General features: G+C 47.1%; 55 protein-coding genes (2 of these 55 cut by a window edge). 17 read left to right on the top strand and 38 right to left on the bottom strand.

Features of this window, described 5'->3' with window-relative positions; genetic code table 11:
• Both BK126_RS08195 and arfA read right to left on the bottom strand, forming a co-directional pair.
• Nucleotides 1-75, bottom strand: partial view of a hypothetical protein gene (locus BK126_RS08195; RefSeq protein ID WP_076312079.1) — the 5' portion only. It extends 174 nt beyond the left edge of the window; only the first 75 of its 249 coding nucleotides appear in the window; its start codon is at nucleotides 73-75; its stop codon lies off the left edge, out of view.
• 1,181 nt (nucleotides 76-1,256) lie between these two features.
• Entirely contained in the window at nucleotides 1,257-2,771 is a 1,515-nt protein-coding gene (gene arfA / locus BK126_RS08200; protein WP_076312080.1) for an arabinosylfuranosidase ArfA, read from the bottom strand.
• A 198-nt stretch (nucleotides 2,772-2,969) separates the two neighbouring features.
• On the opposite strand from arfA, the gene BK126_RS08205 reads away from it, so the two are divergent.
• Nucleotides 2,970-3,875: an ArsR/SmtB family transcription factor gene (locus tag BK126_RS08205; RefSeq protein ID WP_083655773.1), complete on the top strand. Its 906-nt coding sequence runs from the start codon at nucleotides 2,970-2,972 to the stop codon at nucleotides 3,873-3,875.
• A gap of 44 nt (nucleotides 3,876-3,919) precedes the next feature.
• On the opposite strand, the gene BK126_RS08210 is transcribed toward BK126_RS08205, so the two are convergent.
• The 8 genes from BK126_RS08210 to BK126_RS08250 form a co-directional block, all read right to left on the bottom strand.
• Nucleotides 3,920-4,705, bottom strand: a complete 786-nt coding sequence (locus BK126_RS08210; RefSeq protein ID WP_076312081.1) for a C40 family peptidase — start codon at nucleotides 4,703-4,705, stop codon at nucleotides 3,920-3,922.
• A 407-nt stretch (nucleotides 4,706-5,112) separates the two neighbouring features.
• A complete protein-coding gene (gene mmsB, locus BK126_RS08215) occupies nucleotides 5,113-6,276 on the bottom strand; it encodes a multiple monosaccharide ABC transporter permease (protein ID WP_076312082.1) in 1,164 nt (387 codons plus the stop codon).
• Nucleotides 6,269-7,819, bottom strand: a complete 1,551-nt coding sequence (mmsA, locus tag BK126_RS08220) for a multiple monosaccharide ABC transporter ATP-binding protein (RefSeq protein WP_076312083.1) — start codon at nucleotides 7,817-7,819, stop codon at nucleotides 6,269-6,271. Before mmsA ends, mmsB begins: the two co-directional genes overlap by 8 nt.
• A gap of 36 nt (nucleotides 7,820-7,855) precedes the next feature.
• On the bottom strand, nucleotides 7,856-8,941 hold the full coding sequence (chvE, locus tag BK126_RS08225) for a multiple monosaccharide ABC transporter substrate-binding protein (RefSeq protein ID WP_076312084.1): 1,086 nt from the start codon (nucleotides 8,939-8,941) through the stop codon (nucleotides 7,856-7,858).
• A gap of 260 nt (nucleotides 8,942-9,201) precedes the next feature.
• Complete coding sequence (locus BK126_RS08235) at nucleotides 9,202-10,407, bottom strand: response regulator transcription factor (RefSeq protein WP_076312086.1); 1,206 nt, start codon at nucleotides 10,405-10,407, stop codon at nucleotides 9,202-9,204.
• Nucleotides 10,404-12,263, bottom strand: coding sequence for a cache domain-containing sensor histidine kinase (locus BK126_RS08240; protein WP_256702742.1), 1,860 nt, complete (start codon nucleotides 12,261-12,263; stop codon nucleotides 10,404-10,406). Before BK126_RS08240 ends, BK126_RS08235 begins: the two co-directional genes overlap by 4 nt.
• On the bottom strand, nucleotides 12,253-13,254 hold the full coding sequence (locus BK126_RS08245; RefSeq protein ID WP_076312607.1) for a substrate-binding domain-containing protein: 1,002 nt from the start codon (nucleotides 13,252-13,254) through the stop codon (nucleotides 12,253-12,255). Before BK126_RS08245 ends, BK126_RS08240 begins: the two co-directional genes overlap by 11 nt.
• Before the next feature lie 147 nt (nucleotides 13,255-13,401).
• Nucleotides 13,402-14,079 (bottom strand): nitroreductase, encoded by a 678-nt coding sequence (locus BK126_RS08250; RefSeq protein WP_076312087.1) that lies wholly within the window; start codon nucleotides 14,077-14,079, stop codon nucleotides 13,402-13,404.
• A gap of 224 nt (nucleotides 14,080-14,303) precedes the next feature.
• Here BK126_RS08250 and BK126_RS08255 point away from each other — a divergent pair, with 224 nt between their 5' ends.
• Nucleotides 14,304-15,503 (top strand): acyltransferase, encoded by a 1,200-nt coding sequence (locus tag BK126_RS08255; RefSeq protein ID WP_083655774.1) that lies wholly within the window; start codon nucleotides 14,304-14,306, stop codon nucleotides 15,501-15,503.
• Nucleotides 15,504-15,616: 113 nt separating this feature from the next.
• On the opposite strand, the gene BK126_RS08260 is transcribed toward BK126_RS08255, so the two are convergent.
• The 3 genes from BK126_RS08260 to BK126_RS08270 form a co-directional block, all read right to left on the bottom strand.
• Nucleotides 15,617-16,309 (bottom strand): hypothetical protein, encoded by a 693-nt coding sequence (locus BK126_RS08260; protein ID WP_076312089.1) that lies wholly within the window; start codon nucleotides 16,307-16,309, stop codon nucleotides 15,617-15,619.
• Nucleotides 16,310-16,413: 104 nt separating this feature from the next.
• Entirely contained in the window at nucleotides 16,414-18,303 is a 1,890-nt protein-coding gene (locus BK126_RS08265) for a sensor histidine kinase (protein ID WP_076312090.1), read from the bottom strand.
• Between the two features lie 25 nt (nucleotides 18,304-18,328).
• A complete protein-coding gene (locus tag BK126_RS08270) occupies nucleotides 18,329-18,682 on the bottom strand; it encodes a hypothetical protein (protein ID WP_256702743.1) in 354 nt (117 codons plus the stop codon).
• A gap of 163 nt (nucleotides 18,683-18,845) precedes the next feature.
• Between BK126_RS08270 and BK126_RS29350 the strand changes: the two genes are divergently transcribed.
• The 5 genes from BK126_RS29350 (at nucleotide 18,846) to BK126_RS08295 (ending at nucleotide 21,964) form a co-directional block, all read left to right on the top strand.
• Nucleotides 18,846-19,007, top strand: a complete 162-nt coding sequence (locus tag BK126_RS29350; RefSeq protein WP_177178795.1) for a hypothetical protein — start codon at nucleotides 18,846-18,848, stop codon at nucleotides 19,005-19,007.
• An 80-nt stretch (nucleotides 19,008-19,087) separates the two neighbouring features.
• On the top strand, nucleotides 19,088-19,498 hold the full coding sequence (locus tag BK126_RS08280) for a hypothetical protein (RefSeq protein ID WP_076312092.1): 411 nt from the start codon (nucleotides 19,088-19,090) through the stop codon (nucleotides 19,496-19,498).
• A gap of 184 nt (nucleotides 19,499-19,682) precedes the next feature.
• The gene (locus BK126_RS08285; protein WP_076312093.1) at nucleotides 19,683-20,339 is read left to right on the top strand and encodes a peptidylprolyl isomerase; all 657 of its coding nucleotides are present in this window, start codon (nucleotides 19,683-19,685) and stop codon (nucleotides 20,337-20,339) included.
• A 389-nt stretch (nucleotides 20,340-20,728) separates the two neighbouring features.
• Nucleotides 20,729-21,004 (top strand): YqkE family protein, encoded by a 276-nt coding sequence (locus BK126_RS08290; RefSeq protein WP_076312094.1) that lies wholly within the window; start codon nucleotides 20,729-20,731, stop codon nucleotides 21,002-21,004.
• Nucleotides 21,005-21,172: 168 nt separating this feature from the next.
• Nucleotides 21,173-21,964: an SDR family oxidoreductase gene (locus BK126_RS08295; RefSeq protein ID WP_076312095.1), complete on the top strand. Its 792-nt coding sequence runs from the start codon at nucleotides 21,173-21,175 to the stop codon at nucleotides 21,962-21,964.
• 115 nt (nucleotides 21,965-22,079) lie between these two features.
• Here BK126_RS08295 and BK126_RS08300 read toward each other — a convergent pair whose 3' ends face one another.
• From BK126_RS08300 to BK126_RS08365, 14 genes are all read right to left on the bottom strand, one after another.
• A complete protein-coding gene (locus tag BK126_RS08300) occupies nucleotides 22,080-22,934 on the bottom strand; it encodes a PhnE/PtxC family ABC transporter permease (RefSeq protein ID WP_076312096.1) in 855 nt (284 codons plus the stop codon).
• A 2-nt stretch (nucleotides 22,935-22,936) separates the two neighbouring features.
• A complete protein-coding gene (locus BK126_RS08305) occupies nucleotides 22,937-23,722 on the bottom strand; it encodes a PhnE/PtxC family ABC transporter permease (protein ID WP_076312097.1) in 786 nt (261 codons plus the stop codon).
• Nucleotides 23,712-24,503: a phosphonate ABC transporter ATP-binding protein gene (gene phnC / locus BK126_RS08310; RefSeq protein ID WP_076312098.1), complete on the bottom strand. Its 792-nt coding sequence runs from the start codon at nucleotides 24,501-24,503 to the stop codon at nucleotides 23,712-23,714. Before phnC ends, BK126_RS08305 begins: the two co-directional genes overlap by 11 nt.
• A gap of 50 nt (nucleotides 24,504-24,553) precedes the next feature.
• Entirely contained in the window at nucleotides 24,554-25,600 is a 1,047-nt protein-coding gene (phnD, locus tag BK126_RS08315; RefSeq protein WP_076312099.1) for a phosphate/phosphite/phosphonate ABC transporter substrate-binding protein, read from the bottom strand.
• Nucleotides 25,601-25,683: 83 nt separating this feature from the next.
• Nucleotides 25,684-26,394: a phosphonate C-P lyase system protein PhnL gene (locus tag BK126_RS08320; RefSeq protein ID WP_076312100.1), complete on the bottom strand. Its 711-nt coding sequence runs from the start codon at nucleotides 26,392-26,394 to the stop codon at nucleotides 25,684-25,686.
• A 43-nt stretch (nucleotides 26,395-26,437) separates the two neighbouring features.
• Nucleotides 26,438-27,619, bottom strand: coding sequence for a phosphonate metabolism protein PhnM (gene phnM, locus BK126_RS08325; protein WP_076312101.1), 1,182 nt, complete (start codon nucleotides 27,617-27,619; stop codon nucleotides 26,438-26,440).
• Nucleotides 27,620-27,683: 64 nt separating this feature from the next.
• On the bottom strand, nucleotides 27,684-28,529 hold the full coding sequence (locus tag BK126_RS08330; protein ID WP_076312102.1) for an ATP-binding cassette domain-containing protein: 846 nt from the start codon (nucleotides 28,527-28,529) through the stop codon (nucleotides 27,684-27,686).
• Between the two features lie 19 nt (nucleotides 28,530-28,548).
• Nucleotides 28,549-29,409 (bottom strand): alpha-D-ribose 1-methylphosphonate 5-phosphate C-P-lyase PhnJ, encoded by an 861-nt coding sequence (locus BK126_RS08335; RefSeq protein ID WP_076312103.1) that lies wholly within the window; start codon nucleotides 29,407-29,409, stop codon nucleotides 28,549-28,551.
• Nucleotides 29,402-30,571 carry a carbon-phosphorus lyase complex subunit PhnI gene (locus BK126_RS08340; RefSeq protein WP_076312104.1) on the bottom strand — a complete coding sequence of 390 codons (1,170 nt, stop codon included), beginning with the start codon at nucleotides 30,569-30,571 and terminating at the stop codon, nucleotides 29,402-29,404. The genes BK126_RS08335 and BK126_RS08340 overlap by 8 nt, the downstream gene beginning before the upstream one ends.
• On the bottom strand, nucleotides 30,572-31,162 hold the full coding sequence (phnH, locus tag BK126_RS08345; RefSeq protein ID WP_076312105.1) for a phosphonate C-P lyase system protein PhnH: 591 nt from the start codon (nucleotides 31,160-31,162) through the stop codon (nucleotides 30,572-30,574).
• A gap of 12 nt (nucleotides 31,163-31,174) precedes the next feature.
• Nucleotides 31,175-31,549 (bottom strand): phosphonate C-P lyase system protein PhnG, encoded by a 375-nt coding sequence (phnG, locus tag BK126_RS08350; RefSeq protein WP_256702744.1) that lies wholly within the window; start codon nucleotides 31,547-31,549, stop codon nucleotides 31,175-31,177.
• Nucleotides 31,550-31,638: 89 nt separating this feature from the next.
• Nucleotides 31,639-32,340, bottom strand: a complete 702-nt coding sequence (locus BK126_RS08355; RefSeq protein ID WP_076312107.1) for a GntR family transcriptional regulator — start codon at nucleotides 32,338-32,340, stop codon at nucleotides 31,639-31,641.
• 17 nt (nucleotides 32,341-32,357) lie between these two features.
• Nucleotides 32,358-33,239 carry a PHP domain-containing protein gene (locus BK126_RS08360; RefSeq protein ID WP_076312108.1) on the bottom strand — a complete coding sequence of 294 codons (882 nt, stop codon included), beginning with the start codon at nucleotides 33,237-33,239 and terminating at the stop codon, nucleotides 32,358-32,360.
• A gap of 193 nt (nucleotides 33,240-33,432) precedes the next feature.
• Nucleotides 33,433-34,203, bottom strand: coding sequence for a YwaF family protein (locus tag BK126_RS08365; RefSeq protein WP_256702745.1), 771 nt, complete (start codon nucleotides 34,201-34,203; stop codon nucleotides 33,433-33,435).
• Nucleotides 34,204-34,398: 195 nt separating this feature from the next.
• Between BK126_RS08365 and BK126_RS08370 the strand changes: the two genes are divergently transcribed.
• From BK126_RS08370 to BK126_RS08385, 4 genes are all read left to right on the top strand, one after another.
• Nucleotides 34,399-34,845 carry a MarR family winged helix-turn-helix transcriptional regulator gene (locus BK126_RS08370; RefSeq protein WP_076312109.1) on the top strand — a complete coding sequence of 149 codons (447 nt, stop codon included), beginning with the start codon at nucleotides 34,399-34,401 and terminating at the stop codon, nucleotides 34,843-34,845.
• A 59-nt stretch (nucleotides 34,846-34,904) separates the two neighbouring features.
• Nucleotides 34,905-35,891: a ring-cleaving dioxygenase gene (locus BK126_RS08375; RefSeq protein ID WP_076312110.1), complete on the top strand. Its 987-nt coding sequence runs from the start codon at nucleotides 34,905-34,907 to the stop codon at nucleotides 35,889-35,891.
• Between the two features lie 278 nt (nucleotides 35,892-36,169).
• Nucleotides 36,170-37,597, top strand: a complete 1,428-nt coding sequence (locus BK126_RS08380; protein WP_445321893.1) for an aspartate ammonia-lyase — start codon at nucleotides 36,170-36,172, stop codon at nucleotides 37,595-37,597.
• 118 nt (nucleotides 37,598-37,715) lie between these two features.
• Nucleotides 37,716-38,639, top strand: a complete 924-nt coding sequence (locus BK126_RS08385; RefSeq protein WP_076312111.1) for a proline dehydrogenase family protein — start codon at nucleotides 37,716-37,718, stop codon at nucleotides 38,637-38,639.
• A gap of 572 nt (nucleotides 38,640-39,211) precedes the next feature.
• On the opposite strand, the gene BK126_RS08390 is transcribed toward BK126_RS08385, so the two are convergent.
• Nucleotides 39,212-39,718 carry a hypothetical protein gene (locus BK126_RS08390; RefSeq protein ID WP_076312112.1) on the bottom strand — a complete coding sequence of 169 codons (507 nt, stop codon included), beginning with the start codon at nucleotides 39,716-39,718 and terminating at the stop codon, nucleotides 39,212-39,214.
• Between the two features lie 336 nt (nucleotides 39,719-40,054).
• Between BK126_RS08390 and BK126_RS08395 the strand changes: the two genes are divergently transcribed.
• Nucleotides 40,055-41,179: an AbrB family transcriptional regulator gene (locus tag BK126_RS08395; RefSeq protein WP_076312113.1), complete on the top strand. Its 1,125-nt coding sequence runs from the start codon at nucleotides 40,055-40,057 to the stop codon at nucleotides 41,177-41,179.
• Here BK126_RS08395 and BK126_RS08400 read toward each other — a convergent pair.
• Genes BK126_RS08400 through BK126_RS08410 form a run of 3 tightly spaced genes read right to left on the bottom strand, consistent with a single transcriptional unit; the run spans nucleotide 41,156 to nucleotide 43,788 of the window.
• Complete coding sequence (locus tag BK126_RS08400) at nucleotides 41,156-42,184, bottom strand: 5-oxoprolinase subunit C family protein (RefSeq protein ID WP_076312114.1); 1,029 nt, start codon at nucleotides 42,182-42,184, stop codon at nucleotides 41,156-41,158. The genes BK126_RS08395 and BK126_RS08400 overlap by 24 nt on opposite strands.
• Nucleotides 42,181-42,996 (bottom strand): 5-oxoprolinase subunit PxpB, encoded by an 816-nt coding sequence (gene pxpB / locus BK126_RS08405; protein WP_076312115.1) that lies wholly within the window; start codon nucleotides 42,994-42,996, stop codon nucleotides 42,181-42,183. The genes BK126_RS08400 and pxpB overlap by 4 nt, the downstream gene beginning before the upstream one ends.
• The gene (locus BK126_RS08410) at nucleotides 42,997-43,788 is read right to left on the bottom strand and encodes a LamB/YcsF family protein (RefSeq protein ID WP_305728145.1); all 792 of its coding nucleotides are present in this window, start codon (nucleotides 43,786-43,788) and stop codon (nucleotides 42,997-42,999) included. It lies immediately after the preceding gene.
• Nucleotides 43,789-43,962: 174 nt separating this feature from the next.
• Between BK126_RS08410 and BK126_RS08415 the strand changes: the two genes are divergently transcribed.
• On the top strand, nucleotides 43,963-45,192 hold the full coding sequence (locus BK126_RS08415; protein WP_076312116.1) for an aminopeptidase: 1,230 nt from the start codon (nucleotides 43,963-43,965) through the stop codon (nucleotides 45,190-45,192).
• A gap of 224 nt (nucleotides 45,193-45,416) precedes the next feature.
• Here the strand turns inward: BK126_RS08415 and BK126_RS08420 are convergent, their stop codons facing one another.
• On the bottom strand, nucleotides 45,417-46,421 hold the full coding sequence (locus BK126_RS08420) for a DUF1835 domain-containing protein (RefSeq protein WP_076312117.1): 1,005 nt from the start codon (nucleotides 46,419-46,421) through the stop codon (nucleotides 45,417-45,419).
• Nucleotides 46,422-46,468: 47 nt separating this feature from the next.
• Nucleotides 46,469-48,088 (bottom strand): PucR family transcriptional regulator, encoded by a 1,620-nt coding sequence (locus tag BK126_RS08425; protein WP_256209833.1) that lies wholly within the window; start codon nucleotides 48,086-48,088, stop codon nucleotides 46,469-46,471.
• A gap of 258 nt (nucleotides 48,089-48,346) precedes the next feature.
• Here BK126_RS08425 and ald point away from each other — a divergent pair, with 258 nt between their 5' ends.
• A complete protein-coding gene (gene ald, locus BK126_RS08430; protein ID WP_076312118.1) occupies nucleotides 48,347-49,474 on the top strand; it encodes an alanine dehydrogenase in 1,128 nt (375 codons plus the stop codon).
• A gap of 120 nt (nucleotides 49,475-49,594) precedes the next feature.
• On the opposite strand, the gene BK126_RS08435 is transcribed toward ald, so the two are convergent.
• The gene (locus BK126_RS08435) at nucleotides 49,595-50,803 is read right to left on the bottom strand and encodes an MFS transporter (protein ID WP_076312119.1); all 1,209 of its coding nucleotides are present in this window, start codon (nucleotides 50,801-50,803) and stop codon (nucleotides 49,595-49,597) included.
• 182 nt (nucleotides 50,804-50,985) lie between these two features.
• Between BK126_RS08435 and BK126_RS08440 the strand changes: the two genes are divergently transcribed.
• Nucleotides 50,986-51,876, top strand: coding sequence for a helix-turn-helix domain-containing protein (locus BK126_RS08440; RefSeq protein ID WP_076312120.1), 891 nt, complete (start codon nucleotides 50,986-50,988; stop codon nucleotides 51,874-51,876).
• A gap of 58 nt (nucleotides 51,877-51,934) precedes the next feature.
• On the opposite strand, the gene BK126_RS08445 is transcribed toward BK126_RS08440, so the two are convergent.
• Both BK126_RS08445 and BK126_RS08450 read right to left on the bottom strand, forming a co-directional pair.
• Nucleotides 51,935-53,161, bottom strand: coding sequence for an AGE family epimerase/isomerase (locus BK126_RS08445; protein ID WP_076312121.1), 1,227 nt, complete (start codon nucleotides 53,159-53,161; stop codon nucleotides 51,935-51,937).
• Nucleotides 53,162-53,379: 218 nt separating this feature from the next.
• Nucleotides 53,380-54,303 carry a PD-(D/E)XK nuclease family protein gene (locus BK126_RS08450; protein WP_256702747.1) on the bottom strand — a complete coding sequence of 308 codons (924 nt, stop codon included), beginning with the start codon at nucleotides 54,301-54,303 and terminating at the stop codon, nucleotides 53,380-53,382.
• Nucleotides 54,304-54,487: 184 nt separating this feature from the next.
• On the opposite strand from BK126_RS08450, the gene BK126_RS08455 reads away from it, so the two are divergent.
• Entirely contained in the window at nucleotides 54,488-55,195 is a 708-nt protein-coding gene (locus BK126_RS08455) for a serine/threonine-protein kinase (RefSeq protein ID WP_076312122.1), read from the top strand.
• 133 nt (nucleotides 55,196-55,328) lie between these two features.
• On the opposite strand, the gene BK126_RS08460 is transcribed toward BK126_RS08455, so the two are convergent.
• On the bottom strand, nucleotides 55,329-55,781 hold the full coding sequence (locus BK126_RS08460; RefSeq protein WP_047912278.1) for an SRPBCC domain-containing protein: 453 nt from the start codon (nucleotides 55,779-55,781) through the stop codon (nucleotides 55,329-55,331).
• A 173-nt stretch (nucleotides 55,782-55,954) separates the two neighbouring features.
• Between BK126_RS08460 and BK126_RS08465 the strand changes: the two genes are divergently transcribed.
• The gene (locus tag BK126_RS08465; RefSeq protein ID WP_076312123.1) at nucleotides 55,955-56,770 is read left to right on the top strand and encodes a helix-turn-helix domain-containing protein; all 816 of its coding nucleotides are present in this window, start codon (nucleotides 55,955-55,957) and stop codon (nucleotides 56,768-56,770) included.
• A 148-nt stretch (nucleotides 56,771-56,918) separates the two neighbouring features.
• On the opposite strand, the gene BK126_RS08470 is transcribed toward BK126_RS08465, so the two are convergent.
• Nucleotides 56,919-57,671 carry the 3' end of a cellulase family glycosylhydrolase gene (locus BK126_RS08470; protein ID WP_076312124.1) on the bottom strand. It continues 969 nt past the right edge of the window, so the window shows 753 of its 1,722 coding nt (coding positions 970-1,722); its start codon lies beyond the right edge, outside the window; it ends in the stop codon at nucleotides 56,919-56,921.

A 57,671-nucleotide genomic window follows, 5' to 3' on the forward strand; every position in this document is an offset into this window, starting at 1 on the left:
CTTCTCTCCAGTTTCATATATGGGAGGGTCCTCCAGTTTGTTGTATCCACAAACAAGACAAGTGTATGTATTCATGTTTATACCTTCTCACTAATTTATTTGGAGCCTGTTTCTTTAAGATAATACTTCACTCCAATCTTAACTAGTATATACGTTACTTTAGAAAAAGGATTGTCGCCACATGCCTTGCCTGCATCTATTCCGGGAATCAGCAGACAACTTACGATCCGAACCCACATTTACCTCGCAGCACTACTTACAAAAAAAGGCCAGAGCTTCTCATACTTGTGACTCTGGCCTCACCCCCGCCCCCCCATACAAGGGGATGCGATGATGTTTTGAGGTTTCCCTCCAGCGATTAGCGGAGAGGTGATTGTGGAGAGAGGAAGCGTCAGCGCTCGTTTTTTGGCTGCTGATTCCTTCCTTGCCTGGAGTATAATCCGGGAATCAGCAGACAACTTACGATCCGAACCCACATTCACCTCGCAGCCCTACTTACAAAACAAGGCCAGAGCTTCGCATACTTGCGGCTCTGGCCTCACCCCCGCCCCCCCATAAAAGGGGATGCGAAGGTGCCTTTGAGGTTTGCCTCCAGCGATTAGCGGAGAGGTGATTGTGGAGAGAGGAAGCGTCAGCGCTCGTTTTTTGGCTGCTGATTCCTTCCTTGCCTGGATATAATCCGGGAATCAGCAGACAACTTACGATCCGAACCCACATTCACCTCGCAGCCCTACTTACAAAAACAAGGCCAGAGCTTCGCATACTTGCGACTCTGGCCTTCAACCCCTCCCCCATAAAAGGGGATGCGATGATGTTTTGAGGTTTCCCTCCAGCGATTAGCGAAGAGGTGATTGTGGAGAGAGGAAGCGTCAGCGCTCGTTTTTTGTCTGCTGATTCCTTCCTTGCCTGCATCTATTCCGGGAATCAGCAGACAACTTACGATCCGAACCCACATTTACCTCGCAGCCCTACTAACAAAAAAAAGGCCAGAGCTTCGCATACTTGCGGCTCTGGCCCCCACCCCCGCCTCCCAACAAAAGGGGATGCGATGATGTTTTGAGGTTTCCCTCCAGCGATTAGCGGAGAGGTGATTGTGGAGAGAGGAAGCGTCAGCGCTCGTTTTTTGGCTGCTGATTCCTTCCTTGCCTGGAGTATAATCCGGGAATCAGCAGACAACTTACGATCCGAACCCACATTCACCTCGCAGCGCCCTTAGCTGGAGTAAATTATGTTCAGTTTTTTCAAAACCTCAACTCTTACTTCGCACTCACCTTCAACCGAATGACATTCCAGCTCGCCTTAGCAAGCTGTGCAGTTACCGTCGTACGATCGACGACTGCATTTCCATTCTTATGAGGAGCTACGCGATCTGGCTGCCCTGCTGTATTCACTGCTTTCAGATCATCGCTTTCGAGTACAATATGCTCAATGATCTGGCATTGGCCGAAGCTGCGCAGATCCACTTCCACAGGCAAAGACTCATCGAGATGACGGTTTACAGCAAAGACGGTAACCTCCTCGGACTCTTCATTATGGATCGCAATCGCTTCAAGGTAAGGAACGTCTGTAATTTCCTTCGTATCATATTTAGGAGATTGAATCAACGGCACAAGGGCTTGACCACGACCGTATACAGAAGTGTGCAGATAAGGGTAATAGATCGTTTGTTTCCAAGCAGCACCGCCATTCTCAGTCATAATCGGAGCAATGACATTGACCAGCTGAGCGAGACATGCCATTCTCACACGGTCGGAATGCTTGAGCAAGCTGATCAGCATACAGCCAACAAGCAGTGCATCCTCATGATTATAGACGTCCTCGAGCTGTGGAGGAGCAATTTGCCATGGATCCATCTTGCTGTCGTTCTCATTGGAGTGGAACCATACATTCCATTCATCGAAGGAGAGGAGCATCTTCTTCTTGCTGCGCTTCTTCGCTTTGATATAATCACAGGTTGCGGTTACAGTCTCGATAAACCGATCCATTTCAAGGGATCTCGCCAGGAACAACGCAGAGTCTTGTTCACGATTTCCGTAATATTGGTGCAAAGATAAGTACTCTACATGATCATAGGTATGATCAAGCACAGTCGCTTCCCATTCGGGGAAAGTCGGCATGTTGATGCTGGAGCTTCCACAGGCTACGAGTTCAATGGTCGGATCTACCCACTTCATGACCTTGGCCGCCTCAAGCGCGACTCTACCATATTCTTCTGCCGTTTTATGTCCAATCTGCCATGGGCCATCCATCTCATTACCAAGACACCAGGTCTTAACATTGTGCGGATCCTTGTAACCATGCTTAATACGCAGATCACTGTAGTAGGAGCCGGAAGGATGATTGCTGTACTCGACAATATTACGAGCAGCGTCTACTCCACGTGTACCCAGGTTAACGGCCATCATGACCTCGGTATTAGCCTTCTTCGCCCAATCCACGAATTCATTGAAGCCAAACTCATTGGTTTCCACTGTACGCCATGCCAGCTCGAGACGGCGTTTACGATCTTCCTTCGGACCTACACTGTCTTCCCAATTGTAACCGGATACAAAATTCCCCCCTGGATAACGGACAATCGGAACCTGAAGATCCTGGATAAGTCTCATTACATCCTGACGTAAACCTGCTTCATCCGCAGTCTCATGACCTGGTTCGTAAATTCCTCCGTATACCGCACGCCCTAAATGCTCTATAAATGAGCCATAAATTCGTTTATCTACTTCTGCAATTCGAAAATCTTTGTCGACGATCATCTTTGCCTTATCTGCCATGAATTATGCCAACTCCTTAAATTAATTTAATTATTAATCCTTTAAGTAACTCATAATTCCCTCTTTTATTAAAATCCAAATAAAACTTAAATGCAATAACAATTTTGAATTTTATAAAATATAATTGAATTTATTTAATAGTTAATCCTATAATAAGAGTTAAGAATTAATCAACGGATTCAGGAGCGAATAGAACTTATGATAAGAGCAAATGCTGAGGATAAATGGCTTCCTCTGTATGAAGCGTTAGCCAGCGGTGTCCGGCTATCCATCATCCGGCTTCTTGCAGAGCAGCCTATGAATATTAAGGAGCTTGCTGCCTCTCTAGACTTAAGCAGTGCAATTGTAACCAGCCACGTCCGCAAACTGCAGGATGTCGGTATTGTTGAATCCAAAATGATTCGCAAGGATGGCGGAACACATAAGATCAATTCTCTGGCCGTCGATTGGATTGAGATTGTGATGCCGAATAAGGTTCAGCAGCTAGCACGCAAGTATAAGGAAACCTCTATTCCGATTGGGCATTATACCGAGTTTGAGGTGTATCCGACCTGTGGATTGTCAACAACAGAAAAAGTCATTGGACAGTATGATGATCCGCGTTATTTTCTCGATCCCGAACGTGTGAATGCACACATCTTATGGTTTGGCCGAGGATATGTAGAATATAAAATCCCTAATTACCTGCTGCAAAACGAGCATATAACAGAGATTGAAATTTCATTTGAGATCGGTTCTGAGGCTCCTGGCGTTAACCCCAATTGGCCTTCTGACATTTCCTTTACTTTAAACGGCATACCGCTCGGAAAATGGACAAGCCCCGGAGACTCGGGACATGGCAGAGGTGTCTTCACACCGGAATGGTGGCATGATGAAGTGAATCAATATGGACTCTTGAAGGTCATTCGCATCACAAACGAGGCTACTTTTATTGATGGACAACGCATGTCGGAGATGACCATACAAGATATTCCGATAGAACGTAATCAATGGACATTCCGTCTAGCTGTTGAACAGGACGCGAAGCATGTCGGTGGATTAACATTATACGGTGAAGGCTTCGGTAATTATAATCAGAACATCATTCTGAGACTTTACCACTAAAAAAAGCCTCTTCCGCCAGGAAGAGGCTTGTCTTAGATATTATATTACAGCGCGCTGCCGCCATACAGGAAGCGGTATTCCCAATGCTTGCCTTTGTAAGTATCGACTTTAACACCGCCGGATTCCGTAGAGTACGTATGAAGCATTTTGCCATTACCCAGGTAAATCGCGACATGCGTAATTCTTGCTGAACTCTTATTGATTCCGGAGTACGAGGATTTGCTCGAACCTTTGTAAGACATGAAGAACATCAGGTCACCGCGTTTCAGAGAAGAAATGCTGGATTTTGCATTCCCTTTGTTCTTAACATATGTTCCTTGTTGACGAGAATCCGCTGGAAGCGTAATACCCGCTCCATCCATGAATGCACGTCTTACAAAAGAAGAACAGTCAAATGTCTTGGTGCTGCTGCGTGGTGCACCGAACTCATAAGGCGTTCCAAGGTATTTCTCACCTGCGTCGATCACTTTCTCCACAGTTTTTGAACTTGTGCTGTTCGCAGAGACGCTGCCGCCGCTAGAAGAACTGCCGCTGCTTACTGTCTTTGTATATTTAGAAGAAGAAGAAATATATCCTGTGTTTCCTTTTGTATCTTTGACTTTAAGCCAGCTGGATCCAGATGTTCCAAGAACAGATACGGTTTCTCCCTTTTTCAGCATGCGAATGACGGATGAAGAAGTGGTTGCTTTCTCTCTCAGGTTAACACCGTAGAGTACTTCCTTAGTTGTTGTAGCTGCATAAGCCTGGCTTGAGAATACAGGCATGCTCACTGAGCCGAACATTAATGCTGATGCTATAGTTGCAGTTAGTATCTTTTTTGTAACCTTCATGTTGTAGAACCTCCTGAAGTTTTAGGTTTTGTTAATTCCTCATGACATCACCTTGCCATCAACTGTCCCCATTGTAGGACAGGCAAGCAACCTAAATCATCTGACTTTAGTCCTAATCACCCCTTTATAAATATAGGCATATAAAACTATATAAATACGTTATACGATTTAATTCTAAACTGCATTATAATGATAAAAACAAATCAAAATATCCTTATATATCAACACATTATTACAAATAAGCAAGAAAAAACAGCCTTAAATTTATTAGGTATATAGACCTATAAATAAAAAGGCTGTTATATGAATTGGATAAACTTACTAGTAGCTACATTGGATATTATATCCGTCAATAAATTTTGTTTTTAATTATTAACCTTTTTGTAACCTTTTAAATCGTTTACAAATTATGCAGATCTCTTATTTTTATTGTAGATATCAAACGCTACAGCTAACAACAGTACTAGACCTTTAATTCCCTGCTGCCAGTCGATACCGAGCCCGATCAGCGACATCCCGTTATTCAGCACACCCATCACCAGACCACCAATAATGGCGCCAAATACGGTTCCGATTCCGCCTGAGGCAGAAGCACCGCCGATAAACGCAGCCGCGATGGCATCAAGCTCAAAGTTTGTACCTGCTCTTGGAATAGCCGCATTCAGTCTTGCCGTAAAGATCAAACCAGAGATCGCAGCAAGGACACCCATGTTAACAAATACCCAGAAGGTGACCTTCTTCGTTTTTACTCCGGACAGGCCTGCAGCCTTCTCATTACCACCAACCGCATAAATGTGACGTCCCATAACGGTCTTATTCATAACAAAGGAATAACCTATAATAAGCACGGCAAGCAGCACCAGGATGTTCGGAATCCCTGCATAGCTGGCAAGCGCTACGAAGAATACGTTAACGACGATAGCGATAAGCACCATTTTCGTTATAAACAGCGGCGTAGAACTGGTCTCGAATTTATACTTCTGCTGATTCTTACGTGCTTTCACTTCATTAATAATGTAGAGTACGGTTACAATAATCCCTGCAAGGATCGCTACCAGATTCGTCCCCGCATTCCCGAAGTCCGGAATGAAGCCTGCACTAATCTTCTGAAATCCTTCCGGGAGAGGAGAGATGGACTGACCTTCCAATACAATCATCGTTAGACCACGGAACAAGAGCATCCCGGCAAGAGTAACGATAAAGGCAGGTATGCGGACATATGCAATCCAGAACCCTTGCCATGCGCCGATTAGGGCTCCGAGCAGAAGCGACAGAATGACCGCTACGACAGGATGCAGATTCATATCCACCATCATTATCGCGGCACATGCACCTACAAGGGCAGCTACGGAGCCTACGGACAAGTCAATATGACCTGTAATGATAACCAGCACCATACCAATGGCAAGGACGAGAATATAGCTGTTTTGCAAGATGAGGTTCGTAATATTGATTGGCTCAAATAACAGTCCTCCACTAAGGGCGCCGAACAAGATCATAATGAGTATCAATGCTATAATCATGCCGTACTGGCGAATATTATTTTTGAGCAGCTGCATTAAGTTATCCATTTGTATGCCCTCCCGATCTGGTCGTCTTCGTCATGTATTTCATCAACAGCTCTTGATTCGCTTCGCTCCGATCCACCTCACCTGTGATCCTTCCTGCATTCATAACGAAGATTCGGTCACAGATGCCGAGTATCTCTGGAAGCTCTGAAGAAATAACGATAATCGCCTTCCCTTCATTTGCCAGCTCCTGAATAATCGAGTAAATTTCAAACTTGGCCCCTACGTCAATTCCTCTTGTAGGCTCATCGAGTATGAGAATATCCGGCTCGGAATAGATCCATTTGCTCAGCACAACCTTCTGCTGATTACCCCCACTGAGGTTCTGGACCTCCTGATGGATGCTGTTCGTTTTGATCTTCAAGCGTTTACGCATTTGCTCTGCAACGATCACTTCTTCATTCTCATTAATAACAGAAGCCTTCTGCAGCTTGTTGATCCCGGTTAACGAAATGTTCCGTTTAATATCCTGGATCAGTACGAGCCCATAGTCCTTGCGATCCTCTGTTACATAGGCAAATCCATTATCTATCGCCTGATTGATTGTGTTATTGTGAATGACCTGTCCTTCCTTGCGCAGCTCGCCTGAGATTTTCTGTCCGTAGGCCTTTCCAAAAATACTCATCGCGAGCTCCGTCCGTCCCGCTCCCATGAGACCAGCAATTCCTACAATCTCTCCGCGCCGTACATTGAGATTGACTCCATCCAGTACTTTGCGATCGGCATGATGCTCGTGGTATACAGTCCAGTCCTTGACCTCAAGCATCACTTCACCAATGTTTGGCTTGCGTTCCGGATAGCGATCCGTTAGATCACGGCCAACCATGCCGCGGATAATTCGGTCCTCGCTCATATCCTTCGATTTCATATCCAGTGTTTCGATCGTCTTGCCATCTCGCAGAATTGTTACGGAGTCCGACACCTCGGATACTTCGTTCAATTTATGTGAAATGAGAATACAAGCGATCCCCTGCCTCTTGAACTCCAGCATCAGTCTGAGCAGATTTTGACTGTCTGTCTCATTCAGCGCTGCTGTCGGTTCATCCAGAATAAGCAGCTTCACCTTCTTGGACAGTGCCTTCGCAATCTCGACAAGCTGTTGTTTACCGACACCAATATTCGTGACCAGCGTGTTGGGATTCTCATCCAGCCCCACTTCCTTCAGCAGCTCTGAGGTCTTCGAGATTGTCTCCTGCCAATTAATCACCCCTTTGGTTGCCCGTTCGTTACCTAGAAAAATATTCTCGGCAATAGACAAGTACGGGATAAGCGCAAGCTCCTGATGGATGATAACAATCCCTTTCTCCTCACTGTCCTTGATCGTTTTGAACTCGCATACCTGATCCTCGAATAAAATATCTCCCTCGTAGGAACCGTAAGGATATACTCCGCTCAGGACCTTCATGAGTGTTGATTTGCCCGCACCATTCTCTCCGCATAAGGAATGAATCTCGCCTGCCTTCACTTTCAGGTTTACATTCTCCAGTGCTTTAACACCGGGAAATTCCTTTGTAATCCCACGCATTTCAAGTATATATTCAGCCATGATTTCACCTTCCCGCATCAAAAGTTAACAGTCATTCTATTTCAGCCCAACTTCTTCTTTGGTGTAATATCCGGAATCAATCACTACTTCCTCCAGATTCGTCGCATCCACAGATACCGGCTCAAGCAGGTAGGACGGCACGACCATTTTTCCATTATCGTAGCTCTCCGTATCATTCACTTCTGCTTCGGTGCCAGAGAGAACGCTTTCAACCATGGCAACCGTTCGCTCCGCCAACTGGCGAGTATCCTTAAATATGGTTTGTGTCTGCTCTCCTCTAACGATGGATTTAATGGAGGACAGCTCAGCATCCTGACCGGTTATTACAGGCATCGGATTGTTCGAGCTTCCGTACCCTACACCTTTCAGGGAAGAAATGATGCCAAGGCTCAACGAATCGGCTGGAGCGAGAATTGCATCAATCCTCTCATTCGAGTAATGCGCACTGATCAAATTATCCATCCGCTTCTGCGCTTCCGCTCCATCCCATCGGAGCGTAGCGATTTGACTCATTGAATTCTGTTTGCTTCGTATAACCAGCTGACCGGAGTCAATGTACGGCTGTAGTACAGACATGGCACCGTCAAAGAAGAAGTAAGCATTGTTATCGTCCGGTGATCCGCCAAACAGCTCGATATTAAACGGTCCCTTGCCTTCCTTCAGGCCCAGCTTCTCCTCTATATAAGATCCTTGAAGTACACCGACTTGATAATTATCAAATGTAGCATAATAGGACAAATGCTCTGTATTACGGATCAATCGGTCATAAGCAATGACACGAATGCCTTGGTCATGAGCCTTGCTGATCACATCGGTTAATGTATTCCCGTCAACGGATGCAATCACGATGACATCCACGCCTTTCGTAATCATGTTCTCGATCTGTGCAATCTGATTCTCGACTACATCCTCCGCATATTGCAGATCGGTCTTGAAGCCTTTCTCTTCAAACAGCTTCACCATGTTATTCCCATCGGCTACCCATCTCTCCGCCGATTTCGTTGGCATGGCAATACCGACATAGCCCTGACTTTCGCTGCCGCCTGTCGTCTCCGCAAGATTACATGCACTCAAAGAGATAACGAGCACGAAGAGAAGAAGATAGGTTAATGCTTTCTTCATCGTTTCCACCCTTTCGCTTATACGATTGTGCCTGGATTAAAGCTTTTATAGTTAGCGCTTTCATATCCATTGATCCCTTGTTTCTTCTATATGATATCTCATCCCTTCTTGAAGCGTCTTTGCACATTTGCAACCGTTTTTATAAAAATCAAACCTTTCTTGGTTATGTCCAGACATGAGTCCTGTGGCAACAAAAAAAACGCCTTGCGGCGCTTTTTTAAAAAGAAGAGCTATGTCTTCCATGAATCTATATTGGTCCTCTATACAAAGGCTTCGCCCTTACGATATTTATTCGGGGAAATGCCCATGACCTTCTTGAATGCCGTGCTGAAGTAGTGCTGACTCTCATATCCGATATGATCTGCAATCTCATGCATGGTAAGACTGCTGCTATTCAGCAGCTGTATCGCCTTGTGAATCCGAATTCCAGTCAGCAGGGCAATAAACGACTCTCCGAGCTCCTTCTTCAGCATACGGCTTAAGTACACCGGTGAAACTCCCAGCTCGGAAGCTACCAGCTCCAGCGTCAAAGCATGGTTGTGATAATGCTCCTGCAGGTATTGCCGGGCTCTTCGTACGAGCGGAGATAGCGAAGCCTCCTGATAGATGCATTCCTTACACAGATTGTATGCCTGCAGCAGTTCCATCTCCACTCCAACATCCTCAGACGCGGTGTGAATGGTTACACCCAGATTCTCCTTGGCCGCCTCCTCGATCTTCATGAGCAGCTCTGGAGTGAACCTGCTCCAGCTGATCCCCACAATCAGATCAGATCCATTTCTAAACACAAGCGCTTCCGAGGTGCCAATCAGCTCTTCAACAATGTTCTTGACCGCATACAGATACAGCTGGCGATCGCCTTCCTTCAAGATCGTATTCGGCATGCTTGCCTCCGGCCAGCGGATCACGAGACAGCTTGCGGGAGAATCTGCAGGAAGAGAAAGCAGACTGAGCTGCATTCTAAGCTCCTCTTCATTCAGTCTGCCTTGTACCCATTCCTGTCCCAGCTGCTCTCGCAGCACCTCCCTTCTCTTGTGGAGATGCTCCCTGGCAGATGCCTGTTTTTCCTTCTCCAGCTGCTCCTCATCGAGTGAGGCCTTAATTCGCTGCAGCACCCTCATCAGTTCATCCGTTTCAACCGGCTTCAATATATATTCCTCCACACCCAGCCGAATCGCTTGCTGCGCATAGCTGAATTCATCATACCCTGTAATGATAATACATCTGCATTCCTGCTTCTGCTCTCGAAGGGCCTGAATGAATGAGATACCATTCATGATCGGCATATTCATATCGACGAGCACAAGATCAGCTCCCCGTTCTAGTACAAGCTCCAGTGCTTCCGCTCCGTCTTCGGCGAGTCCGATGACCTCCATGCCAAGTGAAGCCCAGTCTACCGAATCGCTGATTCCTTCACGAATGATGGGTTCATCATCAGCGATCAATACTTGATATGGCTTATTCATAGCTCCTCCTCCTGTTCGTGGTCAGCCATGACTTGAGGCTCGGTCAACAAAGGATGCTTAATTGTGACCGTCGTTCCTTCCCCCAGCGTGCTGTCCAGCTGTACCCCATAGTCTGTTCCGAATGCAAGCTGAATTCGGGCCTGCACATTTAACAGGCCATAGCTCTTCTGTGACTCCATCTCTTCATGCTGCTTATCTATGGTCATCAATGGATTGGCAAGCTTCTCCCTCAGCTGCTGAAGCCGCTCCTCATCCATGCCCGCCCCATTATCTGTGATCGTCATCAGAAGATAGTCGGTTTGCTGTTCTACCTGAATTCGAATGATACCTGCACCGCGCCTAGCCTTGATCCCATGATAGATCGCGTTCTCCACAATCGGCTGCATGATCAGCTTGACGACATAGAATTTTCTGGCCTCCTCCTGCAGCTCGATCTGGCAGTTCAGCCGGTCCCGATAACGGGTCTTCTGGATCTGTAAATAGCTGGTGATATGATCTATCTCTTCGGATACCGGAATCATGCTGCTGCCCTTACTGAGCCCGATCCGAAACAATCGGGATAACGATTTCACCATTTCGGATACATCTTCTGCCCCCTGCTTGTGTGCCATCCAGTGGATGGTATCCAGTGTGTTATACAAAAAGTGCGGCTTGATGTGGGCGGTAAGACTGCGCAGCTCAGCTGCCTGCTTCTGTTTTTCTTTTCTCCGATTCATGGCCATCAGCTTCTTGATCTCCTGCAGCATCCGGTTAAAGCTGACACCGAGCATTCCGACCTCATCCCCACGGTTACCGAGATTACGCAGCGTCATGTCACCTTTTTCCGCCTTCTGCATCAAGCTCATCAAGTGATGAATCGGCCTTGAGATGGATTGTGACAGCACATAGGCTGCCGTTAGTCCAAACAAGCAAACAATAAATAAATAGCAAATCACATAAAAGTGAATTTCTCTTACGGCAATTGCTGAATCACCCGTATTGAACACCCCAATGGTACGCCAGCCTGTGTAAGAAGAGGTTTGATATTGAAACTGAAAGTTCTGTTCTCCGACTTGTTTCGTAAAGGTTCCATAGGAGGCATCTTCAAACCAGGAGCCCTCCAGCTGAGTAATGATGGACTGATCCGGTGCAAAGATTTTATTCCCATCCTGATCCTGAATCATTAAATATCCATCTTTACCTAGCGTGACATCCCTTGCAATGCCAGCAATCGAGAACAGCTTCAAGTCAATCAAAATAACACCTCGCGTCTCACGGGTCTCCGGATCAACCAAAGCCCTGGATACAGATACCACTTCATCCGGTGTATAGTTCACATGGGTAGTGACTCTCCGCTCTCCAGGGTGCCCGATGACCGTAAAGATCCCTTTATGATCCACGGCATCCTGATACCAGCTCTCTTGAGTGAGATCTGTATCGTCTACAGCATACATTTCGTTGCTTATATATTCCCCTTCATTATTAATAATCAGTATGCCTGCAATATCGGGATGAAGTGTCGTAAATCCCTGCAAAAATGCTTGAACACTTCCTGAGCTCTTCACCTGCTCTCTTGCTTCGGGATCACCATCAATAAACAGCTGAACATCCTCATCAAATTCGGTGAGATAGGTAATGTTCTGCAAATTCTCAATGGACTTGTCGAGCGACTGATTCACTTTTCCGATCAGCTGCAGTGTATTGTCTTCGACCTGCCTTTCCACAATTCGATCGACTGTCCAATTTACAATTAGTCCAAGACCCAGCGCTGGTACGATACCAATCAATACAAAAAGAATGGAGAGCTGATAACGCAGCGGCATTTGACTGAATTGAAGCCGGTTCCATAACCGTGGAGATCTGCGTTCATTTCGCATAATACTGCTCCACATTCTGTTTAGTAACAACATTAATTCCGGTATCGACCTGGACTGGAACCGGTGACACCTCGTCTGTCGCAGAAGGAGCTGGAATCGTTAGATCATGATGAAGATGGAACAAATATTGTAAGGACCAGTAGCCCATATTCCAAGTTCCCTGTGCGATGCTTGCCGCAATAGCACCTTCCTTAATCAGATCAAGTGTGGCTTTGTTCGTATCAAAGCTCACAATTTGAACCGGCCCCCCCTGCTGCTGAACCGCTTTAGCGACACCGACACCGCTTGCTGCCTCGGTGACAAATACTCCGGCAAGATCCGGATACTTCTCAAGCAGTGCCGCCGTCACTTGCTCTGCATCTACTGCATTTCCTTTTCCGTTGACTGTGTCGACCACTTCCATCATTGGATAGGCGGCCTCCAGCGTATCCTTGAATCCTTGAATCCGCTCTGTATGATTATGCTGTCCAGGTACAGTAACGATGGCTACCTGCCCCTCTCTTCCTGTAAGCTTTGCGATCTGGGCTGCTGCTGTCGATCCTGCGTTATAATTATTCGTTGCCAGGAATGAGTAAGCTTTGCTGTTCGGTGCTCCTGAGTCAAACAGCACGACAGGGATGTTTGACTCAATCGCGCGGTCGATAACGCCATCGAGTCCATTCGTATCAATAGCAGAGATGGCAATGCCTGCTGGTTTCTTGGCAATCACCTGGTCCAGCACCATAATCTGCTCCTGCAGGTCGTACTCGGTTGCTCCTCTATATTCGATGGACACATTCAGAGCATCAGCCGCATCCTCAAAGCCCTTCAGGACACTCTTCCAGTATTCCGAGCCGGATTGAAAGGTGACCATCACATAACGCTCCGAAATATCTCCTCTTAGGCCTTCACCCGCGGTTCCTCTATTGTCCACGTCCTCTGTTTTGTATTGAAATATATAAACCAAAAAAGCGAATATCAAAAGCGCATAGATCAGCATCATCTTCTTCAACGTAGCTACGCCTCCTCTGTGCGTTACAATGCCGGTATTTAAACCGCTTTCATTAACCATTATAAATCGAGCTGTCAAGACTGTGAGCTTCATGACAACAGACCCCCATCGCTGAAGGTCTGTCACCACACTATATTATGGAAGAGCCTAGTTTAGGAAATGAACCATTTGGTGCAACGCTTCTCTATCCGATGTATGCTCATTATAGGGACTGTCTTCAACAGCATAGCCAAGAACAACACCAGAGCGGATAATCAGATGATCCGGGATCGACAGCTTCTCTCTAAGTATTTGAGGATAAGCAATCGAATTGAAGGCGGGAACACTCTGCACATGATGATACTCAGCGGCCAGCACAAGATATCCGGCGAAGGTGCCTAGATCCATGGTGGACCAATCCGTCAGCGATCGTTCCTGACAGATAATAACCAAGGCTGTTCCATCGAAGAACGAAATGTTGTTGCGTCGATTCAGCTCTCTTGCCTTCTCATCCTCACGATTGATCCCCATGCACTCAAACATATGTATGCTGTTACGGACACTCCGTTCCTGCATATATTCAGGCCATTCCTTCGGAACGGGAACATCCGTATGGTATGGCTCTGATCGATCAAATGCAGCCAAATAGGCCTCCCTGACCGCTTCCAAGGTGCCGCCTGTAGCGACAAATACTTCCCAAGGCTGGGTATTCGCCCAGGATGGTGCACGCAGTGCATCCGTTAATATATTATCAAGTGTCGCCTGCGGGATCGGCTTGCTCTTGTCAAATTTGCGGTGAGACTTTCGGGTCTGAAACAGGTTCTTACTTTCTTCACGATGGTTCATTATTGCTTCTCCTCCATTCCTCTACTCTATATATCTGGAATTGACGATTCTTCATGAACGATAATATATACAGACAATAATTACAAGCACACACAGTCCCGAGTTGTAGTATACTTGCTCATGTTGTTTGTCATTTCATCTATTCTTAATGTTGATTCGTTACAATAATGACTCCAGTGCCTGCCTTCTTGGCATCAGAAACAACGATAGGAGGTTATCTAATATTGAAAAAGCCTAGAATCGAGGAGCTGACACCTCTGCGGGGACTCGCATTCCTCGCGATTGTGATGCAGCACAGCCTCGCAGAATATATATACCGGGCAGATATTCTCGCGCCTGATTCCACCATGCTTATGATTGTGTATCATTTGACAAGGTTCGGAACGCCGACCTTCGTGTTCCTGTCTGCCGTACTGCTGTTCTATAACTATGAGAAGAAGCTGCACTATCCGAGCTTTATTCGCAAAAGATTCGGAGATATCTATGTTCCGTTCCTGTTATGGACGGTACTATACTGGCTGAGTGTAAGACTGACGGCTGGCACGAACTGGCTGAGTGCTGACACCTGGACAAGCCTTGTTAGTGAATGGTTTGTTCCTCAAGCCGGTTATCAGCTGTGGTTCGTCATTATGGTGTTCCAGTTCTATCTGCTGTTTCCGCTGTTCCGGAAAGCTGCTCTGTTTCTGAAGAGCAAACTGGCGCCTCTGGATCCGAAACGACAGAACCGTACGGTTGTCACTATTATCGTACTCACTGGCGTCGCCTATGCTTATCTGTTATATCTGTCGTATTACGAGATGGGTGCTTGGGCAGCAGAAGCAGGCGGGATAACGCAAACACTGCTTGGTTACAGATCTTATTCTTTTGTTATGTATTTCTTTTATTTTATACTTGGTGCTCTGGTTGCCTTCATGCTCGAAAAGTTTCGCAAATGGGTACTCAAAATCATGCCCTGGACAGCGTTCTTGTCCATCGCATTATTCACTCTGCTCGCATATGATGTGCTTCGCGGCTCTTCTGATGTGATGAACCTGAACATATCTACCTATTTGAAGCCTCAGACCTTTGCTTTGATTCTGACACAGATGTTCCTGCTGTATGGATTCATGCTCGTCGTCTCGCCGCAGAGCCGTTTCCGTAAGCTGTTTACATGGGTAGGAAGATATTCATACGGCGGTTATCTCGTCCATGCTATGGTCATCTACGGCATCGCATTCTTCACTAGACCGATGGAACTGTCTGGATATCATTTGCCGGTAACGATCATCACATTCCTGCTTACCGTCATCATATCGCTGCTCATCAGCTTTGGCTTGTCCAAGCTGCCTGGATCAAGATATCTGGTAGGTCTTGCGCGCAAACCCAAGAACAAGACTGCGAGAGATAAGGACAAGACGGTCCCGGCAGAAGGTGCTGTGCTCTGACGTAAGAGATTGCACCATTTTCAGCTTATTTTCCCCTGCAATTAAATATCCCCTTCAAGCTTCGTCTGTCGATGTATGACGGTCCTGCTTGGAGGGGATTTTTTATTTAGATTTTAGCTATGATCATGCTTAAGGGCTTCTTTTCCCGGTGTCCTTTCGATCTTGATCTTTCGATGGATAAACTTCTCCAGATCAGGTGTTAACTCTTCCTTCAATTTATCCACCAGCTGCTTCTCGGATACGCCTTTTGATTTGGCAATTTCAGCCAGCGACTTCCCTTCCCGAAGCTCTTGATTGAGCTGATCCGGGGTGAGACCGAGAAACTTGGCAATTTCCTCGCGATTTAAGCGATGTCCTTTGCCATGATGTGCATGCCGCCCGCGAAGCTCACTGAGGGGCGTGTTGATCACTTTGGCGAGCCGGGCATGAATATTCGATTTCATAGAGGTGCCTTGTTCTTTTGTGAGACAGCCTTCTTTGACCGCGGCATCCACCCGCTTATCGATGGCAGGAATAAGCTTCTTCTCGAGCTGCTTATCTGTTATTCCCTTCGACTGGGCAATGCTTGCAATGGTCTTGCCTTGTTCCATTTGGGATGCCAGTTCCTTCAGATCCATATTCAGAATCTTGGCTGTCTCATCCATGAAATAGAGGTGATGTCCTTGCCCGCAATTTGCATCTACCTCAAACTCCGTAAATACCGGATCCGGGGTTTTCGTTTCCTGAGCTCCGGCCTGTCCTGCGAACCCCGTCATGATCGAGATCAGAAGAGCGGCAGAAGCGATGCGCGAAATATATTTGTTCATGTGTCTGTCCACCTTTCTAGCTGCAATAAATTGTCTGCACTTCGTTAGTGTGGACGAACACACCCTTTTTTATCCATTACACATGAACTACACGAGCTGCAAGCTCAAGTACCGGAAGGAAAACGAATAACAGCCTCCGTTCCAATCCCTTTCTCGCTGCTATATTCTATACTTCCATCCATTGCTTCAATGATTCGGAATGTCACCATCATGCCAAGCCCGGTACCCTTCGTTTTATTGGAGAAATAAGGTTCACCGAGTCTCATGAGCTCCTGCTCATCCATGCCTATTCCGGTATCCTGTACATGAATAAAAATTTCCTTCCCTCTCGAATAAGCCTTGACTCTAACCTCGCCGCTGCCCTGAATCGCCTCTATGCTGTTCTTGAGAATATTAATAAATGCTTGTTTAAACTTGGAGGTGTTTCCTCGAACCCACAGGTTCTCGGGTACATCCATCGTAATGACACAGCCCTCCAGATTTGCCATCGGGATCAGCACACCTTCGATGTGATTGAATTCTTCGGCTAGATTAATAAGCCTGATCTGATCAAATTCCGGCTTGGCGAAGGTCAGAAAATCATTAATAATCTCGGATGCCCGATCGAGCTCCTCAATCGCAATACTGACATATCTTCGATTCCTCAAATTCTCCTGCTTGCTCATCAGCTGGAGAAATCCGCGGGTTACCTGAAGGGGATTCCGGACTTCATGTGCAACAGAAGCCGCTAATTCACTTATAATCTTGATCTTTTCCGAGCGCTGCAGCTCATTATTGAATACTTCAAGCTCCTTCGTATACAGCTCTACTTGCTCATGCTTGCCCCATAAAGGATTTGTCTTGATGATCACGAGAGAGACCGTAAATGCAGCCATCCCCCACTTCATCATCCAGAAATCATACCAACTCAAGGTGTAATATAGAATCCATTCGACAACGGCTGTGACTGTAAGTATTCCAGAACCGAATGATAGCAAATAGGCTTTACGGTTCCCCTTGCGTGCCTCCAGGATGGCAAAATAGGTCAGCAAGATAAGCTCTACAATAAACACAACCCCAAACACAGGCCGGGTCAGGAATTCATAAAACGGATAAATGAAATCACCCGTTAATGCATTGACCACTCTAACCAGCATGCACAATGCGATGTATACCAGCATAGATTTCCACAGCTTATTGATTAATCCGCCTGGTCCAGGTCCGATCATCTGTTCAAAACAATAGGCTAAGAGCGGCAGCAGCAGAATTAAAGCCGTTTCGAAGCCTGTAACCAGAATCCAGCTGTAATCAGGGTACAGCGTATACAAAGTCGGTGAATACAACAAGATAGCGAGACCGAAGCAGATAATGACCCCCATCATTGAGGACCACTGTCTTGTATTCACCCGGGTCATAAATAAACAGGTTACCGCTATGAGGACGGCAATCAGCAGCAGGATACCTCCCATTAGGACAGACGATAAACCATCTCTAAGATACATGCCGCTTAAGTCTTTATAAGAACCTGTCCATGCGTTCTCGCTCAATCCGACAGTTCTATCACTGCTGTGTGTCCAGATGTACACGGTCTTGCCTGAATCCTCTTGATCCAGAGACAACAGAATATGATTGCGATCAAACGGATAATTGTTGAATTCTCCTAATATACGCTCTCCATCTATATAGATATCAATCTGCTGTCCATAAATATATTCAAACAAAAGACCCGACCTCTCATCCAGATCGGCTGGCAGCTTGATTCTAGTCCATGCGGCACGAGCGATAGATGGATCCATGTCCTCAGCAGAATATCTGTCATCAATCGCTGTCCACTTATAATTTCCCTCCATCAGCTCCTCATAGCTGACGTTCACACTATCATTAAACCAGAGCATGTCCCGCGACAATTTCTGTATATCCTTATCCTGTGCATGCAAGACAGCTTGCGGCAGGATGAAGAGTACCCCTAGTAAACACAAGATGATAGCCGCCGATACTCTGGGCCCGATCTTCATTAGAACACCTCAAGACTCGATAAAATTAATACACATCCTTATTTTTCCACACTTTATTGCTATCTACAATACTATTATCGCGCTCATCCCGAAGTCTCTCGCGCTCTGCCTCATACTGATTCTTGATCTTTTCTAGTTCCTTCTGCTCTGCTTCCTCCCGATATTCAAACCAGACCAGACTCTCCTCATCCTCGTAGATGGTCCATATATCTGAGAATAGGTAGTCCTTGATCTCAACAATCCTGCCGTTCCATAAGCCGGAAGACCAATAGAGGCCGTCAGGTTTACGAATGACCGTCCGTGAGTAACCAGGTGTAGATGCTTTTTGACCGATCTTAATCGATCCGATCATATTCGAGAATGTACACCATTCCATCACCTGTCTTCCTCCAATCCTAATGACTCTCTATATTTTATAGCTAACATGGATTTTTAGAAACTATATTCATTCTATCCAATTGATTCGGGAGCGAAAGCTCGGTTTAAGAAATAGTCAAGTACATTTGGTTAGACCTCTCAAATTCATGAAGGAGGATAAAAAAATGAATAACACACATCGAAATGTGGAAGTCGAGCACAAGGATGTTCAGAAGAAATCTGATTCCAGTTTAGTCGCATCTACATTTATCAAATACGCAGCTTACATCATCCTATTTTTCGGATTCCTATACTTTCTCGTTAAATTTGTATTCCCTATGTTCTAGATGGACACGCTATCCGTAACTATGAACTGCTATGCATTCCCATGAACTTGAAGAAATAAGACTTTAAGGAGAGATATCAAATGGAGAATAAACCACATACGAACGAAGCCGATTTTGCCTATGAACGTTATAAATCCATGCAGGAGCCGGATCCGCTGAATACCCTGCCTGAAGATGATTTGGATTATGTAAATACGTATACAGAACAGACCGTAAGTCTGGATGAAGACACAACACCACTTGATGCCGAAACGGCTCAAAAGGAACCGATGCAGGATGTGCGCAGTACCTCCTCCATTGAATTTGCACCGGACGAGGATTTTATGGATCGGCAGGATGTGCTGATCCGATCCAGCGAGCCTGATCTAGCAGCCGTACCCGATGCAGATGAGATCGCTGCAAACAGCCCAGTCGATCCGGCAGCTCCAGACCCGGATGCCATGCATGGTACAGATCTGATTAATGGCGCCGGCGGAAGTCCAGAGAAATGAATCTAAAATAGGATATTGTGCAAGCTGCTGCGGTGTCTTCATTGCAGCGGCTTGTTTTTTGTTCTATCACGCTCCTCTCTTCTACAGCTATGACATTTTCGTGTCTATTCCGATGAACGTTTCTAAATGGAGAGAAAAAAGGTATGATGAGAACATATTCAAACTATATCAAGGAGGAAACAGCATGTTGTTCAGATCCAAAGGCTTCAAATTCCTCTTTCTCCTGACTGCACTTGTCGTTATTCTGGCAGGCTGTGGAAAGGATAATGCAGAGAATGACGAGCTTGAATTTGGAGGGATTGGTGTTCCTGACCCTGCGAAGTCTCATCCGGTTGCTACCATTGAGCTGTCTAATGGCAAGCAGATCGTAATGGAACTCTACCCCGAAATTGCTCCGAATACCGTGAACAATTTCATTTCCCTCGCTAACAGCGGCTTTTACGATGGAACGATCTTTCACCGGGTTATCCCGAACTTTATGATACAGGGCGGCGATCCTGAAGGAACAGGGACCGGCGGTCCTGGTTACAGCATCAAGGGCGAGTTTACAAGCAACGGAGTGAAGAATCATCTGCTGCATGTTCGCGGTGTCGTATCCATGGCGCGGTCCAATGACCTGGATTCCGCAGGCTCCCAGTTTTTTATTGTACAAGCGGATTCAGAGCATCTGGATAATCTTTATGCCGCATTCGGTAAAGTGACCGAAGGTCTGGACGTTGTCGATGAAATAGCGAATCTCGAGAGAGACCAGAATGACCGGCCAGTTGACCCGCCAGTAATGACTAAAGTCACTGTAGACACGCTGGGTGTCGACTATCCGGAACCAGAGAAAATTGAATAGAAAAAACAGCAAAAGACCGGACTCCTTCGAATGTCCGGTCTTTATTACGTACGCCATTTATGCCAAATCATCGCCATATTAAGCTAATCCATCCCATAATCGAAATCCAGAGCGGAACACTGAGCAGGATGCCCCACATTAACCCTTTTAATAGCTGCGTGTTTAGTTCCAATAGCAACGACCCCTTCACTGTTTAATTAGTCGTAGTATCGGTGTTCAAAATGAGCTATATACTCTAGTTCGCTTATTTCTTCCTCTACTTTATATTACACCAATTTTTAGAAAGCGCTATCATTAATTTATTCCTATTCAACATTCCTGCTACTTATACTTCCAATTCACCCTGTGTACCTGTTATAATTTTGCTACGATGAAACGGAGGGATCATCATGGTCAAAAAAAGAAACACGCCGTCCCGGCAGTCGACTAACCGTACTTCGAGCCGTGAAGAATCCGGAGCAGCGACGCTGAAGGACATGCTGAGCGATGAAGTGCTCGGCAAGCTCAAGGCGCAGGCCAAGGAAATTAAGGCAGCCGATCTGCAGCGACAGGAAGAAGCTCGCCGTCTGGCAGAAGAGAAGAAGAAGGCAGAGCAAAAAAAATTAGATAACAACTTTGAATATCTTCTTGACAACAGCAACCTCGATTGGCACAAATATAAATAAAATGACGATGTCCCCAAGTATTGACCTGTGAAGACAGGTCCTGTACTTGGGGATTTTGCAAAATGTTGCACTCCCCCTCTTCCCTATGATTCAACCTACCTCCGACAGGGGTATTTCTACGTTAGAAAGCTTCACGAATTATAGACTATGGATTAGGGAGGAATCGTTATGCCGAATCTTCGTTTTGAGAATAAGATTGCCATTGTGACCGGGGGAGGTTCCGGCATAGGGCAAGCCGCTGCCCTTCGTTTAGCGGAGGAAGGTTCTCACGTATTCATGCTTGATCGAACCGTCGAAAGAGCAGAAGAAACCAAAAGTAGGATTGAGCAAAACGGCGGAACGGCGGAAGTCATTGAATGCGACATTGCTAAGCCCGAGATGGTGGAGAATGCGATTAACACCGTTGCAGAACGGGCAGGTCGAATTGATGTTGTCTTTGCCAACGCCGGTGTAAACGGAAAAATGGCGCCCATTGAAACGATGGAAATCGAAGATTGGGATCAAACGATGTGCATTAATATGAGAGGTACGTTCGCCACGGTAAAATACGCGATACCTCACATGAAGGAGAATGGCGGAAGTATCATTATTAACAGCTCCATTAATGGTAACCGCGTATTCTCGAATATCGGCTTCTCTGCTTATGCATCGACAAAGGCCGGTCAAGCAGCATTTATGAAAATGGCGGCACTGGAGCTCGCCAGATATAAAATCCGGGTCAACTCCGTTCATCCAGGGGCCATTGACACGAATATTGATTCCAAGACCGAGCGCTCTGAGGATCTGGATCAGGTTCAAATTCCGGTGGAATTCCCTGAGGGAGATCAGCCGCTTGCCGGCAAGTCGGGCAAGCCTGACCAAGTCGCTTCCCTGGTCTTGTTCCTGGCTTCAGATGAAGCCTCCCACATATCCGGCACCGAAGTCTATATTGATGGAGCAGAATCCCTGCTTCGCGGATAATAAGGCAAGACGTATGAAAGAACCTCCAGACTTACTGCTATATAGCAGCAAGTCTGGAGGTTTTTAATTGCTGTAAGACTTGCAAGCTAATAGCATTTTAAACATGTTAAACCTCTCAACTACGAACCTTCAATCTTTTCTTGATCTGTGTTGCTACGAGTTCAAGCACAATGGCAAAGGCCAGGATCAGATAAGTAATAAACCCGACCTCTCTTACATCATAGTAGAAGCTGCTCGCCATAAACATGTCGAAGCCAATACCACCAGCCCCAGCGGCTGCACCCATGGCAACAGCAACGGCAAAATTAATCTCGAAACGCATGAAGGTCCAAGAGATCAAGTACGACATGGAGGAAGGAATAACAGCCTGGAATACGATCTTCCACCAGCCGGCTCCACTTGCCTTCAAGGCTTCGATGACCCCTTTATCCAGCTCCTCGAACGACTCCGAGAACGCCTTGACCAAGTAGCTGACGGAGTGGAATGTCATCCCGATTACAGCAGCGACGCCTCCAAGCCCTGCAGCGACCGCAAATATTAATACCCACAGCACGGTCGGAACCGCCCGAATGAAGGATACGATCGCCTTCACCACAACAGATACCGTCTTTGTGCTTAGATTTCTTGCTGCAAGCAGTGCCAGAAACAAGGCAATGACTCCGCCAAAGATCGTTGTCAGGAAGGCGAGTCCCAGCGTTATGCTGACTTGCTTCAATGCTTCCCCGAATGTAAAATGATTCATCTGCGGTTCTAGAAACATCGTTCTAATGGTCTCCCCTGTCGAGAGAACCGCATCCCAGAACTGGAGATCTTTATAATCAAACGTCAAAAATCCGTAAATGGTAAGAATGAGCAGCACAACAAGGGTTGCTGTGATGACAAAGGACGACTTGTTGAAGGGCTTCGCCTTGATTCGCTGCTCAGGCATTGAATCCGTGCCTTTTCTTAACTCATAAGAAGAATGCTCCATGATTACAGAATAACCCTCCTCACATAGTTCGATATCGTCTCAATCAACAGGATCGTTACAACGATAACCAGGACGACGAGTGAGGCAGAGCTGTAATTAAGACTTTTGTAATACAGACTGAACAAGAAGCCGATTCCTGTTCCTGTCAGAATACCGATAAGTGTTGCGTTCCGAATATTCGTCTCGACGGTAAACAGAATCCAGCTGATCATTTGCGGTATGCTGGAGGGGATCACCGATTTGAAAATGATGCATAAAAAGCTGGCCCCCGTTGCACGCAGCGCTTCAACAGAACTGTTGCTGACTTCATCTATCGATTCGATAAAAGCCCTTGTCAAGAACCCGAAGGAGCCGAAGAACAAGGCAAAATATCCGGTAAGCACACTCTGGCCAAAGGATAGAAGCAGAATCATCGACCAGGCGGCAACATCAATATTCCGAAACAAAGTGGCAACAGAGCGGCCGATGAAGCTGAGCACACCGTCACCGCCCGTTGTCTGTGATCCCATGATCGCGAAGAACAGGGCAAAGCCAGCAGCAATTGTCGTTGCCGCTATCGACACAAGCAGTGTCTCAAGCAGTGAGGCAATGATGTCAGGCAGCTTGTCCATCGCTTCAGCGTTTGGATAGAAATTGGATACTGCCCACTCCGCTGCCTTAGGCACTGAGGTGAAGCCCTTGACTACGTCATATTCAGTAATGATGATCGCGCAGATGGTAAGAACGAGAATCAAAGCACAATAGATCAGGGAGTTTCTTCTTTTTCGAGCAAAGAAATTAACCTGCATACTGACTTCCTCCGTCAGCCGACATATACTCCGTAAGCCTCGAGCCATAGATAAGTTGAAGCTCTTCTGGTCCGACTCCAGCAGGCAAGCCGTCATATACGATCTCACCCTTGTTGACCCCGATGATCCGGTCCGAATATTTCAAGGCAACATCGACCTGATGAAGATTGACAAGTACCGTAATTCCCATGGAGGAACAAATACTGCGAAGGTGCTCCATAATGGTCTGGGATGCATTCGGATCAAGTGAAGCAATCGGCTCATCACATAGCAGCAGCTTCGGATCCTGGATGAGTGCACGTGCAATGCCTACTCTCTGCTTCTGCCCGCCGCTCAGCTGATCACAGCGCTTGTAGATTTGCTTCTCCAGTCCAAGCATCTGTAATATGGCATAGGCCTGTCTCTTCTCTTGCTCAGAATAAAGGCCAAGTATACCGGCAAACGTTGACTTATAGCCTAGCCTTCCATGCAGCACATTCTCAATGACGCTTAAACGCTCCACAAGATTATAATGCTGAAAAATCATGCCGATTCGGGTTCTAAGCTGCTTTAGCTCACTCTTCTTGAGACGGTTTACATTCTGTCCATCAAATACAATATCTCCGCTGCTTGAATCGATCATTCGATTAATACACCGAAGAAGCGTCGATTTCCCTGCTCCAGAAGGACCGATAATAGATACGAATTCTCCGCTGTTCACTGTAAAATTCACGTTGGTCAGTGCTTTCGTATCTTGGCCATATTGCTTGTGCACCTCATTCAGCTGAAGTAACTTCGTCATAGCCATGCAGCCTCCTAACTCTCAACTTACATTCCTTGATTATTCATTCATTACAGACCCGATAATTCTCGAATTGGATTAAACCACTCATCTTCCACAGGCAGGAATTTCTCATCCCCTGACTTCTTCTTGAACAAACCGGAAGCTTCGGAATCCACAGGCAGGAAGATCTTATCATTGTTTGTCACTTTCTCTGAAGTAAACAGCTCCTCAAGCTTGGCAATATCCTCTTCACTTACGGTATCGGTGTTCACTACAAAAGGAGAATTCAGGACTGGCGTAACCGAAATTAGTGAAAATTGCTCACCTGAAAGTGTATTGAACGGCTCGGCTGCATCGTCTTTTACGGTATATACCGCGCCCGGCTTATTCGCTTCACCTTCTGTAAGCTCCACATAATTGGACACACAGGTATCACAGAAAGCAGCTACATCTGCTTTGCCTGTAAGCAGGTTCACGGCTGAGCCCTGATGGGAGCCGCCAAACAGCACCTCTTTGAAGAATTGATCATCTCCGCCCATCAGCAAATCTTCTTCTGTCAAATCTTTATATTGTTCCTGTCCGCTGAAATACGTAATAATGCCAGAGGACGGAACTTTGAAGCCGGAGGTTGAAGAGTTGGATACAAAGGAAAACTTCTTGCCGGCAATTTCATCAATGGCGAATTGATCGCCGCTCTTATAAGCTTCTTCCTCTCCTTTTTTGACACTCAGCCAGCTGTAGTACACCGCATCCTCCAGCGTACCCGACTCTCCACTTGGAACGACTAAAGGCAGCACCTTTTCATTCTTGGTGTGAGCCTCGATATAGCCTTGAGGACCCATAAAAGCAAGATCCGCATTTCCATTCGTAATCGCCTCAATGGCGATGATATAGTCTGTAGTCGTTTGATGTTCGACTTTCTTGCCGGTTGCTTCCTCTATAATTCTACCGAACTCTTCCCTCGCATCCTTGAGATCCGCTCCGGATTCATTGGGATACCATACAAAAGTCAGCGTGTCCTTGGAATCTGCAGAAGTACCCTCTCCCCCGTTCCCGCAGCCTGCCAAGACCACGACAAGTGTCAGAATTAATACAACAGCTAACGATTTCTTCATCCTATACCCTCCCGAAATAAATACGATTAACATACATACATATATCGATATTTTCCATCAGATTCAGATGATTAAATAACATTTCAATTCAATGTACCTTGGAAGGAGCCTTCGGTAATTCGGTACTCCCTGGTGCAGAGGCTGTCCATAAATTCCAGGTCGTGAAAAATGCCCAGCATGGTCGTCCCCTCCTGCATCAGCTGCTCAATCAGCATCTTCACTCTGAGCTTCGAGGCTTCATCGAGACTTGCCGTCGGCTCATCCAGCAGCAGAAGCCGGGGACGCTTCACCATTGCTCTAGCAATGTTCAGCCTGAGCTTCTCACCTCCGGAGAAGGTTGCTGGGTAGCTGTTCCAGAGCTCCTCATCCAGCTCGAAGTGAGTCAGCATCTTCACTGCTTCGACTTCCGCATAGTCCGAGTCATGTCCCATCTCAAGCACCGCCTCACGTACCAGCTGCTTCGCAGAGGTTCTGGGCATCACGTTCAGAAATTGAGACACATAGCCGATCTCAGATCGGCGAAGCTGGCTGATCATTCTCTCCGGCACCGCAGCCAGGTTGATCCTGCCAAATTGTGCTGAATCATACCAGATCTCCCCTTCCCCAGGCAGATAGGTTCTGTATATGCATCTCAGAATCGTCGACTTCCCGCTTCCACTCTTTCCCGTTATACCAACGAACTCTCCTTCCTTCACATGAAGATTGATATGATGAAGTGCTTCAATCTGCTGATTCATGTGATGCAGTGTAAAGGATTTTGACAGTCCTTCAATGGACAGCAGGTGTTGTGTCATCCCTTCCTCCTCCTATTTCCCTATATTAATCGCTCCTATGAACCTAAATCCGATAATTCGTTTGCTGAATAAGCTTACCGTCGACCATCACGGTCGTAATCACCGGAAATTGATCCGGCTCAAGACGCTCGATAATTAGCAAGTCTGCTTTTTTACCAATCTTAATGGAGCCGACTTCCTCATCAATTTGTACAGCTCTTGCAGGATTCAGGCTGACCAGCTTAAACATCTCCACGAGATCTGTGTCCAGCTCACTCGCCAATTGAAAGACCGCATGCAGCATGGAAGCCGGATAATAATCGCTGCACAGAACATCGATGACACCCTCACTAACAGCCTGCTGAGCAGACAAATTGCCGCTGTGCGATCCGCCCAATATGACATTAGGTGCCCCTGCGATGGTGTACATCCCTCTGTTCTTGGCTTCACGTGCAATTTCTAGCGTAATCGGAAATTCACTGATGGTTGCTCCGAAGCTCTGTACCAGCTCCAGCTTGTCCAGCGAGTCGTCGTCATGGGATGCAATGGCAATGCCTCGCGAGGCCGCTAGTTCTGCAATCTCTCTGATGCTCTCTGCCGTCAATTTCTCCTTCGTCTGATGGTTAGCAATCAGCACGCTCAGTCCTTCGTCCGTCACATCATCGTAGCCGCGAATCGTTTTCTTATAGACCTCCAGGTCCCTGTATTGTCCTTGTCCAGGGGTATGATCCATGAATGAGACCAGATGTACTTTATCCTCTTTAATGTAGGTTTTCAGATTATCTACCTGGCTGAGATTATCGATCTCGAAGCGAGCATGGAAGCGATGGCGAATCAAATGCTTCTCATAGTGTGTCTGATTAATCAGCTCGAGCAGCTTGCGCACATTCTCGGGCTCTCGAATGGGTCGGTACTTGTAATCAGCTGATTTGAAGATGGATAATGAATGATACATCGTCGTGATGCCGTGCGAGATCAGCTCCTTCTCTGTTTCCCTCAGACTCAGGCCAAAATGAATAAGCGACGTGGGCCGAGGAGCCGTCATGTGCTCAATATAATCGGAATGAATATCAATCATGCCCGGCGTGACATAACCGCCTTTCGCATCTATAATCTCCGCATCGGATCGGTGTACTTCCTCCCCTGCAGGAACCAATCCTGCAATCCGCCCATGTTCTATCAGAAGGTCATAGCCCTCGAGAAGAGCCTCCTCTGTCACAATAATTCCACCTGTAATCACATACATAGGAACGACTCCCTTCCCCATTTTCATTACGATCCTTCAATTCTTACGATCATCCTTGCATTCCTTACAATAACGAGTGAACGAGCTGCTGTGTGTACGCATGCTGAGGATCTTCCAGAATTTGATCCGTTAAGCCCTGTTCAATAATCTGTCCGTCCAGCATGACCAGGGTGCGGTCGGCCAGCATGCGAATGACTCCCAGATCATGGGATACCAGCAGAATGCTGATATTCAGCTCTCTCTGCAAATGCTTGATCAGATCAAGCACACTCGCCTGCACGGACAAATCAAGCCCTGTCGTCACTTCATCGAGCAGAAGAATCGGCGGATTGTTAGATAATGCCTTCGCAATCTGAACTCTCTGCTGCATTCCGCCAGAGAAGTTCTCAGGTGCTTCCTTCATACGATACACAGGAATATGAACCTTCGTGAGCAGCTCACTCCCGCGTTCCTCCATTGTACGCACATGGCGGCTTCCTGCTGCGATCATCTTCTCTGCAATATTGCCGATGGAAGAGAACCGAAGCCGCAGACCGAGCACCGGATTCTGGTATACCTTGCCCATCAGCTGATTGCGGATGTATCTTTTTTGCTGAGAAGACTCCTCGAACAGATTGAATGAACCGTCCTTGTACACGCTAAGTATGGCTTCCCCGCTGGTGACCTCCTGATCAAAATACAGGCATTTCATCAGTGTGGATTTACCGCTGCCGCTCTCTCCAACGATCCCCAGCACTTCCCCTGGATACAGATCAAAGCTGATGTCCCGGCAGGAATACACGGTCCCGCAAACCGGACAATAGTTACGGTCGAGCTGTCTGTCTGCCGAATTACTGCATCTCGTGCAGCCCGTACCAAATTGCTTATTCAATTCTCGTATTTTCAAAATAGGCTCATCTGCAGCATGCATCGCCCTCTCCCCCTCTTCATCAGCGTCTTTCCTCTATATAAGCACTCTGCTCATTTTTTCTAGCCAGGCAGTAGCTGGTATCATTACATTGATAATATGTCGTCTCTGTATCTGCATCGTACAGCTCATCCATAAACACATGCTCAGCTCCGCACTGAACACATTGGACGCCAATGAAGCTCTCCGGTGCAAACGGTACATCCTCGAAATCCAGTGACTTCACTGTGGTGTAAGGCGGTACAGCGTAGATCTTCTTCTCCCTGCCGGCACCGAGAAGAATAAGCGCCTTAGAGCTGTCCAGCTTCGGATTATCAAATTTGGGGATCGGGCTTGGCGCCATAACATAGCGATCCTGCACCATAACCGGATGGTCGGCACCGGTTGATATACCTCCATACTTCACAATCTGCTCGAACAACATCAGCCAGGCTCCGCTGTACTCCTTCTCCCCATGAAGCCGTTTCGTCTGCAGCTCGCTGGACTCGTAAGCACGAAGTGGTTCAGGCATAGGGACCTGAAGTATTAATATTTGTCCTTCCTGAAGCGGCACCTCTGGTACCCGGTGGCGGGATTGAATCAGTGTCGCTTCTTCCGTATCGTCAACGGTCTGTATGCCGGTCGTCTTCTGAATCAGCTTCTTGATGCTGACCGCATTAACCGATTCATCCGAGCCTTGGTCAATCACTTTAAGCTTGTCAGCTTGACCGATAAGCGACAGTGTGAGCTGTAACCCTCCAGTCCCCCAACCCCGTCCGATAGGCATTTCTCTTGAAGCAAATGGAACCTGATACCCCGGAATGGCGATCGCCTTCAAGGTCGCCCGGCGAATTTCCCGTTTCGATCCTTCATCCAGAAAAGCGAAATTATAGGCATTATGCATATTGATTCTCCTCTGCGGCGCTGGATTCAGCTGCCTTTCTGATCTTGCGCACATCATTCAGTTTGGATTGGAATGTGACGTAATGCGGCATTTTCAAATGAGAGATAAATCCGGTCGATTCCACCGAATCGATATGATAGAGCACAAACTCTTCATTCTGTGTTGGAATGGTCTTGTCACCAGCCTCCAGGCTCTTGTCCAGAATACTCATTGCAATAGCCTTCGTCTCGTTCTGGCCGTAGCATAATCCGTAACCGAAGTCGAACTCCAGCTCCTTCTTCCCATGCTCCTTATCTACCGTGCTTGGAACAAGCATCTCCACCTCTGTAACCTGGATGTCTCCAATGTAATAAGCATCCTCCTCGTCTTCATCACCCTCAAAAGGACTGTTTACATAAACAGGGAGATGCCCTACCCGCAGCTCGCCCACGGTGGGATGCACCATGCCATAACCTCGAATAACTGCATAAGCTAGGGAGGTTACCGCACCCGTCTGTCCACGGGACAAGATCTGCAGCTTCTCACTGCGGCTGGCCGGAAAAGCCAGGCTCGTCCGTGTCACATCATCCGGCTCGGTATGATCTGGCGGACATTCTGGAATCAGACCTTCCCGGCGAAGGTAATCAAGCACTTTGGGAAGCTGACCATCCTCAATGTCTTCAAAGGTATTCACAGCATTTGTCTCTGGATGTGCACCTGCCTCTGTTTCCGTTTGCTTAGAAAACGCAGCAAGCCATTCTCGAATGTCGGTGTCTGTCTCTTCCCGCAATTCGAAATCGAGCAGCCGGTGGGAGTAATCCGTCGTCGCTCCAAGGATCTGCCCGCCTGGAATGTCCTTAAATGATGCCGATATTCTGCGCTCTACCCGCATTTGATCGGATGTGACCACCTGGGAGTAGGCTTTGCGCGGCAGAGTGGAGCGGTAGGCTCTTAGCAGAAATACTGCCTCCTCGGGATTCCCCTCTGCCTGCTTAATGGCAAGTGCCGCGAGGGATTCACTATACATACTGCTCTCAGACATCACTTGATCGATGAGACCCCGCATTCCGGCCTCAATGTGTGAGGTGGACAGCGTCTGTCCTCGCTTCACCCGTTCGTATTGAAGACGCCGAAGCGATTCCTCAATCGCCATCGTGCCCCCTTTGACCGCAACGTATCCCATTTAATGCACCTCCTTCTCCATTTGAGTCGTTCTTGGTAAAGCCAATACTCGATGAGAACCATCGGCGAATATCATATCGACACCGAGTGGAAATTCTGCATTCCGCTCCGCACGAACCGCCTCCCAGTCGCCTGTGGTTTGCATTTCGCACATCGTATATTGATCGATTCCAGGCCCTCGAAGTAAGCGGCGCTCTCCTCCAACGACGTTAGGCAGCTCTGCGATCAGTGTTGCCGACAGGTGCGGATCGTTCATCTCTCCCATTCTGGCGAGCTTCAGTGCTTCAGACAGGCTGCCGGGGACCGCGGTATGTGTAACGAATATATAATCTGCTTCCTGCACCTCTGCTCGTTTGGCATAAGTCAGACGGCTGATGTGCTGTGTCAGCTCGTCCTCGTTGTCCCCAATGACCTTAAAGGTCACTTCTGTATCCAGAAGCATTCTCGCGAGCACCAAGGTGACACCATAGCAGTCTGCTCTATGATCCAGCTTACGGGCAGCATCAGACAGATCCTGTATGGTTCCCGGTCTCGATAATGCATCTACTACTCTTCGATAAGCCTGCTGTATGTCATGAACTTGATTCAGCATATCTGCTCCCCCTTAATCCTGATCCATCGTGTCAAAATCAACCTTTGTAACGAGCAGCTTCCGGCGCTTCTCGGCCCGCTCTTCGACCAGCATTTGCTGCTCCTTCTGCAGAAGAGCTTCCCAATGCGCTGTTTCTTCCAGCTCTGCCGAATAGGCTGCATCGATCACTGCAAGATGATATGCTGCTTCGCTCTCCTCGCCTCTGACAAGACCGATACCGATGGATTCGCCTACCTTGACCTTGCATTCCGTTACAAGCACTTCACCCAGGTAAAAAAGACTTTGCTTCGCAGTCTCCCGTACCTTCACCATTACAAGTCCCGGATTCGGTTCTTCAATGATGCTTGTCCCATATTTGTTCACAATTTCATCCGCCAATGACTTCATTAATGCAGGCGGTCTGCTGATGAGTATCTCTGTCCTCTGCTTCCTTTTCATAATGAGCCTCCAATCTCGTCGAGCCGGCAATGGCTGAATTAGATGACATAAGTAAATGAATCTCCCCTGTACATAATTTTGCTGACTTCCAGCGTTTGTCCCGATTCCTTGTCTACGCAAGCCGATTCCAGCACCAGCAAAGGGATCAAGCTGGAGCATTCCAGCAGTTCCCGCTCAAGCTTGTTCGGATAAGTTAGCCGTAATTGTGTCTGACGGGATTGAAACACGCTATATCCTTTGCTCTGGTAGTATTGAAACATCGAGGCAAGCTCTCTGCCGATACGCCCGATATCAGGAAACCGGGTCTCTGACACGTATGAGCTGTGCAAGGCGAGGGGCTGACCCTCTATCAATCTGAGCCGGTCTATTCGATACACATTTTCATGCTCCGAGGCTTGAAGCATTTCATATATTTTGTGATTGAACTCTACTTTTTCGCACAAAATATTTCTTGATTGATAGTCGAAGCCCATCTCAATCATTTTCTGGCTGAAGCTTTTATCCGAGTTAAGTACCAGTGGAATCTGCTGATGCCTGTCCCTGACAAAGCTGCCTTTGCCCTGTATAGAGTAGATATATTCCAGCTCCTGCAGTCTCTGATAGGCCTTGCGGGCCGTGATACGGGGAACCTTCATCCTGTCCGCAATCTCATTCTCGGATGGGAGCTTATCATGCGGCTCATACCTTCCCGATTGAATGCTTGAAACGAAATAATCCATAATTTCCATCTCATCCGACATTCCGGCATTCCCTCCTGTTATCGTATAATCAGATCAGGCCCTGAGTTGTGAAGATTCCTTTTGCTGGCCTTGATTGCCGCTACTGTATCCATCCCTGGACTTTTGCTGCCGAGGCGCACTTCCTTCTCACCATAAAAGCCATGAAAATCAGATCCGCCAGACATAAATAGTCCGTGCTCTTCAGCGAGCTGTGTGACTCGCTTCTCGTCTTCCGGTCCATGCAGCGGATGCAGTCTCTCTATCCCCTGCAGGCCATAAGACACGAGCTCAGGAACGATATCGTAGCTGTCGTACTGACCCGGATGAGCTAATACCGGAACGCCTCCCGCCTGCAAAATCGTGTTTACCGCGTCCTGCGCACTGGCATATTCCATCGGCATGTAGGCAATGCCTGGAGCTTCTCCATTGCTTCCACGGGAGAACAACGTTTTATACAGCCCGCCATAGATCGAGTCTGTATAGCCTGCATCAATCAGCGCATGCATAATATGCTGCTTATAGACACCGGTTCCGCCTGCTGCATACTCCAGCACCTGTTCCCAAGTAATGCGATATCCGTTAGCTGCGAGAACATTGACTGCCCGTCTGCAGCCCTCATGTCTCCGCTCGATCAGCGGCTGGCACAGCTCGGCGATGCCCTCGTCAGCCGGTTGTACCATATAGCCCAATATGTGAACCCGACGATGTCTTGTATAATCGTAGGCCGATATTTCAATTCCGGGTATGACTTCTATCCCTTTCTCAGTGCCTCGGAGGATCATTTCACTGAGACCTGAAGTTGTGTCATGATTCGTTATTGCTAGACAAGTGACATGCTCTTGCTCAGCCAGCTCAAGTACTTCCTCGAAAGTACAGGAGCCATCCGAAATCCGGGTGTGACAGTGCAATTCCACCTTCATTTAGCGAACCTCCATTGGTTAAGGATCTCTCTTTACGGACCTAGTCTAACTTGATGCCAAGTGCACATGGTCATAGCAGTGTAAACTTCAGGTTAAGTTTTGTTAGATTTGTTGCTTTTCAAGTGAGAAAAACCCTGCCGATTTGATTGAAATCAGCAGGGTTTTCCTTGCGTTACATTGTTTTCCTGTTTTATTAGAGCGATACATGATCCTTGCTTACCGCCTTGCCTGCGGCTCGTGATGGAAGATAGAAGAAGACGATATACATCATGGTGAATAACACGAATGCGACCCATTCTTCGACAAGAATATAGTAGGGATAGGGTCCGAGCATATCTAATATAGAAGGTGACTCCGGCTTGTGGGACAGGAACATATAATTTGCCCCGAATACTTGATTGAAGCACCACACGATGCCAGCAATGAGATTAAGCAGCAGCATGGAGAGCGGAACCGAGGTTATTGTCAGCCTGACCTGCTCAATCCAGGTCATATATAACGCGGCAGCGATAATAGAACCATGCGCGATGAAGAATTGTATAAATCGAAAATGAGGAAATGTATATACCAAATCAGGCGTTATCAGTGCAGCCAGCGCACCGCAGATTCCAGCATAGAACACAATTATGTACAGAACGCGATTTCGGGTCACCAGCATAACACATGATAGAAGAAGCGTAATACTGCATAGCTCCAGCGGCAGCGTGTAAGCCGGATCCCATAGATCATAGATCTGATACCACGCTTCAAGCATGAGCTGCGATAGAAGCAGCAATGCCAGTAATATGTAGCGCAGTGTTTTTCTAGCCGATTCGGAGCTCCTCAGCTTCTGTCGATACATAAACATCGCGAGCAGAAGAACAATAAGGACAGCCACTGCTCCTGCATGAGCAAGAGACATAAATTCAAACCTCGGTGCATTATAAGGATTGAAGATGGATAGGTCAGCAAAAATGGTATGCACGAATCTCTCCTCTTCCTTTCGAGAATAAAGTTTATTCGATCATAATGGATCTCTATGAGGATGAACAGCCATCATATAGAAGAAACTCATCAAATTTAACATAAAAAAGACAGTTGACAGATCATCAGTTTAACTATAAACTGATGATAATAAGTTTAGTGCTAAACTCAATATTTATTGAAAGAGGGACTCCGAATGAATGAAGCAAACTTCACTCCTCCCCACTTGTCTAAACCGGAAGAACGGCTCGGTCTGCTGCTATGGTTCAGGCTGTCCCGCATCTATAACCATAACATCCGGGAAAATAATCAGCATTTAAAGGCCTGGAATTTATCAACAGCTCAATTCGACGTCCTTGTTCAGGTGGGCACCGAAGAGCGGATGTCACAGCAGGAGCTGGCGAACAAGCTGCTTGTTACCAAGGGTAATATTACTCAGCTATTGAGTAAAATGGAGGATCTAGGACTGATCCAGCGGGAAACAGACTGGAAGACCAAATATGTATCCCTTACCGATCAAGGCAGAGCATTATATGACGAGGTTGTACCTGCACAAGAGCAATTCCAAGCATCCCAATTCAGCAAACTAAGCAAAGACGAGCGCAAGGAGCTGCTTAAGCTGCTCAAGAAGCTGCAAGACTAACTGCCAATCCAGGCGGATTTTTTATAAAACTACGATATAAATTATAGGGAGGTTTTCTTATGACGGAACTCGCTGCAATCAAAGGAATCCATCACGTATCTGCACTTACAGCCAAAGCACCAGAAAACTTCGAATTTTACACCAAGACCCTGGGCCTTCGTCTCATCAAAAAAACGGTAAATCAAGACGACAACTCAATGTACCATCTCTTCTATGGTGATGAAAAAGGAAATCCCGGTACCGAGCTGACCTTCTTCGAAATGCCAAATGCAGGACAGACCCGGACAGGGACAAACAGTATTTCGGCAACCTCGCTCCGTGTACCCAGCGATGCCTCCCTTACGTATTGGAAGCAGCGCTTTGAGGAGCTCGAGGTCGATCATGATGAGATCGTGGAACGTGCAGGACGCAAGACGCTGGCATTTCGTGATTTTGAACAACAGCGCCTCATTCTTGTCTCCGATGAGCATAATGAAGGGGTCGCCGGCGGAGTACCTTGGGAGAAGAGTATCATTCCTCAGGAGCACGCCATTGTAGGACTCGGACCGGTACAGCTGACAGTGGAACAAGGCGAGCATACTGCAGCTGTGCTGATCGAGGTGCTGGGTTTCCGTCACAAAGGCAGCTATCCTTCTTCTGTTCCTAGTCAGCCGGATATTGAAGTGTACGAGGTTGGTGAAGGCGGCAGCGGCACGGAAATTCATGTTGAAGAAAGAACCGATCTGCCGGTTGAACGCCCCGGACGCGGAAGTGTACACCATGTAGCACTGCGTGTAGAGAATGAAGAGCAATTGAAGGCGTGGATCCCTCGCATCAACAGCTATGGCTTTCCAAATTCCGGATTTGTGGATCGATTCTATTTCAGATCCCTGTACTTCCGTGAAGGCAACCGCATCCTCTTCGAGCTGGCTACGGACGGCCCGGGCTTTGATACGGATGAGGACCTTCTTCATCTGGGAGAATCTCTGGCCCTTCCGCCTTTCCTTGAAGAAAGACGCAGTGTGATTGAGAAAATGCTGAAACCGCTGGATACTAAACAATCTTAAAGCCAATAAACCACGGCACAGTAACCATAGATACATATGGTTACTGTGCCTTTTTATGTATCATACTGTCTCTCCTCTGTAGACATCTTATTTTCATCGAGTAAACACCTATTCCTGTCCAATTCACTGTTCACTGCATATACTAATTTGGAACAAAGTGGACCCTATCTGCTTTTTCGTGAAAATCTTGGATACTTTGAGGTATACTAGTAGTGCTTGTTCGCAATCCAGCTATGTGCACCCGGCAAGCACATCATAACCGTTTCCTATTGGAGGGAATAAAAGTGTCAGGATTAATTAGAACTGAAAAAGATTTTATCGGCGAAAAAGCCATCCCCGAAAATGCCTACTATGGTATCCAAACGATGCGCGCCGTCGAGAATTTCCCGATCACAGGAGTTCCTATTGAAAAGGAATTGATCACTGCATTAGCTGCCGTCAAAAAAGCCGCCGCTGCTGCCAACATGGATTTAAAAATGCTTCCTCAGCCGATCGGAAGTGCCATCATTACCGCTGCTGAAGAAGTCATGCAAGGCCAGCACCTTGATCATTTCATCGTCGACTCCATTCAAGGCGGTGCCGGCACCTCGATCAATATGAATATGAATGAAGTTCTCGCAAATCGCGGCCTCGAGCTGCTTAATCAGAATAAAGGCGACTACTTCCATTGCAATCCTAACAATCATGTAAATATGTCGCAATCGACCAATGATGCCATTCCAACCGCTCTCCGTATTGCAGCTTATCGCCTAAGTGAGCATCTGCTGGGTACGATGAAGGAGCTCGCGGAGGGTTTTAAACGCAAGGAGAAGGAATTTGATGACGTCGTCAAAGTCGGTCGTACCCATCTTCAGGATGCCGTTCCAATTAAGCTCGGACAAGAATTTGGCGCTTATGCGAGAGTACTCGCTCGTGATATCGAACGGCTGGATCATGCAACCAAACGTCTTCTCTCTATCAATCTTGGAGCGACTGCTGTTGGTACAGGACTAAACGCCAAAGTTGAATATATCGAAAAGGTCACCAGTCATCTGGCACAAATCACCGGACTCCCCCTTTATACGGCAGAGGATTTGGTGGATGCTACCCAAAATACAGACAGTTATCTTGAACTCTCGGCAGCACTCAAGGTCTGTGCCGTGAACATGTCCAAGATCTGCAATGATATTCGTATGATGGCTTCAGGACCAAGAGCGGGATTCTCCGAGCTGCTCCTGCCGCCAAGACAACCAGGTTCCTCTATTATGCCAGGCAAGGTGAACCCGGTCATGGCCGAAGTGATGAACCAGATCTCGTTCCAGATCATCGGTAACGATCATACCATTGCGCTGGCCTGTGAAGCAGGTCAATTCGAGCTGAATGTCATGGGACCGGTCATCGCCTTTAATCTGCTTCAATCTCTGAAAATCATGAATAATGGCATGAGTGCCTTCCATGACTTCCTGGTGAAGGATTTAGAGGCAAATCGTAAACGGATCAAAGAAGTGCTCGATCAAAGCTTCAGCATGATTACTGCACTCAATCCACATCTCGGATATGATGTAGCGGCCGGTGTCATTAAGGAAGCTCTGCGTACAGGCTCCACCATTACCGCGATTATTCTGGAACGCGGACTGCTGACCCTGGAGGAGCTGGATGAAATTCTTCATCCTGAACAAATGACGACACCCGGTATTGCCGGAGAACGTTTCCTGCATATGAATTAATTCAAGTCGAACAAGCCGTGTTCTCACCTTGCGAGAATACGGCTTTTTCCGTGTAGAATTGTTATTTAACCCCTCTTCTCCCCATACATATGATTAGGAGAGAAGGGAGATATTGCCCATGATAACCACGAACGAGCTGTATCGAAAAACGTTACTTACGATTGCCGGCAATCCACGTATTGAACGGCTTACGATAAAATACGGAAAATCGCTCGCGAGACGATTTATTGCCAGTGAACACTTGGATGGTGCTCTTACGGAAGTGCGGAAACTAAATGAAATTGGAATCATGGCTACGCTGGATCATCTTGGCGAGGGCATTCAGGAGCTGGAACAGGCAACAGGCTACCGGGATGAGTACATTCGTCTCATCGAAGGGATATCGAAGAGCAAGGTTCAATCCAACGTTTCTTTGAAACCAACCCAGATGGGGCTCGCGCTGGATCCGGAAGCATGCTATCAGAATATTCGGGCTGTCGCTCGCGAGGCTAAGTATCATCGTAATTTTGTCAGGATTGATATGGAGGATTCGCCTTACACTGAAGCGACTCTTCAAATCGTTGAGAGACTTCATCGCGAGGGGCTCACCAATGTCGGTACTGTAATCCAGGCCTATCTGTTTCGGACGGAAGCGGATGTACAGCATTGTATTGAGCACCATATTCCACTTCGCCTGGTTAAGGGCGCCTACAAAGAACCTGCCGCTATTGCTTATCAAAATGCAAAGGATGTGCGCAGCCAGTTTGAGCGCATCATTCAGCTGCATCTGGATCAGGACGTTTATACGGCAATTGCTTCGCATGATGATCGGATCATTCAATTTACGAAGAGATACGCAGCGGAGCATAGCATTTCCAAGGAACGATTTGAATTTCAGATGCTCTACGGGCTGAGAATGCAGGAACAAGAACGGCTGGCGGCCGAAGGTTATCGGGTAAGATGCTATGTACCCTATGGGACGATGTGGTACCCGTATTATACGAGGCGGCTTGCGGAGAAGCCGGGCAATCTAATGCTGGTGTTGAAGAATATGGGCAGGTGAGAGTAGTTCTGGAAGGGCTTGCCGTAGGGCTCTGTAAGCGAAAAGAAACTTGCCGGCTGGCCTTGGAGGCTCTATAAGCGAATGTTCGTCCGATCGTTCTTGGATTGGAAAGCTTTGAATTATTCTCAGCGGTATTCTTTCCAATCCAAATACGAACGCTGTCGCTTCTACCGAATCATTTCGCTTACTGAGCCTGGGGGCCAGCTGGCTGATTGAGCCCTTCCCTATTCTTCACTTGGGGGATGGGCTTGTTAGGTGTCCGATGTTCTTATTTCATCGGACTCTTTGGCTTGGAGAGCTCGCTGGGGCTTAATCTGGAAGTGGAAAGATGGCTGTGGCTGGCCTGGGGGGGCTCTATAAGCGAATGTTCGTCCGATCGTTCTTGGATTGGAAAGCTTTGAATTATTCTCAGCGGTATTCTTTCCAATCCAAATACGAACGCTGTCGCTTCTACCGAATCATTTCGCTTACTGAGCCTGGGGGCCAGCTGGCTGATTGAGCCCTTCCCTATTCTTCACTTGGGGAAGGGCTCGTTAGTGTCCGATGTTCTTATTTCATCGGACTCTTTACTTTTAATTCGTATAATGTCCTTTATATAACCATTGTCCATCAATTAATTCAAAATGCATATATATAGCCACGTGCCCTTCATGGTAAACATTAGCGAGAAATACTTCGACTTCATTTTCATTCGTTTGATTATACCCTCGGTATTCTAAATTGCCTATTTCAATAGAGGATAACATCGAAACATCCTGCTTGTGGTCCTCGTCTTTTAGTGTATAAGTCTCTGCCTGCTCATCGAACTCCATTGTAGGAACAGAAAGGGATTTTAGCGTCACATAGTCTTTGTTATTGATCGCACCAATAATCTTAAAAGACGCATTCAGTGTCCCTCTAATCACATTCATATGTTTCTCAGAAGGAGCCATTTTAGTAGCATCAAGTTCTTCAATAAGTTGTTGATTCTCGGCCTGTAAATCTTGAATTTGTGCTTCATGCGTCACTGGTGATACTTCACTATTACTACAAGCAGATAAGATAAATACAATAAATAACATTAAATATATGTTTTTCATGTTTTACCTCCTTTTAAAAAAACAATAACATACACTAAACAAAAAGGATGAAGAATTTGTAAGTTCTTCATCCTTTTTGTTCTTTTATAAGAACATGATCTAAACTCAATGAACTCATTGTTTTGACGCTAGCATCATTGTCAGCTTGTATCTGAACGCCAGAATAAAATGGTATTGAGTCTTAGTTAATTATGATCTGCAGCTAACATAAATCTCCGATTGAATTTATTAATCACTTTCATAATGTAGGCAAGGAGTAGTATGCTTAACAGGATCATGACATACAAGAACGATTTACGCTCCATGAATCCAATATAGAATAGGATGATCTTCGCTATGCAAGGCATATTACGTAAGCATAAAGCGGCACGCCTTAGCCTAACACTGCTCACTGCCCTACTCGGCGGTTGGATATTTGATCTGCTTCACATTCCACTCTCATGGCTGCTGGGTCCTATGGTATTTGTGCTGATCGGCTCCAGTAAATGGGGAACCCATTTTGAGTGGAACGCCTCCCTGCGAAATACAGGAATGATCATCGTTGCCTATACGATGGGCTTGTCCTTCACTCTCTCCGCGCTTAAGGAAATTATCCGGCATCTGCCCACGATGCTGCTTATGACGGTGCTGTTACTCCTGTTGTGTGCTGGCATGGCCGTTATTTTGTCCCGACTGACGCGAACCGATTTCTTGACGATGCTGATGGGCAGCATCCCCGGCGGCTTAAGCCAGGTCGTCACGCTTGCGGAGGAAACCAAGGGAGTTAATGTCACGATCGTCACCGTTATGCAGGTCATTCGTTTATTTACCATTATCATATCCGTTCCCGCCCTGCTCTTTAGCCCCATCATTGGACAGACTCATGAACGTTCAGCTGGTGCTGGTCTCAATGAAGGCACTGCTGCGATAATCGGCAGCGGTCAAAGTATCATTTTGAACTATGGACTGTACGCTGTGGTCTGTATGGTGTGCGCCTGGGCAGCCAAGCAATTCAAATTTCCAACTGCGCCGCTGCTCGGCCCCATGATTGGAACTGCATTGCTGCAAATGACGGGGCTAATCGGCCCTATCCTGCCTACTTCCGTCATTAATGGGGCTCAGGTGCTTATTGGTGCCTATCTTGGTTTGCTGCTCAAGCCCGGACAGTTTACGCAGAGATTTAAAATCTTATCTCTTTCCATCACTTCAAGTCTCTTGCTCGTCACAGGCGCAGCAATACTTAGCTTCTTATTGTCTGTGTTTAGTTCTGTCAGCCTTCCAACTGCGCTGCTGAGCCTGGCTCCTGGAGGAATGGATCAAATGAGTATTATGGCACATGAGATTGGAGCAGATCTGTCCATTGTTGCTGTCTATCAGTTGTTCCGCCTGCTGTTTATTTTTTTTGCAGTTCCTCCTGTACTCAGAATGGTCATAAACTATGTACATAGAAGAAACCGTCTAGTGACCGAGGAGCAGCTTTAATTGGATGGCACTTCTGAGCTGATTCATTAGGATCTCCTTCATGATCAGAAGGGTCTCCGCTTCCTGTACACGGATGAGGCGAAAGGACAGATGAACGCCTGGAGGGAGCTGGGCAAGAAGTGCGAGATCTACACTTGCGACCTGCGCTATTCGAGGATATCCTCCGGTGGTCTGCCGGTCAGCCAGCAGCACAATAGGTTCTCCAACTGGCGGCAGCTGAATGGTCCCTTCGCTTACCCCCTCCGAGAGAAGTTCAATTTCACCTTGAAGTTCTAAGGGACCGTCCATTCCACGGAGCCGGTATCCCATCCGATCTGAGCTTGGCTCAATTACATATTTCTGTTGTTCAAATCTTATCTGACTATGCGATGACATCCATGTAAAATGATTGCCTTCCACGACCCTGATGACATTTTCTCGGGAATAAATAAGAGACGGATTGATGAACCAAGACGTTGTAACATACCCGCTGCGCTTCTCTCCTTTATCAGCCATCAGCTGCTCAAGCAAACGACTACGTACTTCAGGCTTAAGAATGGGGAGCGAGTCTCCCGACTGCAGCATCCTACCCGAATAACCCCCTAACCCACCTCTTACATAAGTACTCCGACTTCCCATAAGAACAGGAATATCCATCCCTCCTGCAGCGGCAATATAGGCTCTGCACCCTCTCTTGCTAGAGTAATCGGGGCCTCTGAATTTGATCCTGCTTCCTTCATTAATGAAAAGCGGCCTCCACATCGGCAAGGCCTCACCGTCCATGACCGGTTTAAGGTCCCCTCCGCAAATGGCGATCAGGCCCGAGTGCTCCATTCTGAATTCAGCTCCGGATAAAGTCACCTCCAGCACTGCGTCTGTCTCTTCATTACCGACAAGCATATTTGCGATTCTGGCTGCGTCCTTATCCATAGCACCGGACACAGGAACACCATATTTTTGAAATCCCCATCTGCCCAGATCCTGAACTGTCGTCAGCATTCCAGGCTTCATCACACGGATACTCACCCTTCACCGCCTCCTTGAAAAAATGAGCAATTGCCGTTCATTGTTTCTCTGAACTCCTTCTCCGTTACAGCCTGAAATCGCACCCGATCTCCGGCTTGAAGCAAGGAAGGCTCCTTCTCCATCGGATTAAACAAGGACAGCGGCGTTCTGCCGATAATCTGCCATCCGCCAGGCGTAGACTGTGAGTACACACCTGTCTGCCCTCCCCCAATTCCGACGCTTCCTGCCGGAACCTGCAAGCGAGGTGTGACTCTTCTTGGTACAGCAATACTCGATTTCATCCCGCCCAGATAAGGAAAGCCTGGCGAGAAGCCGATCATATATACCGTATACTCGGGAGCTGTATGCTCTCGAATCACTTCTTCAGCAGATAGTCCAGAATGACGAGAGACTTCCTCCAAGTCTGGCCCTGCTTCTCCTCCATACCATACGGGAATCGTAATCGATCTTGGCTCTTCACGATAAAGTGGAGTAGGCTTCCCTATCAGAGCCGCAACATAGCTCCTAACCCGCTGTGATGGAGAAACATACTTCCCACTTGGGCCCGGTCCCTCGTCGTATGAAGGTTCATGCTTAAATGCACCGCTTGTGTCACGCATCACGACGATAGGGTCGTAATGAACGGTAATACTTGCAAATGCAGGTACACATTCAAGCATCCCCGGAAAAGTCTGCGCTTCCAGCTGAATCAAGCATGTACGCACTTGCTCGTGAATATCGAGATCAATTCTCTGATCAAATTCAATAAGGATAGCCGAGTCACCCATAGAGACGATGCTTGGCTCTATAGCCTTCACTTGATCTGGGTTCATTTACCGCTCCCCCATTCTTCGGACCTTGATTCCCTGAATCTCAAAAGCCTCCCTTAATTGCAGAGCATGCTCAATAGCCTCCGGTGTGTCGCCATGAATACATAATGTGTCAGCCTTGATCTTAATGGGGGTTCCTTCCCGTGAAATGACTTCCCCGGATTGTATCATCCTTAGTGCCTGCCGCACACAAGCGGAAGAATCGTGAATGACTGCTCCCTTGATATGTCTCGGGGTCAACGTCCCCCCGGCTTCATAGGTACGGTCTGCAAATACCTCGCTAGCTGTTCTGATGCCGACCTCTTCTGCGGTATGAATGGAATGGCTTCCTGCCAGCCCGAACAGAATCAGCCTTGAATCCACACGATACACAGCTTCTGCGATGGCTCTAGCGATCGGTTCGCGCTCAGCGGCCATATTGTACAGTGCTCCATGAGGCTTCACATGAGACAATTCGGCTCCTTCTGCCTTAGCAATCGCAGTCAGCGCACCGATCTGGTACAAGGTCAGCTCGTATACCTCCTGAGGCGTCACTGCCATTTCTCTTCTGCCAAAGCCAATGAGATCCGGCAAACCTGGGTGCGCCCCAATCGCAACGCCATGAGCTAACGCCAATTGAACAGCCTCTCTCATCTTCCCTGGGTCCCCCGCATGATAGCCGCAGGCAATGTTTGCGCTCGTTATGTATTTCATGATCTGGGCATCGGAGGATGAAGGATAAGCTCCATATCCCTCCCCCAGATCGCAATTTAGATCAATTCGATATTCATGTGCTGGTTGGTTACTCATACTCATACACAAATACAGCCTCCTGACACGAGATCAATTTCCATTCCACTACTTTGCTTCATCATATCAAATTAGGGCGTACATGGCTCTACAAGCATCTTTATTTTGATTTTGAGAGGATTAGCAGTACACTAGAAGAGAACCATTTTTACCAGGCAGGAATAAGGAGGAGATTTCGATATGGACTTTCAAACCAAACTCAATAACTATGCCGAGCTGCTCGTTAAGGTCGGTGTCAATGTACAAAAAGGACAAACCGTTGTGCTTAATATTTCGATTGATTTTCCTGAGCTTGCTCGTGCCATTGTCAAGAAATCGTATGAAGCCGGTGCATACAAAGTCAAAGTCAACTGGTCAGATGATGCCGTATCCCGCATTCAATATGACATGGGATCTGAGGAGTCTTTCCTGGATGTTCCAACGCATGCCGCAGCAGAGCGGATCGAGCAGGCCGAGAATGGGGCTGCCTTCATTACGATCAAATCGGATGATCCAGACCTATTAGCAGGTGTGTCATCACAAAAAATCATTAATGCTAACAAAACAGCAAGTAATGCTCTTAGCCGTTTCCGCCAGCTGACGCAATCCTTCAAGGTAAGCTGGACACTCGGAGCGGCTCCTTCTGCAGGATGGGCAACCAAGGTGTTCCCTGATGTGCCGGAGGAAGAGGCTGTGGCGAAGCTGTGGGATGCCATCTTCCAAATGGTTCGTGCAGATCAGCCGGATCCGGTTGCCGCCTGGGAGAAGCATGTTGCTACTCTAAAAGAAAAATCCAGCTATCTGAACGACAAGCAGTACAAGCAGCTTCATTTCGTTGGTCCAGGAACCGATCTTAAGCTCGATCTGCCTGAGAACCATGTATGGCTTGGCGGCAACAAAGAGAATGCAAAAGGCGTATGGTTTGTACCGAACCTGCCAACCGAAGAGGTATATTCCGCTCCTTTCCGTACAGGCGTGAACGGCACGGTATCCAGCACGAAGCCGCTCAGCTACAGCGGAAATATTATTGATAACTTCACATTCACGTTTGAGAACGGACGCGTAACCAAGGTTACAGCTGAGAAAGGTGAAGAAACCTTGAAAGGCCTTGTCGGAATGGACGAAGGCTCCCACTATCTGGGCGAAGTGGCATTGGTTCCGCATCATTCACCCATTTCGGACTCCAACATTTTGTTCTACAAGACACTGTTTGATGAGAATGCCAGCTGTCACTTGGCGATCGGCAGTGCTTACTCTGCCTGTGTTGAAGGCGGTACGGAGCTCTCCCCAGAGGAGCTGCGTGAACGCGGGCTGAACACAAGTGCGGCCCATACCGACTTCATGATCGGCTCCGGTGAGCTCGACATCATTGGAATTACGAAGGATGGCAAGGAAGAGGCAGTATTCAAGCAGGGCAACTGGGCATTCTAATGATGCTGTAGCGCCACTGTTTTGAAGTCTGTAAACGACAGTAGTAAGACCCGATTCACAGCTGGCTTGTGTATCGGGTCTTATGATTTTCGAGAGTATTTTTTTATTTATTCGAGCAATTAGGACAAAATTTGGATCAGAGCAATGCGCTCCGGACCGCTTTCGTCCAGTAATACTTCATTTGGAAATGTATCAGCTCGGCATCAATCTGCACAATTCAAGTTTTATTTCAGCTTCACAAGTGACTCCGTTACTCGATCGAAGCCCCACTTGACCTCCCCATGCAGAGGAATCCCGCCATACCATACCTCTTCTGTTAAGTCCTGCATATAATGAACGCTTCCGCCAAGCACCTTCTCACCTTGCTCTGTTATTGTGAGTACAGCCTCCTTAAAGCCTGCAGGGATGAACTGATAATCCGGGAAGCGATCACTTCCTGCCAATTGCAGCACAGGAGCGGAACCAGCAGCCATTCGTTTGAGAATTGACCAAAATTCAAGATCGCCCATGCCAAGAAGATACAGTCGATCTCCGACCTCCCTGAACAGCGAATGAGGTCCTCTCCCGCCGCTCTTTAAGGCAGCAAGCACCTCTTGCTCAACACAGCCAAGACCATTTTGAAACGAAGGAAGTCTAGATAAATGAGCAGTAAAGGCTTTTTTGGCAAATGGAAGAATCGAAGTCTCTTCTTCGGTCTTCTCCAGCAACTGCGCTAGCTCACTCGGGTTAGACGAGATATACGCCCGCCACCACGCACTTCCCAGCTCAAGCTCATCACGGCTCAGCAGGTGCCACGTCCCGGATAATGCTTGGAGCTCAGGTAGAGATAATTGTCCCAGTCCTCGAAACAATTGAATTCCAGGATAAGATCCGATACTGAGCAGATTCAGCTTAACACGGGCTGTCTCATTCTGTTGAAACCAGTGGAGCAGATACGCCAGTATGGTCTGATCGAACAAATCATGCTCGAACCACAGCACGACCTCATCAAATGCACCAAGTCTCTTCAGCACAAGCTCCTGACTTCGACACTGGGCCATATACTCTCCTGCTGGAATACCAAGCTGACGTTCCAGGGCCTCTGCCCGCACAGAGGAATTCACCTCATCCTCCATATGCTCAAACAAGGGTCCGCACGAGTAGATTTCGCGCCACACGAGAATTTCGCCTTGTATTCCAGACTGTTTCAATTTATTTGCGACAATATCACCGTTCACAATATGCAGCATGTTAGTTCCTCCATCATATAAGCTCTGAAATTGTACGCTCCGCTTCCCTAGCGGCTGTGCTGAAGCATATCGTGGGCCAGCAGAGCCATTTCAATTGACGTTCGTCGGTGCGGCTGCAGCCAGTCCTCTCCCAGAATCTCCTCCAGCTTATCCAGCCTGTTATACAAGGTTTGTCTATGAATATATAGAGATTTGGCGGTTTCCAGCTTGGACCCGAAGGCATTCATATAAGCCTGGAGCGTCGACAGAAGCTGAAGCTCGTGCTTCTCATCATATTGAATCAGTGTTCCTAGATGGTCCTGTACAAAGGATTTCAAGAACTCGTTCGGCGCAGCCTTTAACAATTGATAGACTCCAAGCCTGTCATAAAATAAACACGGGTTCATCTGAGGCACACTTCTACTGACCTCAATGACTTGATAAGCCTCCTCAAAGCTGCGCGAGGATTCAATCATCTTGCTTCTCGCTTTGCCAAAACCGGCATGAATCATCACACCCTCAAGCTGCTGGGTAGCAAAACGGCTGATATCCGCTGTGATCGTCTGGAGTGTAAGCATTAGATTACGCCCCGTATCCTTCGTAATGGACTCTTTGGCACAGAGCACATGAATTTGGTTCATTTTCATCATCACTAGATGAGGCACATTATTTTTCTTCAGCAGTGAACGGAGCAGCACCATAATATCTTGATGCCCCGCTTCCTTCCGCTCCTCCGCCACGTTCTTCGAGCGATGCTCAATTTCCATCACACCGCCTATGAACAGATATTGACCTTTCACCAAGAGGCGCAGCCCCATGCTCGTCTGTGCCTGTTCTTCATTATGAATTCGATTGCTGAGCAGATCCTGCAGAATGCCGTTCTGATTACGGAGCATTTTCTCCTCCAGAAACTGAGTCCGCAGCAGTAGCGTGGCTACGGCTTTTACCGTGTAATCCAGAAGAAGGGATACGGCTTCCGTCGGCTGTTCTCTGGTCACAATGCCCACCCCCGAGAACACCTGTCCAAAAATGACCACAGGCTGGAACAATATCGTTGTGTCCTCATCGAGCGCAGCATGAATGTTTGATTCCCGACCCCCCAGGCTTCGATGCTCTACTTCACGGGCGTACAGCTCTGTTATTGCGGCTGCATCTTCCGGTTCTACACTGGGATAGAACTGGTTATGTTCAAGCGTAGAGATATATGCAACCTGCTGGGATGAATATTCATGGAGGAGACGGAGAATGCTGGATATATCCGTGCTTTGAAGTGTCAGCTGCTGAATTTTGCGGGAATAATTCTCCAGATCCTTTAGGAGCTGATGCTGACGGTTAATAAGATAAGAGTGAATATCCTGCGTAATTTCTACAAACCGGACAGGCTTGTCAAATACGATAATGGGAAATCCATGCTCATCGGCTAGCTCAAGAATATCCGCAGGGATATGATCAATGCTTGTTCCGAATTCAACACACAGCCCTGCAGCCTCACTCTGGATGAGCTGAAGAAGATACTCCTTCCGCTCCTGCTCAAATTTGAGCCAGAGTCCAGTGGATAAGATGAGATCACCTCTGCTCAAGTAAGGTGAAATCTTCGTTATTTCCAGCACATGAACCCAGCCTACCTGACGGTGAAGACCTTTTTCGCCTGCAGCAATATGGGCTCTTTTGAAGATCGGTCTGTTCATGACCTCTTTTATGGTAAGAGATTGTGATTTTTTCAGAAAATTCACCACCATGTGAAATATACTTACATTAACATTCATAACCACTACCATGACACTCGACTATTATGACATATTGTTATGCAAAATACATGATTTATAGACAAAAAGTAAGATGCATTTTGGTATTATCCAACATAGAATTGTAGTATAGCTGACATTGAATAATATACAAACTCGGTGTTGACATTATCAACCTACTCTAATTACGAGGTGATTCCCATGATCATCGGTGTACCAAAGGAAATCAAAAACAATGAAAACCGGGTAGCTCTTACACCCGCAGGAGCGGCAGAATTTGTTCGCAAGGGACATCAGGTTTACGTGGAGTCCGGTGCCGGAAACGGCAGCAATTTTACCGATGCTGAATATGCTGCAGCTGGCGCTGAGCTGACGGATGCTGCCTCTGTATGGAATAAAGCAGATATGGTGATGAAGGTCAAAGAGCCTCTGTCCAGTGAATACAAATATTTCCGAGATGGCCTCATTCTGTTTACGTATCTTCACCTTGCAGCCGAGCCTGAGCTTACCAAAGCTCTCGTGGACAGCGGAGTGATTGCGATTGCTTACGAGACAATCACGGTGAACGGAGCCCTGCCTTTGCTGACGCCTATGAGTGAAGTCGCTGGCCGAATGGCTGCTCAGATCGGTGCTCAGCTGCTGGAGAAGAACAAAGGCGGTAAAGGGATTCTGCTATCCGGAGTTCCGGGTGTAAGCCGCGGTAAGGTTACGATCATCGGTGGAGGAATTGTGGGTACGAATGCAGCCAAAATCGCAGTAGGTCTTGGTGCAGATGTGACGATCATCGACCTTAGCGTGAATCGTCTCCGCGAGCTGGACGACATCTTCGGCAGCAGCATTCATACCCTGGTATCCACACCTGCAAATATTGCAGAAGCGGTCGCTTCTTCTGATCTGTTGATCTGCGCCGTGCTGATTCCGGGCGCTAAGGCTCCTCGTCTCGTAACCGAAGACATGGTGAAGAATATGAGCCCCGGCTCGGTTATCGTCGATGTTGCCATTGACCAGGGCGGAATTGTAGAGACGATCGATCATATTACAACCCATGACGATCCAACTTATGTGAAGCACGGCGTTGTCCATTATGCAGTAGCCAATATGCCGGGTGCGGTACCGCGCACTTCTACGCTAGCACTTACAAATGCCACCTTGCCATACGCCTTGAAGCTGGCTGATCTTGGCGCCCTTCAAGCCATTAAGCTGGATAAGGCGATCCTAACAGGTCTGAATGTATTCAAAGGACAGGTTACCTATGAGGCAGTAGCGAAAGATCTCGGATACCTATTCGTATCTGCAGAAGAAGCATTAAGAACCGCAGTTACCAACTAACTCGTCTGTAATCCTGATGCTGCAAGAGGTATAGCAAGCGACTACTCATATAAAATAAAGCAGAGCCTGCATACTTAATTTCATGCGTATGCAGGCTCTGCTTTTGCTTTTGTTCAAATGTCAGCTATGAATCGGTGCAAGCTCATCCTGCACTTCTACCTTATGCTTCCGGTCCAGCTGATAAGATAATGCTGTAATAACAAAGGCGACCACCGTGAATGCAAGCGCCAGCCACGGAAGAGCGACAAGTCCACTGCTTTTCACCACCAGTCCCCCGATAAAAGACCCTACTGCGATTCCTGTATTATTCGCAACCGGCATCAGAGAAGTCGCAAAATCTTTTGCCCGCGGCACATATCGGCGAGCAAGATCAATAAGGTACAGCTGTGTAGATGCGTTCAGCACATAAGAGACGAGTGCAATCATAATCAGGCTCAGCAGCCCGACAACAGGCACAGAGGCAAGCAAACCAAACAGAACAAAGAGTGCTGCCTGAGCCATGAAGACAATCCTCAGCTTACCCATGTAATCCCCCGTCGCGACTCGTCCCCCAATATAATTACTGACGATGGTAACCAGTCCATACATGAACAGAATAACACTGAACCACGCCTTTGGAAGACCCATGACCTCCCCCATAATCGGTTCAATATACGTATACACTACAAATACGGCTGCTGTTCCGCAGGCAGGAATCAAAAAAGCAAGAATGATTCGCGGATTCCCGAGCAGGACAAACTGCTCTTTGGCGGACACCTTCACAACGGGAATACCTCTTGGAATATACACCGCGTTTAATAAGAGTGCAGCTACGCCCAAAATGCTGACGAGAATAAATGTAGCGGGCCAATCAAAAAACTGTCCTACGAAGGTGCCGATCGGAACCCCAAATACATTAGCAATGGTAAAACCGCCTAAAATATAAGAGATTGCACGGCCGCGGCGCTCAGGGGCCACATAATCACTTGCTACCGATATGGCCAGAGATAAGGACAAGCCGCACAGAATCGCTGTGACAATTCTTGTTCCCATCAGGAATGCAAATGAACCGGATAATGCGCTAAGTATGTTCAACAGTATGATGAGTGTAATCCCGGTTAATATCAGCATCCGCTTGGGGAACCGACCGAAGATGCTCAGTACAATGGGTGTACCCACAGCATAGGCCATGGCAAATCCAGATACTAAAATTCCCGCTGCCGTAAGCGTAACGCCAAAATCATGGGCAATGTCTGACAGCAGACCGACAATAACATATTCCGTCGTACCTAGGATAAATGCCATCAGTGTAAAAGAAAAAACGAGTCCTTTTTCCTTGGAGTAAGACATGTTTCTCTCCCTCTATCTATATATAATTTCAATGTGCGACGGATTTCTTAGAATCCGCCTTTAACAGCATACGGATATTAGAGGATGTCTACAATTAAACATGTTGCTGGGTTTTATTTCCTTGTTATATATCTTGCTCTTATATTTGACAGAACGTTTAACTTGGCTTTACGATGTGAACCATGATTCAATGGACACAGAAGGAAGGGATCTGGGTGAACAAGAACGCTGCACCGCCTGCTGAACAGCTGCTATATGCCGGGAGCATAAGCAATAATCCAGACTGGCAGTTCCCAAGCCACAAGCATGATGATCTGTTTGAAATTCTCGTTATCAAGGAAGGTGAAGGGGATTTTACCATAGGGGAAACGAGTTATCATGCGGTCAAAGGGGACGTACTGATCTATAACAAAGGCATTCTGCACGCAGAGAAATCCTCCAAGGAGCATCCCGTGTTTATCTGCTACTGCGGCTTCTCTTCAGCTCGTGAATATATTGTTCCGCTCGACGCCCATCCTGTAATTCGTGCTAACAAATACTCGAGTGAGATGATCACGCTCATGGAGCTGCTATTTGAAGAATCCTCCATGCAGGAGGAAGGATATGAACAAATCGCAGGGCATCTGCTGAGCTCCATTCTGGTGCTTGTACACCGTATGCTTAAACTGCAAAATCACGCTCAAAGCCTGACAAAAAATACGCTGGCAACCGAGATCAAGGAATATATCGACGGGAATTATACACAGTCTATGAGTCTCAAACAAATCGCTGACGAGTTTAATATCAGTTCCTACTATCTTGCTCATATCTTCAAGAACACCTATGGCACTTCTCCGATTAATTACATGATTCAGAGACGTATGGGCGAAGCAACCCGGCTGCTCGTTCAGTCCGAGATGAAAGTATGGGAGATTGCCAAGATTACTGGATATGAGAATCCCAACTACTTCTCCATACTATTTACGAGAGTCGTCGGCATGTCACCTAAGCAGTATCGAGAGCATCATAACCAAAACCTTTCCTATGCTGAGGGCATGTTTATCAAACAGGATGATAAAAAAACAGATCATTAGCTTCCGCCAAGATCTGTTCTCATCTATTTGTTATGCTTGTTTGTTATGCAGAAAAACACTAAACTACTGCATGTAATTTAAGAATGGATTCCAAACGCTCTATCGCTTCCAGACAAGCCCGGCTGTTGTGATACGGACATTTCCATGCACCGACCTTCTGCTGACTGAGGTTAGGTTCACCACTACGGAATACCTGCCAGTGCCATTCCCCGCCTGTACGATCAACAATATAATCCCGAATAAAGCTCCAGCTGCGATGAGCGGCATGCAAGTACTGGACCTCCCCACTAATCTGGTAGGCATTAAGATATCCGACCATCGCTTCTGCCTGCGGCCACCAGTCCTTGCTGTCATCCAGTCTGCCGTCTGCATGAAGCTCATTATAGATGGCACCATCTGTATCCGTACCTTCCGTCAGCGTCGCCACAGCCATCTGGATCGCAGCAGCTCGTAGCTTGTCCAGAAGCTCAGGATCCCCGAGCACCTCTGCCGCTTCCCATAGCAGCCAGCTCCCCTCAATATCATGTCCATAGGAGACATCAGCAGACTGCGAATTCCATTCATCATCAAAGAACAGCTTGAAGTGACCTGACTCCGCATCCAGTATTAGATTCAAATGAACTTCGATCAGCTCTTTGAGCTTCAGGCGCAGCCCCTCCGGCTTCCATATCCGGTACAGATTCGTATAAGCCTCAAGCACATGCAGATGCGTGTTCATGGATTTACGTTCGTTCAGATCCTTGCCGCTGAGGCTGAGATCATCTGTCTCGCTCCACTCTCGTGATAAAGCTTCCACATAGCCTGTATGTACCGGATCATAAGCATAGCGTTCGAGCAGACGGTAAATATCTTCTGCCAGCTGCAGCGGTTCACGATTGTCCGTAGCCCGAATATATTCAGCGAGTGCGTATATGACAAACGCCTGACCATATACCTGCTTCTTATCCTCTGATGGTGTCCCGTCCGGATGAATCATCCAGTAGAAGCCGCCATATTCTTTATCCGCAAAACCGGACTTCAGCTGTTCAAGCGCACGCTCGGCCATATGAAGATCATCGTCCTGCCCATATTTTCGGTAAGCGGCAGCAAATGTCCACAGGATGCGTGCATTAAGCACAAGGGATTTATCCGCTCCATGATCAATCTCACCGTCCGCATTCATCGCCCCGATAAATCCGCCATGGGTATCGTCGATCGTCCGTGCTTTCCAGAAGCCCAAAATATTGTTCTTAAGCTCGGATTCTACCTCCTCCAGCCAGACATGCAAGTTCAAGCTCTTCTCCATACACCCTTCCTCCTCGATCTTTCTCACTCGCAGATCATCTGACCAATCCATACTAACAACACCATAACAAAACAATTCATTGATCATATGAACCAAGAAATATTCTATAATAACAAACCTTTTAATATAATAACATAATGCACTTTATTAATCTCTATGTAATTTTATTTAGCGTTAAAAATAATAACACGACAAGAATTAGATCTCATCGTGTTATTTTAAACCGCTCTATAACTGCATATCTCTCTGAAATTGCATTCTCCGCACACTCTTTCCGAAGGCATTGGCGTAAAATATCCAACGTCCTTCGGTCGGTTGTAGTAATCATCGGCAAGACAGGATTTCATCTCCTCAATCTCTCTTCCCACCTTGGCGATGACTTCATTAATTTCAGTCTGAGATGCTTGATAGCTCTCACTATTTCCGGTCAGCAGATACTCCACTCTCAGCTCAATATGCTCATATGGAATATTATAATGCTCGTGAACATAGGCCGCATATAAGTAGAGCTGATCTGTAAAATCGTCTTCCTTCCCTGTTTTCCAATCCACAATCACGATATGGCCTTTCTCATTGCGATACAGCACGTCCATCTTCACATATACTTTCGTATCGTGCAGAATCATGTGGTCCCATTTCTCAACCTCCATTATATGAGCAATGCCAGACTGAATCTCCTTCCATGTTCTGCTCTCGTACAGCTTCCCTGCCACGGTCTCCATCCGTGCTTTAATCGAGGTGATCCGGTTCTGAAGCTTGGCATCTTCGTCATAGTACATTTCAGACAGCATGGTGTGGTACTTGGGGTTCAGATGCCATCCATTCATATCTTTGGATTCCACATAGGCCTTATTCAACAGGTCTCGCATTCGTTGCTGTAAAAAGGGCACCTCCGGCGCTGTTCTGTTACGTTCCCAGCTTCGTATGACCGATTCGCACATTTGATGTGCAAGGTTCCCGAATATCAAATACAGGCTGCTGAGCTGCTTCAGCCGGTAGGTTTGAACCTGGTCCGGATCTGCCGACTCCGGCTTCCAACCGTTATGCGAACCGTAATAATGGTAATAATATTTACGAAGGCATTCATTAAACATACCTGCTCGTGAACCTGAATAGGACCACGGGGGATACATTGTTATCATGATCCATCAGACGCCTTTCTTTGCAATCTATCATCGCTTTATTGTATTGTATTCTATCATAACCCGCAGAATCTAACGAAACATTTCATATTATGGAGCGTACTAAGAACAAAGCAATGAGAAGCCACTCCTGCATATAATGGAAGACAAGGCAGGGTTGTTCACGTTAAAGGGGCAAACAGACATGAGTACTGAATTTGAGCAGGAAGAAGTAAGGAAGGATTGGCTGCAGGCCGACTCCCTACTTGCGCAGGTTGAGATTATAGGTAATGCGGAGAATGATCTGGTCAGCATTGAAGGTAATACAGATGGATTAGAATGCATCGGTGTCGGTACAGATGCCGCCGTATTTATTATGCCGGAATTACCTCAATATGCCTTCAAGATCTATTCACAGCAGGCCTTAGACAAGAAGAATACAGAAAAAGAAGTTTATGCGAAGCTGAAGGGTTCTCCATATTTTGCAGCTTGTTACGGAGACGGAGTGAATTACCTGGTGCTCAGCTTTGAAGATGGCCCGACGCTTCAGGACTGCCTAACCCTCGGAATTCCGGTACCGGAACAGGTTATCCTTGATGTGGAAGAGGCTCGCACGTATGTAAGAAGCGTAGGCCTAAACCCTCGGGACATCCATCTGAAGAACGTGGTGAACCAGAATGGACGCGGCAAAGTGCTCGACGTCTCTGAATATGTGAAGGAGGGCGACGACCAGCGCTGGGATCACTTAGTATGGGCCTACTATAATGTTTATCCCCGATTTAACGAAATCAAGGTTCCACTCTGGGTCATTGATGCTGTGAAAAAGTGGTATCATCGCCGGAATAAATCGGTCTTGAATCTGGAGGAGTTCTCTTCCAAGGTGATCCGATTGTTTGATAAGCTAATGAAATAATAAGCTGTCCACAAAAAAAAGCGGCATGTGCATCTCTAAGCCATCCAGAGAGATGCTGCATGCCGCTATTCTTGTTCAGAACCTGAGAACAGCGCCTTGCCGCTATTTCTGCTCATAACCTGAAAATAGCTCCTCAAAAACCAAAGTCCAGCGCCTTACCTGTCTCAGCTACACTTTTCACATTACTTAGAACCATGGGCCAGGTCGATTTCGTTCGTTCATAGGATGGATGCCCTTCGCTCCACTCATCATTCACAAATGTCAGCTTCGTACAGCCGCCTACAATTTCAAGAGTATACGTCATTCGGGTCGTGAGCTCCGCATGATTCTCCGCATAGCTTGGCCCCGGATGCTCTGTGCAGCTGAACAACTTGCCAGGTTCACAGGCCAGCACCTCACCATATACATGTACCGTTTCATCTCCTTCATTCCCAGGGCCGACATATCGATACCCCTCGCCTACTTTGAAGGAAGAGTCAAAGATCGAGCCAAAGAAGATCTGCCTAGTTCCTTCCGGTTTGAATAGCGTGTCCCATATTTTTTCGGGTGATGCTCCAATATACAGCTCATAGCGAAGTGCTTCCATTTAAGTCCCTCTCTTTCTTGTGAACAGCGAAGTATTTGACAATATCCCTCTTCACTTTGTCCAAAATTTGTTAAAATAAGACAGGAGCAAGATTTGATCTACTGATAACTTGATATTACAGCTTGGGCATGAAGGCGTATTGTAAAAAAGCGACAGACAGGAGCGGAGCTGAAATGAGCTTTTTGTTCTCACAGAAACCTAGTATGGGTATTATGAACCTGGAGAAAGGCGAGCAGCATTTTCGCTTGGAACGCTTTTTGCCCAGTATAGAGCTTCAGCAATTCATCAAGCATTACTGGATTGTGGAATGGGAGCTGGCTGAAGACAAGACGCATATTCAGGAGGTCATCCCGAATCCTTGTGTCAATCTGGTCATCGAGTCAGGACGCACTTTCTTCTACGGGCCCGCAACCCGTAAATACAGCTATCAGCTGAATTCCAAAGGACGTGTCTTCGGGATCAAATTTAAACCAGGCGGATTCTTCCCTTGGTATCGGCAGTCCATATCCAAGCTGATTGATCATCCACTTCCGGCAGAAGAGATATTCAGCGTACCCCGCGAAGAGCTGGAATCGACGTTTCTCAACACAGCGGCTGAACACATGGAGCTTATATCACGTATGAACGAAGCTCTATTGGCCCTATTGCCCCCGGAAGACAAGCTTACCGATCTCGCAGAGCAAATGACAGAATATATTCGGCTTCATCACGAAATTACGAGAGTAGATCACGTGTGTGAACAGTTTAATATGAATAAACGAACGCTGCAGCGAATGTTTAAACAGTATGTAGGCATCAGTCCGAAGAATGTAATCAAGCTGTACCGGCTTCAAAATGCAGCGGAAGCGCTCGATCATGGACAAGCGGTAAATACACTTGAGCTTAGCCTTGCGCTTGGCTACCACGACCAGTCCCATTTTATTAAAGACTTTAAAACCATCGTCGGCCAAACGCCGGAAGCCTATACACGCAGCGTCGCCCGCCGATGATCAACGGCACCCGTCCAGTTAGACGCAGATTGTGTAATGTTCATCTTCAATATGCAAGACAAGGATTACGGATATGTCTCATCTCATTTATATACAAAAGTAAGGCCCTAGCAAACGAATGCCAGGGCCTTATTTTCAATTCATGATCTTAGGAAGCCGATCCTGTTACACTTGTGCCGTTCTTCGTAATCTTGTAAGTGATCACTTCTCCGCTCCAGAAATGGAAGGTAAGAACCACTTCAGCATCCTTCGTTTCATTGAAGAAGTTAGGCTTCAATACGACTTCACCCTTATCATAGGAAGGAGAGAAGGTATACTCGAATTCCTTGAAGGAAGTCCAGTTCTGCGGTCCAGCTACGGTGCCATCGGTATATTTCGCTTCCATTGTTGCCAGCAGATCACCGTTAAAGGATACCGGAATAGCGAAGGACTCTGTCGTTCCTTCTGCATCCTGCAGCACCGGTGTGCTGTTCGTGATGACTCTGAATTTCCAGTCTGCGCCTTTGTTGAATTCAGCCGTAATGACGCTGTTTACACCATACTCACCGGAAGCGGTCAGCTCTTCAAGCTTGCTTGCTTTGATCGTAAGAACATGATCACTCACCACATAGTCTTTAAACTTCTTCAAATTCTTGCCGTCTACGCTCAGCTTCGTCAGCTTGTTGCCGTTCAGCTCCAGCTGAATGTTAGCGTCCTTCACATCTGCGCCTTTTTCGACAAAGATCAGGTCTGTCTCAGCCGTTGCCGAGCGTCCCTTCCAGCCTTCCTTCATGATATTGAAGAAGTCCAGATCAGACCATTCGTAGGTTGTTCTGTTCATGTGCTGACCGTTATCCCACAGCATATGAGTTACATCTTTTTCATTCAGGTAATGCGTCAGGAACTCGAAGAATTTCAGCTT

This window comes from Paenibacillus sp. FSL H7-0326 (assembly GCF_001955535.1).
GTDB classification, from domain to species: domain Bacteria; phylum Bacillota; class Bacilli; order Paenibacillales; family Paenibacillaceae; genus Paenibacillus; species Paenibacillus shunpengii.

What these genes read in the sequence shown, in the direction of transcription:
- arfA (WP_076312080.1), bottom strand. Translation starts at nt 2,771, where the DNA reads ATGGCAGATAAGGCAAAGATGATCGTCGACAAAGATTTTCGAATTGCA.
- BK126_RS08205 (WP_083655773.1), top strand. Translation starts at nt 2,970, where the DNA reads ATGATAAGAGCAAATGCTGAGGATAAATGGCTTCCTCTGTATGAAGCG.
- BK126_RS08210 (WP_076312081.1), bottom strand. Translation starts at nt 4,705, where the DNA reads ATGAAGGTTACAAAAAAGATACTAACTGCAACTATAGCATCAGCATTA.
- mmsB (WP_076312082.1), bottom strand. Translation starts at nt 6,276, where the DNA reads ATGGATAACTTAATGCAGCTGCTCAAAAATAATATTCGCCAGTACGGC.
- mmsA (WP_076312083.1), bottom strand. Translation starts at nt 7,819, where the DNA reads ATGGCTGAATATATACTTGAAATGCGTGGGATTACAAAGGAATTTCCC.
- chvE (WP_076312084.1), bottom strand. Translation starts at nt 8,941, where the DNA reads ATGAAGAAAGCATTAACCTATCTTCTTCTCTTCGTGCTCGTTATCTCT.
- BK126_RS08235 (WP_076312086.1), bottom strand. Translation starts at nt 10,407, where the DNA reads ATGAATAAGCCATATCAAGTATTGATCGCTGATGATGAACCCATCATT.
- BK126_RS08240 (WP_256702742.1), bottom strand. Translation starts at nt 12,263, where the DNA reads ATGCGAAATGAACGCAGATCTCCACGGTTATGGAACCGGCTTCAATTC.
- BK126_RS08250 (WP_076312087.1), bottom strand. Translation starts at nt 14,079, where the DNA reads ATGAACCATCGTGAAGAAAGTAAGAACCTGTTTCAGACCCGAAAGTCT.
- BK126_RS08260 (WP_076312089.1), bottom strand. Translation starts at nt 16,309, where the DNA reads ATGAACAAATATATTTCGCGCATCGCTTCTGCCGCTCTTCTGATCTCG.
- BK126_RS08265 (WP_076312090.1), bottom strand. Translation starts at nt 18,303, where the DNA reads ATGAAGATCGGGCCCAGAGTATCGGCGGCTATCATCTTGTGTTTACTA.
- BK126_RS29350 (WP_177178795.1), top strand. Translation starts at nt 18,846, where the DNA reads ATGAATAACACACATCGAAATGTGGAAGTCGAGCACAAGGATGTTCAG.
- BK126_RS08280 (WP_076312092.1), top strand. Translation starts at nt 19,088, where the DNA reads ATGGAGAATAAACCACATACGAACGAAGCCGATTTTGCCTATGAACGT.
- BK126_RS08285 (WP_076312093.1), top strand. Translation starts at nt 19,683, where the DNA reads ATGTTGTTCAGATCCAAAGGCTTCAAATTCCTCTTTCTCCTGACTGCA.
- BK126_RS08290 (WP_076312094.1), top strand. Translation starts at nt 20,729, where the DNA reads ATGGTCAAAAAAAGAAACACGCCGTCCCGGCAGTCGACTAACCGTACT.
- BK126_RS08295 (WP_076312095.1), top strand. Translation starts at nt 21,173, where the DNA reads ATGCCGAATCTTCGTTTTGAGAATAAGATTGCCATTGTGACCGGGGGA.
- BK126_RS08300 (WP_076312096.1), bottom strand. Translation starts at nt 22,934, where the DNA reads ATGGAGCATTCTTCTTATGAGTTAAGAAAAGGCACGGATTCAATGCCT.
- BK126_RS08305 (WP_076312097.1), bottom strand. Translation starts at nt 23,722, where the DNA reads ATGCAGGTTAATTTCTTTGCTCGAAAAAGAAGAAACTCCCTGATCTAT.
- phnC (WP_076312098.1), bottom strand. Translation starts at nt 24,503, where the DNA reads ATGACGAAGTTACTTCAGCTGAATGAGGTGCACAAGCAATATGGCCAA.
- phnD (WP_076312099.1), bottom strand. Translation starts at nt 25,600, where the DNA reads ATGAAGAAATCGTTAGCTGTTGTATTAATTCTGACACTTGTCGTGGTC.
- BK126_RS08320 (WP_076312100.1), bottom strand. Translation starts at nt 26,394, where the DNA reads ATGACACAACACCTGCTGTCCATTGAAGGACTGTCAAAATCCTTTACA.
- phnM (WP_076312101.1), bottom strand. Translation starts at nt 27,619, where the DNA reads ATGTATGTGATTACAGGTGGAATTATTGTGACAGAGGAGGCTCTTCTC.
- BK126_RS08330 (WP_076312102.1), bottom strand. Translation starts at nt 28,529, where the DNA reads ATGCATGCTGCAGATGAGCCTATTTTGAAAATACGAGAATTGAATAAG.
- BK126_RS08335 (WP_076312103.1), bottom strand. Translation starts at nt 29,409, where the DNA reads ATGCATAATGCCTATAATTTCGCTTTTCTGGATGAAGGATCGAAACGG.
- BK126_RS08340 (WP_076312104.1), bottom strand. Translation starts at nt 30,571, where the DNA reads ATGGGATACGTTGCGGTCAAAGGGGGCACGATGGCGATTGAGGAATCG.
- phnH (WP_076312105.1), bottom strand. Translation starts at nt 31,162, where the DNA reads ATGCTGAATCAAGTTCATGACATACAGCAGGCTTATCGAAGAGTAGTA.
- phnG (WP_256702744.1), bottom strand. Translation starts at nt 31,549, where the DNA reads ATGAAGTCATTGGCGGATGAAATTGTGAACAAATATGGGACAAGCATC.
- BK126_RS08355 (WP_076312107.1), bottom strand. Translation starts at nt 32,340, where the DNA reads ATGTCGGATGAGATGGAAATTATGGATTATTTCGTTTCAAGCATTCAA.
- BK126_RS08360 (WP_076312108.1), bottom strand. Translation starts at nt 33,239, where the DNA reads ATGAAGGTGGAATTGCACTGTCACACCCGGATTTCGGATGGCTCCTGT.
- BK126_RS08370 (WP_076312109.1), top strand. Translation starts at nt 34,399, where the DNA reads ATGAATGAAGCAAACTTCACTCCTCCCCACTTGTCTAAACCGGAAGAA.
- BK126_RS08375 (WP_076312110.1), top strand. Translation starts at nt 34,905, where the DNA reads ATGACGGAACTCGCTGCAATCAAAGGAATCCATCACGTATCTGCACTT.
- BK126_RS08385 (WP_076312111.1), top strand. Translation starts at nt 37,716, where the DNA reads ATGATAACCACGAACGAGCTGTATCGAAAAACGTTACTTACGATTGCC.
- BK126_RS08390 (WP_076312112.1), bottom strand. Translation starts at nt 39,718, where the DNA reads ATGAAAAACATATATTTAATGTTATTTATTGTATTTATCTTATCTGCT.
- BK126_RS08395 (WP_076312113.1), top strand. Translation starts at nt 40,055, where the DNA reads ATGCAAGGCATATTACGTAAGCATAAAGCGGCACGCCTTAGCCTAACA.
- pxpB (WP_076312115.1), bottom strand. Translation starts at nt 42,996, where the DNA reads ATGAACCCAGATCAAGTGAAGGCTATAGAGCCAAGCATCGTCTCTATG.
- BK126_RS08410 (WP_305728145.1), bottom strand. Translation starts at nt 43,788, where the DNA reads ATGAGTATGAGTAACCAACCAGCACATGAATATCGAATTGATCTAAAT.
- BK126_RS08415 (WP_076312116.1), top strand. Translation starts at nt 43,963, where the DNA reads ATGGACTTTCAAACCAAACTCAATAACTATGCCGAGCTGCTCGTTAAG.
- BK126_RS08420 (WP_076312117.1), bottom strand. Translation starts at nt 46,421, where the DNA reads ATGCTGCATATTGTGAACGGTGATATTGTCGCAAATAAATTGAAACAG.
- BK126_RS08425 (WP_256209833.1), bottom strand. Translation starts at nt 48,088, where the DNA reads ATGAACAGACCGATCTTCAAAAGAGCCCATATTGCTGCAGGCGAAAAA.
- ald (WP_076312118.1), top strand. Translation starts at nt 48,347, where the DNA reads ATGATCATCGGTGTACCAAAGGAAATCAAAAACAATGAAAACCGGGTA.
- BK126_RS08435 (WP_076312119.1), bottom strand. Translation starts at nt 50,803, where the DNA reads ATGTCTTACTCCAAGGAAAAAGGACTCGTTTTTTCTTTTACACTGATG.
- BK126_RS08440 (WP_076312120.1), top strand. Translation starts at nt 50,986, where the DNA reads ATGATTCAATGGACACAGAAGGAAGGGATCTGGGTGAACAAGAACGCT.
- BK126_RS08445 (WP_076312121.1), bottom strand. Translation starts at nt 53,161, where the DNA reads ATGGAGAAGAGCTTGAACTTGCATGTCTGGCTGGAGGAGGTAGAATCC.
- BK126_RS08450 (WP_256702747.1), bottom strand. Translation starts at nt 54,303, where the DNA reads ATGATAACAATGTATCCCCCGTGGTCCTATTCAGGTTCACGAGCAGGT.
- BK126_RS08455 (WP_076312122.1), top strand. Translation starts at nt 54,488, where the DNA reads ATGAGTACTGAATTTGAGCAGGAAGAAGTAAGGAAGGATTGGCTGCAG.
- BK126_RS08460 (WP_047912278.1), bottom strand. Translation starts at nt 55,781, where the DNA reads ATGGAAGCACTTCGCTATGAGCTGTATATTGGAGCATCACCCGAAAAA.
- BK126_RS08465 (WP_076312123.1), top strand. Translation starts at nt 55,955, where the DNA reads ATGAGCTTTTTGTTCTCACAGAAACCTAGTATGGGTATTATGAACCTG.